The organism is Enterococcus sp. AZ191 (assembly GCF_051713845.1).
Lineage (GTDB): Bacteria > Bacillota > Bacilli > Lactobacillales > Enterococcaceae > Enterococcus_B > Enterococcus_B durans.
Window position 1 is genome coordinate 1 of the sequence record NZ_JBIOQS010000001.1, and the last position, 56,827, is coordinate 56,827.

At 37.5% G+C, this 56,827-nt stretch carries 61 protein-coding genes, 1 tRNA gene, 5 pseudogenes and 1 other annotated feature (1 of these 68 cut by a window edge); of the genes and pseudogenes, 22 read left to right on the forward strand and 45 right to left on the reverse strand.

The window, feature by feature from the left end; all coding sequences use genetic code 11:
* Positions 1-261: 261 nt before the first annotated feature.
* The 15 genes from IGI47_RS00005 to IGI47_RS00075 form a co-directional block, all read right to left on the reverse strand.
* Positions 262-1,020 carry a Panacea domain-containing protein gene (locus IGI47_RS00005; RefSeq protein ID WP_438782956.1) on the reverse strand — a complete coding sequence of 253 codons (759 nt, stop codon included), beginning with the start codon at positions 1,018-1,020 and terminating at the stop codon, positions 262-264.
* A complete protein-coding gene (locus IGI47_RS00010; protein ID WP_438761341.1) occupies positions 1,020-1,667 on the reverse strand; it encodes a hypothetical protein in 648 nt (215 codons plus the stop codon). The genes IGI47_RS00005 and IGI47_RS00010 overlap by 1 nt, the downstream gene beginning before the upstream one ends.
* Before the next feature lie 94 nt (positions 1,668-1,761).
* A tRNA-Met gene (locus IGI47_RS00015) sits at positions 1,762-1,835 on the reverse strand.
* Between the two features lie 443 nt (positions 1,836-2,278).
* Positions 2,279-2,710 (reverse strand): DUF4231 domain-containing protein, encoded by a 432-nt coding sequence (locus tag IGI47_RS00020; RefSeq protein WP_438761339.1) that lies wholly within the window; start codon positions 2,708-2,710, stop codon positions 2,279-2,281.
* A gap of 220 nt (positions 2,711-2,930) precedes the next feature.
* Complete coding sequence (locus IGI47_RS00025; RefSeq protein WP_438761337.1) at positions 2,931-3,935, reverse strand: N-acetylmuramoyl-L-alanine amidase; 1,005 nt, start codon at positions 3,933-3,935, stop codon at positions 2,931-2,933.
* Positions 3,928-4,440, reverse strand: coding sequence for a phage holin family protein (locus IGI47_RS00030; protein WP_438784434.1), 513 nt, complete (start codon positions 4,438-4,440; stop codon positions 3,928-3,930). Before IGI47_RS00030 ends, IGI47_RS00025 begins: the two co-directional genes overlap by 8 nt.
* Before the next feature lie 79 nt (positions 4,441-4,519).
* Positions 4,520-6,244, reverse strand: coding sequence for a BppU family phage baseplate upper protein (locus IGI47_RS00035; RefSeq protein ID WP_438782958.1), 1,725 nt, complete (start codon positions 6,242-6,244; stop codon positions 4,520-4,522).
* A gap of 143 nt (positions 6,245-6,387) precedes the next feature.
* Positions 6,388-6,705: a hypothetical protein gene (locus tag IGI47_RS00040; protein WP_438782959.1), complete on the reverse strand. Its 318-nt coding sequence runs from the start codon at positions 6,703-6,705 to the stop codon at positions 6,388-6,390.
* A 16-nt stretch (positions 6,706-6,721) separates the two neighbouring features.
* Positions 6,722-6,916, reverse strand: coding sequence for a hypothetical protein (locus IGI47_RS00045; protein WP_438782960.1), 195 nt, complete (start codon positions 6,914-6,916; stop codon positions 6,722-6,724).
* Entirely contained in the window at positions 6,917-7,237 is a 321-nt protein-coding gene (locus IGI47_RS00050; RefSeq protein WP_438782961.1) for a hypothetical protein, read from the reverse strand.
* A 15-nt stretch (positions 7,238-7,252) separates the two neighbouring features.
* Positions 7,253-8,086: a DnaD domain protein gene (locus IGI47_RS00055; protein ID WP_438782964.1), complete on the reverse strand. Its 834-nt coding sequence runs from the start codon at positions 8,084-8,086 to the stop codon at positions 7,253-7,255.
* Positions 8,079-8,807, reverse strand: coding sequence for a putative HNHc nuclease (locus IGI47_RS00060; protein ID WP_167592799.1), 729 nt, complete (start codon positions 8,805-8,807; stop codon positions 8,079-8,081). The genes IGI47_RS00055 and IGI47_RS00060 overlap by 8 nt, the downstream gene beginning before the upstream one ends.
* A gap of 9 nt (positions 8,808-8,816) precedes the next feature.
* Positions 8,817-9,587 (reverse strand): DUF1071 domain-containing protein, encoded by a 771-nt coding sequence (locus IGI47_RS00065; protein WP_438761283.1) that lies wholly within the window; start codon positions 9,585-9,587, stop codon positions 8,817-8,819.
* Positions 9,580-9,924, reverse strand: coding sequence for a hypothetical protein (locus IGI47_RS00070; protein ID WP_438761281.1), 345 nt, complete (start codon positions 9,922-9,924; stop codon positions 9,580-9,582). The genes IGI47_RS00065 and IGI47_RS00070 overlap by 8 nt, the downstream gene beginning before the upstream one ends.
* The gene (locus tag IGI47_RS00075; RefSeq protein WP_438761279.1) at positions 9,917-10,078 is read right to left on the reverse strand and encodes a hypothetical protein; all 162 of its coding nucleotides are present in this window, start codon (positions 10,076-10,078) and stop codon (positions 9,917-9,919) included. The genes IGI47_RS00070 and IGI47_RS00075 overlap by 8 nt, the downstream gene beginning before the upstream one ends.
* Positions 10,079-10,427: 349 nt before the next feature.
* On the opposite strand from IGI47_RS00075, the gene IGI47_RS00080 reads away from it, so the two are divergent.
* Positions 10,428-10,652, forward strand: coding sequence for a DUF2188 domain-containing protein (locus IGI47_RS00080; protein WP_002299325.1), 225 nt, complete (start codon positions 10,428-10,430; stop codon positions 10,650-10,652).
* Here IGI47_RS00080 and IGI47_RS00085 read toward each other — a convergent pair.
* From IGI47_RS00085 to IGI47_RS00095, 3 genes are all read right to left on the reverse strand, one after another.
* Positions 10,649-10,804: a hypothetical protein gene (locus IGI47_RS00085; RefSeq protein ID WP_438782966.1), complete on the reverse strand. Its 156-nt coding sequence runs from the start codon at positions 10,802-10,804 to the stop codon at positions 10,649-10,651. The genes IGI47_RS00080 and IGI47_RS00085 overlap by 4 nt on opposite strands.
* Before the next feature lie 187 nt (positions 10,805-10,991).
* Positions 10,992-11,270: a hypothetical protein gene (locus tag IGI47_RS00090; RefSeq protein ID WP_438761271.1), complete on the reverse strand. Its 279-nt coding sequence runs from the start codon at positions 11,268-11,270 to the stop codon at positions 10,992-10,994.
* Between the two features lie 40 nt (positions 11,271-11,310).
* The gene (locus tag IGI47_RS00095) at positions 11,311-11,454 is read right to left on the reverse strand and encodes a helix-turn-helix domain-containing protein (protein ID WP_438782967.1); all 144 of its coding nucleotides are present in this window, start codon (positions 11,452-11,454) and stop codon (positions 11,311-11,313) included.
* A 275-nt stretch (positions 11,455-11,729) separates the two neighbouring features.
* Between IGI47_RS00095 and IGI47_RS00100 the strand changes: the two genes are divergently transcribed.
* From IGI47_RS00100 to IGI47_RS00110, 3 genes are all read left to right on the forward strand, one after another.
* The gene (locus IGI47_RS00100) at positions 11,730-12,155 is read left to right on the forward strand and encodes a helix-turn-helix domain-containing protein (RefSeq protein WP_438761267.1); all 426 of its coding nucleotides are present in this window, start codon (positions 11,730-11,732) and stop codon (positions 12,153-12,155) included.
* A gap of 20 nt (positions 12,156-12,175) precedes the next feature.
* Complete coding sequence (locus tag IGI47_RS00105; protein WP_438761265.1) at positions 12,176-12,604, forward strand: ImmA/IrrE family metallo-endopeptidase; 429 nt, start codon at positions 12,176-12,178, stop codon at positions 12,602-12,604.
* A gap of 80 nt (positions 12,605-12,684) precedes the next feature.
* Complete coding sequence (locus tag IGI47_RS00110; RefSeq protein ID WP_438782968.1) at positions 12,685-13,866, forward strand: tyrosine-type recombinase/integrase; 1,182 nt, start codon at positions 12,685-12,687, stop codon at positions 13,864-13,866.
* A 161-nt stretch (positions 13,867-14,027) separates the two neighbouring features.
* Here the strand turns inward: IGI47_RS00110 and pepV are convergent, their stop codons facing one another.
* Positions 14,028-15,446, reverse strand: coding sequence for a dipeptidase PepV (gene pepV / locus IGI47_RS00115; RefSeq protein WP_438782969.1), 1,419 nt, complete (start codon positions 15,444-15,446; stop codon positions 14,028-14,030).
* A 146-nt stretch (positions 15,447-15,592) separates the two neighbouring features.
* Here pepV and IGI47_RS00120 point away from each other — a divergent pair, with 146 nt between their 5' ends.
* The 4 genes from IGI47_RS00120 to IGI47_RS00135 all read left to right on the forward strand — a co-directional run bounded on the left by IGI47_RS00120 (position 15,593) and on the right by IGI47_RS00135 (position 17,969).
* Positions 15,593-16,423: an NAD(P)H-hydrate dehydratase gene (locus IGI47_RS00120; protein ID WP_438782971.1), complete on the forward strand. Its 831-nt coding sequence runs from the start codon at positions 15,593-15,595 to the stop codon at positions 16,421-16,423.
* Between the two features lie 17 nt (positions 16,424-16,440).
* Complete coding sequence (locus IGI47_RS00125; RefSeq protein WP_311930444.1) at positions 16,441-16,875, forward strand: acyl-CoA thioesterase; 435 nt, start codon at positions 16,441-16,443, stop codon at positions 16,873-16,875.
* Between the two features lie 99 nt (positions 16,876-16,974).
* Positions 16,975-17,151, forward strand: coding sequence for a hypothetical protein (locus IGI47_RS00130; RefSeq protein ID WP_438784468.1), 177 nt, complete (start codon positions 16,975-16,977; stop codon positions 17,149-17,151).
* A gap of 149 nt (positions 17,152-17,300) precedes the next feature.
* Positions 17,301-17,969, forward strand: coding sequence for a GntR family transcriptional regulator (locus IGI47_RS00135; protein ID WP_311930445.1), 669 nt, complete (start codon positions 17,301-17,303; stop codon positions 17,967-17,969).
* 235 nt (positions 17,970-18,204) lie between these two features.
* On the opposite strand, the gene IGI47_RS00140 is transcribed toward IGI47_RS00135, so the two are convergent.
* From IGI47_RS00140 to IGI47_RS00150, 3 genes are read right to left on the reverse strand one after another with little or no spacing between them, the layout of a single operon-like run.
* Positions 18,205-18,885, reverse strand: a complete 681-nt coding sequence (locus tag IGI47_RS00140; RefSeq protein WP_311930446.1) for a hypothetical protein — start codon at positions 18,883-18,885, stop codon at positions 18,205-18,207.
* A complete protein-coding gene (locus tag IGI47_RS00145) occupies positions 18,857-20,986 on the reverse strand; it encodes a hydantoinase/oxoprolinase family protein (RefSeq protein WP_438782974.1) in 2,130 nt (709 codons plus the stop codon). Before IGI47_RS00145 ends, IGI47_RS00140 begins: the two co-directional genes overlap by 29 nt.
* A gap of 38 nt (positions 20,987-21,024) precedes the next feature.
* The gene (locus IGI47_RS00150; RefSeq protein ID WP_438782975.1) at positions 21,025-22,362 is read right to left on the reverse strand and encodes a citrate transporter; all 1,338 of its coding nucleotides are present in this window, start codon (positions 22,360-22,362) and stop codon (positions 21,025-21,027) included.
* Between the two features lie 562 nt (positions 22,363-22,924).
* On the opposite strand from IGI47_RS00150, the gene IGI47_RS00155 reads away from it, so the two are divergent.
* From IGI47_RS00155 to IGI47_RS00165, 3 genes and pseudogenes are all read left to right on the forward strand, one after another.
* On the forward strand, positions 22,925-23,089 hold the full coding sequence (locus IGI47_RS00155; RefSeq protein WP_311930449.1) for a hypothetical protein: 165 nt from the start codon (positions 22,925-22,927) through the stop codon (positions 23,087-23,089).
* A gap of 26 nt (positions 23,090-23,115) precedes the next feature.
* A pseudogene (locus tag IGI47_RS00160) lies at positions 23,116-23,328 on the forward strand (IS110 family transposase); the annotation flags it as partial.
* A 75-nt stretch (positions 23,329-23,403) separates the two neighbouring features.
* Positions 23,404-23,770: pseudogene (locus tag IGI47_RS00165) on the forward strand (transposase); the annotation flags it as partial.
* On the opposite strand, the gene rplT reads toward IGI47_RS00165, so the two are convergent.
* The 3 genes from rplT to infC form a co-directional block, all read right to left on the reverse strand.
* Entirely contained in the window at positions 23,759-24,118 is a 360-nt protein-coding gene (gene rplT / locus IGI47_RS00170; RefSeq protein WP_005875407.1) for a 50S ribosomal protein L20, read from the reverse strand. The pseudogene IGI47_RS00165 and the gene rplT sit on opposite strands and share 12 nt — an antisense overlap.
* A gap of 53 nt (positions 24,119-24,171) precedes the next feature.
* Complete coding sequence (rpmI, locus tag IGI47_RS00175) at positions 24,172-24,372, reverse strand: 50S ribosomal protein L35 (RefSeq protein WP_002289309.1); 201 nt, start codon at positions 24,370-24,372, stop codon at positions 24,172-24,174.
* 71 nt (positions 24,373-24,443) lie between these two features.
* A complete protein-coding gene (gene infC / locus IGI47_RS00180) occupies positions 24,444-24,968 on the reverse strand; it encodes a translation initiation factor IF-3 (RefSeq protein WP_016177253.1) in 525 nt (174 codons plus the stop codon).
* Positions 24,969-25,011: 43 nt separating this feature from the next.
* Positions 25,012-25,137: a sequence feature (ribosomal protein L20 leader region), on the reverse strand.
* 307 nt (positions 25,138-25,444) lie between these two features.
* Here infC and IGI47_RS00185 point away from each other — a divergent pair.
* Complete coding sequence (locus IGI47_RS00185; RefSeq protein WP_438782976.1) at positions 25,445-26,809, forward strand: lytic polysaccharide monooxygenase; 1,365 nt, start codon at positions 25,445-25,447, stop codon at positions 26,807-26,809.
* Positions 26,810-27,087: 278 nt separating this feature from the next.
* Here the strand turns inward: IGI47_RS00185 and IGI47_RS00190 are convergent, their stop codons facing one another.
* The 3 genes and pseudogenes from IGI47_RS00190 to IGI47_RS00200 all read right to left on the reverse strand — a co-directional run bounded on the left by IGI47_RS00190 (position 27,088) and on the right by IGI47_RS00200 (position 29,025).
* Positions 27,088-27,993 (reverse strand): magnesium transporter CorA family protein, encoded by a 906-nt coding sequence (locus IGI47_RS00190; RefSeq protein WP_311930452.1) that lies wholly within the window; start codon positions 27,991-27,993, stop codon positions 27,088-27,090.
* 170 nt (positions 27,994-28,163) lie between these two features.
* A pseudogene (locus IGI47_RS00195) lies at positions 28,164-28,343 on the reverse strand (hypothetical protein).
* A gap of 22 nt (positions 28,344-28,365) precedes the next feature.
* Complete coding sequence (locus IGI47_RS00200) at positions 28,366-29,025, reverse strand: deoxynucleoside kinase (protein ID WP_311930453.1); 660 nt, start codon at positions 29,023-29,025, stop codon at positions 28,366-28,368.
* 315 nt (positions 29,026-29,340) lie between these two features.
* Between IGI47_RS00200 and mvk the strand changes: the two genes are divergently transcribed.
* Genes mvk through fni form a run of 4 tightly spaced genes read left to right on the forward strand, consistent with a single transcriptional unit; the run spans position 29,341 to position 33,396 of the window.
* On the forward strand, positions 29,341-30,288 hold the full coding sequence (gene mvk / locus IGI47_RS00205; protein ID WP_311930454.1) for a mevalonate kinase: 948 nt from the start codon (positions 29,341-29,343) through the stop codon (positions 30,286-30,288).
* Complete coding sequence (mvaD, locus tag IGI47_RS00210; RefSeq protein WP_438782978.1) at positions 30,281-31,258, forward strand: diphosphomevalonate decarboxylase; 978 nt, start codon at positions 30,281-30,283, stop codon at positions 31,256-31,258. The genes mvk and mvaD overlap by 8 nt, the downstream gene beginning before the upstream one ends.
* Before the next feature lie 12 nt (positions 31,259-31,270).
* On the forward strand, positions 31,271-32,356 hold the full coding sequence (locus IGI47_RS00215) for a phosphomevalonate kinase (RefSeq protein WP_438782979.1): 1,086 nt from the start codon (positions 31,271-31,273) through the stop codon (positions 32,354-32,356).
* Positions 32,353-33,396: a type 2 isopentenyl-diphosphate Delta-isomerase gene (gene fni / locus IGI47_RS00220; protein WP_311930457.1), complete on the forward strand. Its 1,044-nt coding sequence runs from the start codon at positions 32,353-32,355 to the stop codon at positions 33,394-33,396. The genes IGI47_RS00215 and fni overlap by 4 nt, the downstream gene beginning before the upstream one ends.
* 257 nt (positions 33,397-33,653) lie before the next feature.
* Here fni and IGI47_RS00225 read toward each other — a convergent pair whose 3' ends face one another.
* From IGI47_RS00225 to tgt, 14 genes and pseudogenes are all read right to left on the reverse strand, one after another.
* The gene (locus tag IGI47_RS00225) at positions 33,654-34,457 is read right to left on the reverse strand and encodes a gluconate 5-dehydrogenase (RefSeq protein ID WP_311930458.1); all 804 of its coding nucleotides are present in this window, start codon (positions 34,455-34,457) and stop codon (positions 33,654-33,656) included.
* Between the two features lie 15 nt (positions 34,458-34,472).
* Positions 34,473-35,315 (reverse strand): 5-dehydro-4-deoxy-D-glucuronate isomerase, encoded by an 843-nt coding sequence (kduI, locus tag IGI47_RS00230; RefSeq protein WP_438782980.1) that lies wholly within the window; start codon positions 35,313-35,315, stop codon positions 34,473-34,475.
* Between the two features lie 16 nt (positions 35,316-35,331).
* Positions 35,332-36,339: a PfkB family carbohydrate kinase gene (locus IGI47_RS00235; RefSeq protein WP_438782981.1), complete on the reverse strand. Its 1,008-nt coding sequence runs from the start codon at positions 36,337-36,339 to the stop codon at positions 35,332-35,334.
* A gap of 5 nt (positions 36,340-36,344) precedes the next feature.
* Entirely contained in the window at positions 36,345-36,989 is a 645-nt protein-coding gene (locus IGI47_RS00240; RefSeq protein WP_438782982.1) for a bifunctional 4-hydroxy-2-oxoglutarate aldolase/2-dehydro-3-deoxy-phosphogluconate aldolase, read from the reverse strand.
* Positions 36,990-37,083: 94 nt separating this feature from the next.
* Positions 37,084-37,845, reverse strand: coding sequence for an IclR family transcriptional regulator (locus IGI47_RS00245; protein WP_311930462.1), 762 nt, complete (start codon positions 37,843-37,845; stop codon positions 37,084-37,086).
* Positions 37,846-38,140: 295 nt separating this feature from the next.
* Positions 38,141-38,470, reverse strand: coding sequence for a hypothetical protein (locus IGI47_RS00250; RefSeq protein ID WP_438782983.1), 330 nt, complete (start codon positions 38,468-38,470; stop codon positions 38,141-38,143).
* Between the two features lie 180 nt (positions 38,471-38,650).
* The gene (locus IGI47_RS00255; protein ID WP_438782984.1) at positions 38,651-39,310 is read right to left on the reverse strand and encodes a hypothetical protein; all 660 of its coding nucleotides are present in this window, start codon (positions 39,308-39,310) and stop codon (positions 38,651-38,653) included.
* A gap of 4 nt (positions 39,311-39,314) precedes the next feature.
* Positions 39,315-39,737 (reverse strand): hypothetical protein, encoded by a 423-nt coding sequence (locus IGI47_RS00260; protein WP_438782986.1) that lies wholly within the window; start codon positions 39,735-39,737, stop codon positions 39,315-39,317.
* Positions 39,738-39,994: 257 nt separating this feature from the next.
* A pseudogene (locus IGI47_RS00265) lies at positions 39,995-40,114 on the reverse strand (DUF3788 family protein); the annotation flags it as partial.
* A 334-nt stretch (positions 40,115-40,448) separates the two neighbouring features.
* Positions 40,449-41,609 (reverse strand): hypothetical protein, encoded by a 1,161-nt coding sequence (locus tag IGI47_RS00270; RefSeq protein WP_438782987.1) that lies wholly within the window; start codon positions 41,607-41,609, stop codon positions 40,449-40,451.
* Positions 41,610-41,746: 137 nt separating this feature from the next.
* Positions 41,747-42,010 carry a hypothetical protein gene (locus tag IGI47_RS00275; protein WP_438782988.1) on the reverse strand — a complete coding sequence of 88 codons (264 nt, stop codon included), beginning with the start codon at positions 42,008-42,010 and terminating at the stop codon, positions 41,747-41,749.
* Between the two features lie 255 nt (positions 42,011-42,265).
* Complete coding sequence (gene adhE, locus IGI47_RS00280; RefSeq protein WP_438782990.1) at positions 42,266-44,863, reverse strand: bifunctional acetaldehyde-CoA/alcohol dehydrogenase; 2,598 nt, start codon at positions 44,861-44,863, stop codon at positions 42,266-42,268.
* Positions 44,864-45,397: 534 nt separating this feature from the next.
* Positions 45,398-45,799, reverse strand: a complete 402-nt coding sequence (yajC, locus tag IGI47_RS00285; protein WP_438782992.1) for a preprotein translocase subunit YajC — start codon at positions 45,797-45,799, stop codon at positions 45,398-45,400.
* Between the two features lie 92 nt (positions 45,800-45,891).
* Positions 45,892-47,037, reverse strand: a complete 1,146-nt coding sequence (tgt, locus tag IGI47_RS00290; protein ID WP_311930467.1) for a tRNA guanosine(34) transglycosylase Tgt — start codon at positions 47,035-47,037, stop codon at positions 45,892-45,894.
* A 208-nt stretch (positions 47,038-47,245) separates the two neighbouring features.
* Here tgt and IGI47_RS00295 point away from each other — a divergent pair.
* Positions 47,246-47,947, forward strand: a pseudogene (locus tag IGI47_RS00295) (DUF975 family protein).
* A gap of 59 nt (positions 47,948-48,006) precedes the next feature.
* Here IGI47_RS00295 and IGI47_RS00300 read toward each other — a convergent pair.
* Positions 48,007-50,646, reverse strand: coding sequence for a cation-translocating P-type ATPase (locus tag IGI47_RS00300; RefSeq protein ID WP_438782994.1), 2,640 nt, complete (start codon positions 50,644-50,646; stop codon positions 48,007-48,009).
* A 647-nt stretch (positions 50,647-51,293) separates the two neighbouring features.
* Between IGI47_RS00300 and IGI47_RS00305 the strand changes: the two genes are divergently transcribed.
* Positions 51,294-51,701, forward strand: coding sequence for a hypothetical protein (locus tag IGI47_RS00305; RefSeq protein ID WP_311930470.1), 408 nt, complete (start codon positions 51,294-51,296; stop codon positions 51,699-51,701).
* Between the two features lie 96 nt (positions 51,702-51,797).
* Here the strand turns inward: IGI47_RS00305 and queA are convergent, their stop codons facing one another.
* A complete protein-coding gene (gene queA, locus IGI47_RS00310) occupies positions 51,798-52,829 on the reverse strand; it encodes a tRNA preQ1(34) S-adenosylmethionine ribosyltransferase-isomerase QueA (RefSeq protein ID WP_005875377.1) in 1,032 nt (343 codons plus the stop codon).
* A 166-nt stretch (positions 52,830-52,995) separates the two neighbouring features.
* Between queA and IGI47_RS00315 the strand changes: the two genes are divergently transcribed.
* The 4 genes from IGI47_RS00315 to IGI47_RS00330 are packed head-to-tail and all read left to right on the forward strand — an operon-like array spanning position 52,996 to position 56,407.
* Positions 52,996-54,171 carry a betaine/proline/choline family ABC transporter ATP-binding protein gene (locus IGI47_RS00315; protein ID WP_311930472.1) on the forward strand — a complete coding sequence of 392 codons (1,176 nt, stop codon included), beginning with the start codon at positions 52,996-52,998 and terminating at the stop codon, positions 54,169-54,171.
* A gap of 3 nt (positions 54,172-54,174) precedes the next feature.
* Positions 54,175-54,816, forward strand: coding sequence for an ABC transporter permease (locus IGI47_RS00320; protein WP_005875373.1), 642 nt, complete (start codon positions 54,175-54,177; stop codon positions 54,814-54,816).
* Positions 54,813-55,730, forward strand: a complete 918-nt coding sequence (locus tag IGI47_RS00325) for an osmoprotectant ABC transporter substrate-binding protein (protein ID WP_311930474.1) — start codon at positions 54,813-54,815, stop codon at positions 55,728-55,730. Before IGI47_RS00320 ends, IGI47_RS00325 begins: the two co-directional genes overlap by 4 nt.
* A gap of 5 nt (positions 55,731-55,735) precedes the next feature.
* Complete coding sequence (locus IGI47_RS00330; RefSeq protein WP_376716948.1) at positions 55,736-56,407, forward strand: ABC transporter permease; 672 nt, start codon at positions 55,736-55,738, stop codon at positions 56,405-56,407.
* 62 nt (positions 56,408-56,469) lie between these two features.
* Here the strand turns inward: IGI47_RS00330 and IGI47_RS00335 are convergent, their stop codons facing one another.
* A protein-coding gene (locus IGI47_RS00335) for an amino acid permease (protein ID WP_123862702.1) crosses the window boundary here: on the reverse strand, positions 56,470-56,827 show its 3' end. 1,466 nt of this gene lie beyond the right edge of the window; the window shows 358 of its 1,824 coding nt (coding positions 1,467-1,824); its start codon lies off the right edge, out of view; its stop codon occupies positions 56,470-56,472.

Here is a 56,827-nt window from a genome sequence, read left to right on the forward strand (position 1 = left end):
GTCGAGTAGCTTCAAGAGGCAAAGAGTCGAGGTAAATACCAGAAGATCTGGTAAGAGTGTGAAGAATTTTACCTCGACATTTGCTCTGTGCTACATATTGAAGGATATAATGCGAACACGACATATAATATTTTTTTAATTATATAGCACAATATAATTAAAATCTATGAAACTAAGCTTTTTTATTCAATTTTGTTATAGCTGATATAAAAAATAACCACCCGAAGGTGGCTGAATAATTGGTATTTATATCTTGAAAATTTAATTCAATTTTTCTAATTCTTTATAATGATATTCTTTTATAAACTCATCCTTAATCACTTTACTTCTTGAAAACTCATCATAAGTTAAATCCCATGGTCCACCATCAACATGTGAAATTTCAACCAGTCGAGAAGCACTTAAATTCCAATACTTTTGAACTGTTTCTGCTAAAGATGCTAATATTTCAACCGCATCTTCATTCAATGCGATTTTAGCAAATACCAAAGGAACTCTTATATCTTTAAGCATGAATTTTTTTTCAGTTTCTTGTTCAATTTTTTCTCTTCCATATCCCTTGTATAATTGGTAAACCTCTTCAACTACAGGACCATACTTATAAGCAACAATGTGCTCCTCAAATAATTTTTTACCCGTATTTTTTAAATAAGTTGCATATGCAAAATAAATTAGTTTTTGCAGTTTCAAATTAGTTATGGATCCTATTGACAAGAAAAACTTAGCAACATCCTCAACGTGCATCTTTTTATCCGCACTAAGCAAATCAAAAAAATCATCCATATCTTCGATTATTGATATATCTCTAAAAAAAGAATCTTTTTCTATAACACTTTTCCAAGTTTTATCTTCAGTAATTAGTTTGTGAATACCAAACTCACTTTTAGACAACCTATACTGGCTTTGTTCAAAAAAATCTTGAATAATAGCTTTATCTAGATTGTCATTAGAAGCATAGTGCCAACCTATCCTTTTACCTCCAGCGTAATAACTTGCTATAGCAATAAAATGATACGCCATTATTCTTCCTCCTTTAAACTAGCTGTCTTATATTGCTCTGGCCAAATAATATAGTTACGTTTAGCCTTATGTATCTCATGAGAAATTTCATTACTACGAGCATAGGCTGTATTCCATATTTGTAATTCCCAAGGAAAATAGAAATTACTTACATTTTTAAAATAAATATGCGTTCCTTTATAATCCTCTTTATTTCTAGTATACCACTTCATCAAATTTTGTTCATATTTTATATCTTCTAAAAAATTTTGAATGTCTAAAGAATTAAAGTTAAAATCATCAATAATTAACCTAAATCCTAATAAATCATTTAAACATTTTTGAATTGGGCTCTCTCCGTTGTTATGATTGCAGAGATAATGATGAAGTTTATTTATAACTGACTCTTTTTGCTTAATTCTAATCCGTGCGTCCCATTCTGAATAATCATATTCAAAATTAGATGAAATTAGAGCCGTATTTAATCCAATATAATATTCATCTATATAATCTAAAAACTCTTTAGAAATTTTGGAACTATTTTCCACTACATCTTTCACACAAATACTTTTTAAGTTAAAAGAATTATCAATAAGATATACTCTAGATATTTCTTTATGTAATTTATTAATATCACATATTGCATTTTTCAATCTAAAAAAATCCATGATATTCTCCTAACTAAAAAATACTACAAAACATTTTATGAAATATATAGAGTACTGTCAATAACATTTTTCTACAGTGATTATAGTAAATTTATGTACCCTGTAGGACTCGAACCTACGACCGGACGATTATGAGCCGTCTGCTCTGACCAACTGAGCTAATGGTACAGGTTGTTGCCACAAGTAATAATTAGGTGATTTACTTAAAGGAATGGATAACATTGTGACAACAATCCTGTTATCTCAAAGCTAAAAGTGGGATAATATTTTATTATTAAGCATGAGATAACACGCATATTGTATATAATAATATTTAAATTTGTCAATGAGGAGCTTTTTTTTATAAAGTCAACCGGTATGAGAGTTGCTATTGACAAATGACTCTCGAACAGTGTTCATAATTCACCTATAAAAAGTCGTTGACTTCTAACTAAATCAAGTAAAAAAATATAGATAATAAATTTTAAATCTATTGTTCATAATGTTATTATTAATTTATAGCATTAAGAAAAAAGATAAGACTCTACATTCCTAAAAAAATGTAAAATCTTATCTCTTTTCTTAATTGCACAATTAGTACTATCTGTACTACTTTCTAATTAAATAAACTTTTAGTTATTAACTTGATTAAAATCAGAGATAATATCATTTAATTCAGTTTGAAGGGTTGTAACGATTAAATGGAAATTTTCTTCATCCGTTTTATTATATGGAGATGTTTTCGTTATATATAACAACTTTTCTTTTTTGATTTTCATTAATAACTCTGTCGAAGTCTGTACTTTATCTTGATAATGAAATGCAGACATCCCACTTTGTATAATTGTAATTGTTGCTGAAGCAATTGAAACAATCAATAGTAAGGACCTGTGTTCAGAAGCCTGATCAATTAATATTGGAATACTAGCTGATAAAACTATTTTTATAATATTTCCGATACCAATCACTCTACTATTAAATCGAATTTCTTTTTTTAATCTATTGATTGTAGAATCAATAGATTCGATAAATGCTTTTTGATCCATCATTTTCTCTCCAATCATTTTATTAAAATCATTAACAAAAATATTATAAGAGGATTTAAGTAAGTTCTAATTAACCGCACACAAAAATAAAAAACAATTGTATTTTAACAAAATTTTAATATACTTGTCAATTTGTGTACTTCTGCAGAACATTTACTTTATTGTTAGATAAGTGGCTCATGTTTATAGAATCTAAATAATAGATTTTTATGTACTGCCCCTCAACGAGGAGCTATTTTTATCGTTTTGGAATCGTCAACGCTAAATCTTTGAAGTGGAAATCTTGATGGCCACCCTTTGTATTTCCTGCTGGATCATTCGTTCGTCTAAACATAATATAAACATTCTTTCCGACAAATTTTTTCATGTCAAACTCACCTTTCATCCCATATTTTAACCCCTTGGCAACGCCTAAGTGTTTGTTGACATCTTCTCGAACGATTCCAGGAGTCGCAACTCTAGCTAATTCTTTGCCTGTTTGTTTATCCATTAAGAAAATATAACCGTATCTGTGATTTCCTGCTCCTTGCCAGCCTTGAATCGTTAAAATCCCTTTCTCAACTTCTTTCATCAATTCTAGTTTGGCTTCTTGCCCATTTGCTTTCTGAATCGGGCTTTCTGTCACATATTCATCGTGTGTTTTTGGCTTAGATGAGCTATTGGCATTTGTATTGTTTGAAGAAGATACTCCCAAAGATTCACCAGTAATTGCTTCGATTAATTCTTTCGCTACTGCATCAATGTTATCAACTAATTTCTTTACATCATTTGCATTAGAGATGAATCCTAGTTCAACTAAGCGGTATGGAATTCCACGATTAGAAAATACATTGCAGTTTAGCAAATCTGAACGTCCAAATGTTCCTGTTGGCTTTGATGATCCCCACAATCCAACATATTTCTCAATCACTTTTGCAATCGCAAGATCATTACTGTCCGCTTTAAATCGAGCATTGATAATCACATGACCATTTTCAGCGCTAGGATTGCTTGATCCATCTAAATGAAACTCTGTCACCGAAGCATAACCATTTACGTCATACGCGCCACCTCCAGCTTTTGTTTGTTGATACATATCTAGAGACTCATTGTAAAAATCAATCTGATTATTTTTTAGTTTTGCAGCCCATGCTTTTAGTTTTGGTCCTAAAATATTACGGGTAAACGTTGCTTCCTGATAGCCATTTCCCAGTGCTCCGGGATCACCTTGGCCATGTCCAAACACTACTAAATGTTTACTCATTTTCATCGTCTCCTTGTAAATGATTTGTTGGGAAATATTTTTCTTTTTTTACTTCAATTTCATCTTCTAGCCACTTAATTAGCCACATTGGAAATTTATCTTCCCAACCTAAAACAGCGATATTGGCCATCAAACTATAGAAATTATGGTAAATAAAAGCGAAGATAAACAAACAAAAAATAATGGAACCAGTACCTAACAAATAATCAAAGCCATAGGCAATCATGCAAATCACCAAGATTACAAAATCTCGAATAGCTGAATCGATCAGAGTCGTACTATTTTTCTTTTTACTTGTCGATAATTTGGCTAAACTAGAACCCACAGCCCATTCCATAAGAAAAACTGCTAATAATATTCCAATAACAACTGCATGCTCAATGCCTAATTTCTTTGACGTAATCCAATCAGGAAACACAAAAGAAATTCCTCCACCAATTGCACCGAATACCCAACTACCGTCATAACTCATTTTTAAAAGTTGATTTTTCAACAGTTCTATCATTGTATTCACTTATTTTCTTCCTTTCATAAAAATAAAAAGCGCACTCATTTGAGCACGCTACTAAATGATTTTATTTTCTTCAATCTAACCAATATGAAAATGTATCTAAATAACAATATTTAACATCTTTGCCACTGTCATTTCCTACGTATAGATTTCCTGCGCTAGTGACAGCTATTCTGCATGAAGTACTCAATGAATTAGTTGCCCCTAAGCCCATTTTAGTATCAGAAGGGGTGAGTTCATCTGGCAATGTAGAAATAATATGTTGTTGTGTTTGACTAGGCAATGTATTACTTGTTGTGGTTACCGCACCTCTAAATGATAGTTTTTTATGACCATCTATTGTGTCAACTCGATACTTAGGACTAGTTCCGTCTCCTCCTTGATAACCTTCTGTTAGTGATAAATCTTGCCATTCCCCTAGAACATAAGTATTATTTTTCATCCAAACAACATTCGCCGTCACTACTCTTAAGTCATCAATTAGCATTGCAATATTATTAGTATTTGTTTCCACCTCTGTTTCCTTAGCAAAATTTGCTTCTATATATTCAGAAGTCAAATCCCAGACAAAGTCATTTGGATTGTCACTATCCTTAATTCCTGTACCAAAATATTTGTACATTCTTTCTCCCGTTACTTGTTTTGATAGATAAAAAGGGGCAACTAATAGATTGGGCTGGTATGGTGTAGCTGATTCACCTTCTTCAATTTTAAGTTCATTTTTAATTTTGATAGTTCCTGTAAAGCCATTTAATAGTAATTGTAACCAGGCACTCGTTATCTCAGAAGGATCGAACGATACTTCATGTTGATTTGCCATTGTTTCTACTTCTATCCACTCATTTAATGGTAAATCACTTAACTTTATATGCAAATAAGAAAGAGAATCACTTTGTTTATTTAAGCGGTAAAGCAAATAGTTATTTGATGAAGCTGGATTATCTAAAAACACTTTGGTACTCATCGTGTATTTTTTATTCGGCGACAAAATTGGTACTTCTGTTTGTACATAAGCATTAGGATTTGTAGTGCTATCGGAAAGCGTGAATGTCGTCGCATTTTCTTCACTACCTTTTGTTACTCCCGTCCCAACAATCCAGTTACTTGAGTCCATATTTCTAAATAAATTGGGATTTCCACTATAATCATAGTCTCCAAAATTAATACTATCACTATACACGACGGATAAATTCTCTAAGTTTTCAACTATATGTTTCAGTTCAGCTACCTTATCTTGTAAACCTTGCAAATCTATTTTTGTATTATTAATTAATTCATTGATTTCAGTCATTCTTTCCGTAACCTGTTGATGGAATTGCTCATACTCTTCAGTAACTCTCTCAGCAGTTTGAGTATAAAGTTCATGAAGTTGATCAATTAACTTATTGTATTCTGTGATAATCGATTCCGCCTCTTCAACATCAATATCTGTATTTCCTAAAACAATGACTTTGAAATCACCGGTTGTATTTCTTTTACCTTCTTTTTGAAAAGAAAAATACGCTCGTTTATATATTCCTTCCATAGAAAATGCTGCGCTAGGAAATGTGTACTCAAATGTCCCTTCAAGCAACTTTTCAGGATCTGCTGTGATTCCTTCGGAATCTATAATTTTTGTTTGACCGTCTGAAATCAATCCCTCGAATGCAAGAACTCCGTCTCTTAAATCGATTGGTTCATTAAAATTACTCAAATGTACAGTAATTGTCTGTAACCCATTATCTCCAACTCTTCCATAAATAATAACTGGTGCTACTGGAGATTTAGAAAAATCCAAATTTATGCTTCTATTGCTCATCTTCTACAATCCTTTCAATGATTTTTTCTAATTTTTTTATACGTTTCTCTTGTACTTCAATCTTTTGAATTAATTAGCATGCGACAATCTAGTTTTCCCATTATTCTCTTCATCCATGTAATACATGGCTTTTACGACGTATGTCATAGCTCTCTCTCCTTCACTTTATTTACTTCACGCCATTTTGACCAGGTTGTGTTTCCAATTCCTCCGAGCGCTTCACGGATAGCTTTGACAGAGTAACCAACTTCTCTTAGGCTTCGATAGTCCTCGTAAGTAAAGCAATCAAAATCCATTTTTGGTAATGGTTTAGATTCGTCCATTGTGTCTGCACCAATCGTTTCAGCAATTTCTTGTACTAAATTCAATTCTTGATCAGATAATTCTTCAACAGAACGACTGCCAATGATTTCTAGCATCCGTTTTCTTCGCTCTCGTTTTTCTTGCCTTGTAAGAACCATATCACTACTCCATTTGCTAATTTCTAAACGCCCTACGCACTGTGTACGCTTCGTTAATGACTTTCTTCAACGTATCCGATGGATAGATTCGATGGTTTGCCTTTTTAACATCTTCCTCATACATCCAAGCGAGTTGTTCGATCGTTTCATCATCCAGAGAAAATCTCGGTCTTTTCTTAGGTGTCCCACCTGTTTGTTTTGGCTGTCCCACCTACACGACCACTCCTTTTTGTTGATTTTCCAAATATGTCTGTAACCCTCGGTAACACTCAGCGAATGACAAAGTGGAATACTTCCTCTTTTGTGTATGAAGCCCATCTTCTCGCTTCTCAAGGACACGTTCTAGCTTTGTAGGATCTACGTACAGCGCATAGTAAACACGCAATTTGCTCCAGCTCGAAGGATCATTTTTTATTTGGTCTTCGGTTAACTCTTTTAGCTGTCTATAAACTTCTTGCAAACATTGACGTTCATCGCCTTGTTTACATTCCCCCAGTTTTTTTAACAGCTTGAGATAGTTATATTCTTTCAAAGTATCACCTCACATTTAGAAAGGAACATCGTCATATCGATGCGCTTCTCTTTCTTTTCTGAGCCTTTCTTGTTCTTCATGGTCTGCTAACCATTTGGGGATAGGCTCTTTTCTAACAGGATTCCTTTTGAACGATTTAGGCGAATTTTCAGCCTTCCACGCTTCGTCTGCTAACTTCGCATCGTCTACCGTTTTGACACCACGTCTTTGCCAATCATTCAGCTTTTTAACCACATACCCAGCCGTATGTCCGCCATCTCTTGCTGAAATCTCAATGGCGTATAGAATGACCTCAAGGGCGACACCGTCTTCTAGAAAGCTCTGCACTCGATCGATGTTTTGAGGACTATCCATTGGTTTAATTTTTTGTTGGTAAAGTTGTGAGATCTGAGCCATCGCTGCTAGCATGCTTGTAGTCTCTGTGGTAGTCTCTGGGAAGTCTATGGTATTGGTGAGGTCATTTTGACCTGATCCATTGGTGCAATTTGACCCATCCGTCGGGTCATTTTGACCCAATCGTTGGGTCACCTCTTTGAGCTTGTCATAATCAATGGAATACCAAATCGTTTTATCAAATCCTGCTTTGTTATAATTTTCTTTAATTATTAGATTCTGCTTACTTAAAGAAGTCAAAGTGCGTTTAACTGTTGCTATGCTCCAAAATGGAAATTGTCCTTGCCATTCTTCATAAGTATTATGAATCCATCTCCTATTTTTAATCATTTTTGCACTTTTGCTATTCAACCAATAATGGAGCTGTTGCAAAATAATTGCTTCGTTCAGCCCAATGACTGTCGCTAATTTAGGCAATACTTGAATAGGATAATCATCAATTAGTAACTTACTCATGAGTACCTCTTTCTTGCTTATATCTATCATCAAAGCTTCTTATTTGATTCATATTCATCACACCAATTCGTATCAAATCTGCGCTATTCAAATAAATAGGATGAATTTGATACTTATTCATAAATTGAGTAACACCCATATTGTGCGCCTCGTTATGATGTTTCCGACATAATGCTGTCAACGGAAACTTGCGATGATCAACTTGTGATCTCTTTCTATTGCCTACCGCTTCTAAATGGTGAATATCTGCTCCAGATTGTCCGCATATGACACATTTGCGGTGTTTACAGCATTGATAGTGATAAAACTGTTCATGCTTTGGTAAAATTTCATAAGATCGTGGAAAAGGAACATTCCATTCAAACATGAAATCAAGTACCATTTCAATTAAGTTATTCACCTCTGCCACACTTGCATCTGAATTATCTGCGACACTTATTTCTGTAAAATACTGGATCACATACTCTTCTTTGAAATAATCATTTAACTGACTTGTTGAAGTACCAGACCATCTATGGATATCTCCTAGCAAAGCCCAATATAAAAGCCTTTGGGCTTCGCTAAACCTTCGAGGATCTGGTAGCTTCAGAACACCTAAAACTGCACGTAAATCATTCGAATACATCGTTTTTAATCGCTCAATATTTAAGTCTTCTTTTAACTGTACAGTTAACAATCGTTTTTCTTTGTTGTAGTTTGTTATAACGAATGATTGTTGCATCTAATCACTTCACATTGGTGGATTTGTAGGATCAAATAAAGAATCCTGTTGATCGTTTATTATTTCATCATGTTCAGTTGATGCTGATGACTCTTCTTTCTGTTGCTCTTCCTTTACTTTTGCTTTCATTTTTACTAGCGCATCGGAAGCTGTTTGTATCAATACCTCACAAGTTTCTACATCAATATCTTCAAATTTCCCAGCATATTGTATATTCGTTAAGAATCTCGTCATCGCTTTTTGTTGTGTCATCTTAGCAAGCCTTGCATTTTCAGCAACTAGTTTCTTAGCCTCATCTCGTTGCTCCTTCGTTGCCTTTGGCAACATTGGTAAATCTTCACCAGCATAGATATAAAGACCTAATCCAAACATTGCTAGATTTTTTACTAAACAACGCATAATCGTCTTATTGACATCAAACATTGAAGCTTTTTCAACTGTTATCCCCTTTTTGTTTCTTGTGTCGTACGTATAAGACTCTGATTTCATTGCTTTGTTTGAGTTATCCATGACTGGCAACCACATTTCATGTGTGATCCCATCTATTGTGACCTCGGTAAAAACCATATATCCTGTGTTCTCATCAAACACATAGGGCAAGTTATTCTCAAATTTCAAAATTCGATAGGTAGCGTCTGGATAACGTTCTTTAACAGCTTTCCATGCCCACGCCCATGAAAGATAGGACAATTCAGTACTTCCTGTTTTCTTTTTTTCAACGTATGGATTTACGTTAACAGCATTTAGATTTAGAAATATATTCTCTTTTTCTTCACTCACCAAATATCAACTCCATTTCTCGAATAAAGTCTTTTCCTTTACCTGCAGGTAAAATTTCTATCCAGTAACCATCGTATTCATCTAATACATCTAACAAACCATCACGAGTAACTATTACCCATTCTGGACGATTCGTTTGTTTGGTTAGATGTATCAAATGCATTTGGTCATATTTGTATACGAAGTTTCCGAAGTCATCTTGGTCATTATCTAGATGTTCACTAGTTAGCACATTTTTTCTAGGTTCTAATTTCAAACCATAATTATCTTCTTTGGTAGGATTCCCAAAATTCGGATTGGTAATATAATTGTCTAGTGACTGTACAAAATTATTCATGCTCAGTCACTTCCTTGAGTGTAGAATTAGCAAAATAAGTCAAAACTAAAGTAATGAAGTAAATCCAACCATATCGAATGTTAATAGTGGCGAAGCACATACCCACACCAACGAGGACATATGCTCCCTTCACATTAATTCGTGTTTTTTTCATTGAAATTCCCCCTTAACTGATAAAAGAACTGGAACGTCTTGTTTGTTGCATTCTTCGATTAATTCATCAATAAGGTTTTCAATTTTTTTATTCATGTGATATAATTCTCCCGATATAATTTTTGGTTTGTGACTCATTGCTTTTGACGGCTGAGTCACTTTTTTATTTCTTCTGGCGTTCACGCCATTGTTCCCCTAACAATCTAGGTTTCATTTCTTCGTGGTATTCCTGATTTAGTTTTCGCATCAAGTGTTGATGCTCTTGTAAGGTCATTTAATCCCTCCTTCGTTTATTGAATTTCTCCATTTCTATTTGATAAAATATTTTTATAGAAATGGAGGTGAATATTATGGGGAAAAACCAACATGTCGTACCTAATTCCAATGGCGGTTGGAATGTCAAAGGTGCTGGAAATTCCAAAGCGACTGCCCATACTAATACAAAATCTGAAGCAGTAAAAATCGCTAGAGAGATTTCTAAAAATCAAGGTTCCGAGCTATTTATTCATGGCCGAGATGGAAAAATTCAAAGCCGTGATAGTCACGGAAACGATCCGCATCCACCAAAAGGTTAATCATATTTAGGAGTTAACCGAATACGATAACCATCAGCAGGAGTTGTATCGGTCAATGTAACTTCTGCTACTTTTTTACCTTCTTCTGTTTCAACGATTAATCTTGTGTAATTTTCTTCATTTAAAATTCCCATTTTCTCTTCTTTCTTCATGTCAACCCTCCTTCGTATCTCGCCGTCACCACCTCCAAGAAGAGGAGTTGCTCATGCAAGTAGGTATATGTGCGAATTTAGTTTTGTTTTTTGTAGTTTTTGAAGGAAATCGCAACTCCTCTTTTCGGAAGTGATGAGTGTAGAACAATATACATGTTTAATACTTACAACACTCTGTCCGGGAGTCTCATCTAATTAATTTATGCTTGTGTAAATATTCGAATACTTCTTTTTTATTCCAACATTCAGTGTTTCCTTTTATGTGATAAGGAAATCCTTCAAGGTAACGAAACGATTTGTCAAAAGTATCTGGGTCACAGCCGATAGCAGCTGAAATTTCTTTTCTATTGAGAAGGAATTTTTCCTCGTCGTTTATTTCATCTAAAATTTCACGAATAGCTTTCCTTAATACAGACTTCAACATTTCTTTGAATGACTCGACAAAATCAGTTGCAAATAGGTTCATCATTGTCCACTCCTAAATTAATATCTAAAAGTTCTTCGATTTATTTCAAACGTTCCTTTGGTTTTCTTTTTTCAGTGAAGATATCTCGTAAATAAGTAACTGATATACCCATTTGGCGAGCTAATTCTCGTTGACTCCAACCTTTCTTGACTAATGCAATTAATACTTGTTGTTTTAAAGTCATTAAATATCATCTCCTTTTTGAAACGAAAATTTTACATTGTTTTTTTACTTTGAGATTGACACTAGATGTAATATATTGCATAATGTAAGCATAGGAAATACAGCGCACAAAATGTGAGCTTTACTTATGTCTGGGGAGACTATTAAGTGATTACTTATTTGCTTTTTGTGCGTCTTAAATATCTTGCTTACAAATAAAGTATAATGCAATATTTTACATATGTCAACTTAAAAATGTAAAATTTTACTTTTTTGTAGTCTAGGAGGAATAAAACAATGCTTTTAGATAGAGTTGACAATCTTATTAAAGAAAAAAAAATGACCAGAGCAGAATTAGAAAGAAAGCTAGATTTTAGCGCTGGAAGTTTAAGAAATTGGAATAAAAGTACTCCATCTGGAGATAAAATACAAAAAGTAGCAGATTTTTTTGATGTTAGTACTGATTACTTATTGGGAAGAACTGATAAACGTCGCTACTACGACCTCACTGAAAAAGATGAAAGAGATATTCAAAGAGAATTAGAACTGATTATCGAAGATATGAAAAATTCCGATGCAATTGCTTTTTCTAAAGATACGGAAGAACTTTCCCCTGAAGCACGTGCCGCAATTCTTTCTTCGATTGAAGAATCATTACGTATCGGAAAAGCTCTCGCAAAGAAGAAATATACTCCTAAAAAATATCGTGGTAATCAACAGTAACAAACTGGGGGAATTGTCATATGCTTTTATCAGACGTGCCGTATAAAATAAAGAAATTGAAAAAGCATTATGGGACCAATGATCCATTCAAAATAGCTGAAAAGAAAGGTATCACTGTTCTATATGGCTATTTTGGTGAGGAAGTATATGGATTTTATACAAAAAATCGACGATGTAAATTTATCCATTTAAACGCAGAATTGCCTTATCAAAAAATGCTTTTTGTTTGCGGTCATGAATTGACTCACGCTATTTTTCATCCAGATGATAACACAGCACAAATGACCGCAAGCAGTCTTTCTTCTACATCTAAAATAGAAGCTCAAGCCAATTGCGGTGCAACCCATTTATTGATAGATGGTTCACATATAGACGAACTCTACTGTCCAACGAAACAAGACATCCTTAGATTTTATGGAATTCCTCTAGAAATGGAGTGTTTTTTATAATTAAGCATCTTGGCCATGCCGTTTAGGAGGTGGTGCCAAATTCTCTAAAGCATTCTGTCCGGGAGCAAAAGGAGAATACTATGGCAAAATATAGAAAAACAAAATATCCAAATATACTTATTTATGAAATAAAAGCAGGTACTCGTTATCGTATACGTAAAAAAGTGCGTATAGCCGGTAAAGAAAACATTATTGATGAATCTGGTTTTAAAACTATTGCACATGCAAAAGCCCGACTAAGAGAAATTGAAGAAAGCATCGATAAATCCGAAATAGATTACATTCGGTCTCACAAATTAACTGTAACAGAATATTATAAAGAATATGCAAATCGTAAAACTATGTCTCACGTTTGGTCTATTGAATCCAGGTGTAGTAATGATTCTCTTTTCAAAAAACATATTGAACCTATATTTGGTAATATGCCATTAAGTAAAATAAAACGAGATACTTACGAGATTTTCATTAACCAAAAACTTGAAAAATTGAGACGACGATCTGTTCAATCTATCCATATCATGTTTATGGCTTTGTTGAATGATGCTGTTTACAACGGTATTCTTGAACGTAATCGATTGCAACGAGTAATTATTGGGAGTGGTACTCTTCCTGAAAAGAATAAACGTATATCTCTTCAAGAATATCAACAATGGATGAAGATGGCAGAAAAAATATTGACAAAATACGAATTTTCTATGATTTATCTTTGTGTTTTTGGTTTACGTCGAGGTGAAGTATGCGGATTACGTTTATCTTCAATTCGTTACAGTGACCATCCAGAATTAGCAACACTACACATTGCGGATAGTCGCACACAGCGAACTCAAAAATATGGTAAAGGCGGGCTCAAAACCTCAAGTAGTAATAGATACATCGTTTTAGACAAAAAAGGTACAGAAGCAATCGAGTGTATTATTCATGAAGCGAAAGAAATAAAAAAAGACTATGGACAAATTTTACACCAAGAAGATTTTCTCTTGCTAAATCCCACAACATGTAATCCATTTTTTCCTAGTCAATTAAATCGGCTCTTTGATAAGGTTTCAAAGAGTTGTAATATAAAAATCTCTCCGCACATGTTAAGGCACTTTTTTGCAACTCAAGCAGCAATTGCTGGTGTCCCTAAAGAACATGCCGCAGCTTATTTGGGCCATAAAAATAAAACTATGACAGAATACTATACACATATTCAAAACGAGACTGCTACGGATGTTATTAATATCGTATCAGACAGGTTAAACGGTAGAAATTCTGGGAAATAAAAAAGCGGTGTGATTTTTGGCGATATTTCAAAAAATATCACACCAAAATCACACCACCATTTCTATTTTCAACTTTTTCAAGCATCTTTTAAAAATTTACTTTATTGATTTTAGGCTTATTTCAACGATCGAAAAAAATAAAAAACGACTAAATTATTTATCTAACGTGCCAAACGGTAGATGGCATCTGCATAAATAGCCGTTGCTCTGAATAGATCGTCTAAACTCATAAATTCATTTGCTTGGTGCATTGTATCAGTGTAGCCTGGGAACATCGCACCGTAAGCAACACCACGTTTCAATAGACGTCCATAAGTTCCGCCACCAATGATTTGTTCATAACCTTCTTCACCTGTGTGATCTTTATAGACTTGTAACAATGTTGCAACCAATGGATCATCCATTGGTACATAGTGAGGTTCCATTACACGTGCACCAAGAGTAACTGAAGCTCCTTCTTCTTTGACTGTTGCTAAGATATCACTTTCTAAACCGTCAACAGTCACACCTTGTGGGAAACGGAAGTTCATGTTGATGAAGTTATCGTCTTCTGTTCCATTTTCTTTAAAGGCAAATAAGCCAGCGTTCATTGTTAATTTACCCATTTTTTCATCTTCATATGCCACACCCAGTTTTTCACCATAGAAATCTTCATGGACATACGCTGCTGCAACATGGATAAATTGTTTTGCCGAACCAATAAATTCATAGTTATCTAGGAAAAGAGCTAAGAATGTCCCTGCATTGATTCCTGCTTGAGGACTTGCTCCATGAGCGCCTTTTCCGATTAAGTCGATTTTTACATACGTATTATCTGCTTCGATCGAACCGCTAACTGGATTTGCTTCAGTAAATTTATAGAATGCTTCTTCCATTGCAATCGCTGCATCCGCATCTGGTACTTGAAGAGCTGCAGTAGCTGTACCAGGGACCATATTTTCACGCAAGCCTGAAACAAAGGATTTCAATACGTAGTCACCTTCGTTATCGCCTTGGAATCTCAAAGCAAGTGATACATTTCCTTTTTCACCATTGATGATTGGAAACTCAGCATCAGGAGAAAAACCAAAGTCAGGTTCTTCTTCATGTTGGAAATAATAAGCCATGTCGCCCCAGCCGCTTTCTTCATCACTACCGATAACGAAACGAACTTTTTTAGACAATTTCAAATCTAGTTCTTTAATGATTTTCATTGCATAATAAGCTGCCATACTTGGGCCTTTGTCATCACTTGAACCACGCGCAAAGATTTTGCCATCTTTGATTACTGGTTCATAAGGATCAGTATCCCAACCATCACCAGCAGGTACAACATCCATATGGCCAAAAATCCCTAATGTTTCATCACCTTCACCAAGATCGATATGTCCTGCATAATTATCCACGTTTTTGACAACAAAGCCATCACGTTCGCCATATGCTAACATGTGTTTCAACGCATCACGAGGACCTGGTCCAAAAGGTGCATCCGGTGTTACTTTTGAATCATCACGTTCACTGCTGACACGTAAAAGATTTTTTAAGTCTTCAAGCAAGTCTTCTTTACGTGCTTCTACTTCTTTTTGCCAATTGATTGTCATAAAGTTAATCCTCCACTCATTAAGTCTACCTGTTCATCATACCATAAATCGAAGAAAAAAATAGTTCAAAAAATCTGACAATTCCTAGTCTAAAGAGTGTTCCAACAAAAATATCTACGCTATAATACAAGAAAGGAGGCATCTCGATGTTAATAGATGAACGTTTGGTACAAGAAGTCATTACTCCACGTCCAGCTGAATCACATAAAGGGACATACGGCCGGACAGTTTTGATTGGCGGCAATGAACAATATGGCGGCGCAATCATCATGAGCGCTTTAGCTACAGTCAATAGCGGAGCTGGTTTGACAACTGTCATCACCGCTACTAAAAATCACGCCCCCCTTCATGCCCATTTGCCAGAAGCAATGTGTGTCGATTGGCATGATAAAAAAATGATTCTTTCCGTACTTGAAACAGCTGACATTTTATTGATAGGTCCCGGACTCGGCACTACTCCTGAAAGTTTCAATATACTTGAGTTGGTTTTAGCCCATCAAACTAAAAAACAATGGCTGATCATGGATGGTTCCGCTCTAACTTTATTTGCAAAGGAACAGCTAGAACTTCCTTATCCTAAACAAACAGTTTTCACACCACATCAAATGGAATGGCAAAGACTTACCTCATTAGCGATTGCTGATCAAACGAAAGAAAAAAATAGCATGAAACAGCAAGAACTAGGAACGACTGTCGTACTAAAAAGTCACCAGACGACTATTTATGGTCAAAAAATGATTTATCAAAATACCATAGGTTCTGCTGCAATGGCAACTGGTGGAATGGGGGATACTTTGGCAGGTACGATTGCTGGTTTTCTCGCCCAATTCCCCAAGAATGACCAGACAATCGCAGCGGCTGTCTATCTTCATAGCTATATCGGAGATCAATTAGCCAAATCACAATACGTTGTGCTCCCTACGCAAATCAGTCAGTACTTGCCACAATGGATGCATCATTTCAGTCAAAAAAATTAAGATCAAGGAGTTATTTTATGGAACTGTTTACTGGATATATTCGAGAACCTTTTTATTATGAAACTGATCAGATGGGAATCATCCATCACAGCAATTACATTCGTTGGTTAGAAGAATCGCGTGTGGCATTACTCGATTATTTAGGGTTCAGTTATAAAAAAATCGAAGAATTAGGACTGATCATTCCCGTACTTGAGGTCACTTGCCAATACAAAGAAATGGTCCGCTATGGCGAAATCGTCTGTATCTTACCGAAAATCGCGAAGTATACGGGCACTCGTTTAGATTTCACCTATGAAATCTATGGTTTAGCAGATAATCAGTTACGAACTACTGGCTCGAGCAAACATTGCTTTTTAACTGCCGATACGCAACGATTAGTCAAACTCAATCGTTTTGATACACAGTTGGATCAACTATTCAAAGACTACGCGCAGTTGGCGAACGAATGATTTCTCTCTACGCAAAAAACTTTCCTTTTATTTAAGAAAATCAGAGACTTTTTTCTTGTGTTATATAGGACAATTTGTATAATAAAGAGAAAAAAGCAGGTGATCCTCATGTATGTTGTCAAAGTATTGCATGGTTACATTGATAAAACTGGCTGCCGCACACGAGAAAAGAACCCTGATAACTTGTTGATTTTCAAAGAGAAAAAAGACTCTGAAGCATTTGCTAAACAGATCGGTGGCCGTGTCAAACAACTGCATGAGATACGACCTGATTGATCATTTTGTTAAAAAATTGAGTCTCTTGTTCCAAACATCAGTCCATCTTTGATGTTTGGAATTTTTTTGTTTGGATCTATTTCGCTCCTCTCTCCTGTAAACGTTTTATGTTATAATACTTGTAAAACATTGTGTAGAAAGGAGCATTTATGGCTGGCACAAACTTACAACAACAGGCTTACGAAACAATACGTAAGCAGATTATTTATTCTGAGTTAGCACCTGGAAGCAGAATCTCAGACAAAGTCTTAGAAGAACAACTTGCCATCGGTCGCACACCGATACGAGAAGCGTTGATCCAGTTACGCAACCAAGAATTGATCAAAACGATCCCACAATCTGGAACCTTCGTGTCAAAGATCGACATTCGTTCTGCATCCTTAGCTCTCTATACTCGAGAAAAGCTAGAAAATCCTATTCTTCAAGAATGCAGCGCCAAAATGACCCCACAGGATCAACTGATATTAGAAGATATTTTGGAACAAACCGATCATGCAATCACGACTCAAGATAAAAAATTATTTTTCTATTTAGATAAAGCGTTCCACCGTACCTGTTATAAAGTTGCTGAAAAATCAGAAATCTGGGATTGGATCGAAAGCTACAGTACACATCTTGACAGATTCAGATGGTTACGGTTGAGTATTACAGAACTGGGTTGGGGTCGTGTTTTAGATGAGCACCAAACACTACTTCAATCCATGATCGATCATAACCTTGATGAAGTGAGTTTTCTTTGCAGCATGCATATGCATATGATCATCGAAGAACAGGAATATGTACGACAGGCTTACCCAGATTATTTTGAGAAAGAGTAGATCGAGAGATGCGAGAAGAAGAATCGGTCAATCCTATTGAACAATTGAATTTTCTTTTAGATGGTTCATCAAACCTTAAAAACTCACATCCACCTCTTTAGCCCGCAAATACTATCAGACAAAAAAATCACTAAAAAAGACAGATGATCCCAAAATAGCAGCGCTAATTTTGAGAGTAACTGTCTTTTTAATAGCCAAAAATCGAACTATCCTGTTTAGCTAACTTTTTATTATTTCAAGATTTGATTTTTCTTTGTTCGATCTCTTGTACTTCTGCCAATAATTTTTCACTTCGCTCTGGATCGTACGGCCAAACCATCGCTACCTCCAATATATATGGATGAAAACCAAACTGATTGATTTCCTGTGAAAAACTCATTGCGGCGATTTCACTCAGGGAGCGAATCGTTGAATAATATTTGTAAGAAAAGATATGCCATAGTTCGATTTTCGTTTGTTGTGTATAGATCAATGGATAACTCATCTCGATATGATGGAATAATTCATGGGCCAAAATCGAATCAGTGATTTTGGTCGTTGTTAGATCTGGATCTTCACTTTCTTGTACAAACCGTTGGATAGGTTCCAACATCAATCGGATACCCTCTTCTTTGTCATAGGTGGCAAAAGTTACACGTTCAGCTGTTGCTTCTGATTTACAGTGCACTATATTAGTGCCTAATATTCCACAAAGCTCCATGATGTTCTTATGGGGATGTCTTTTCCGCAAGGCCCGTGCTGTTTGTTTCCCACACATGATGGCTTGCTGAATAAATTCTTTTTGATGCTCCAAAGAGACTCTTTTTCTTAAAATGTCTCTTTGGAATTGATAATACCCCCAACTTTCCTCTGAGATAGGGAACAACTCATTGAGCAATCGATTTAGTTTATGTTTGCTTGATGTTTCCAGCAACAACAATCACTTCTTCCCCTGGTTCCAAAGTAGAGATTTCCAAATCTATCAATAATTGTAGCTGTTCAAGATCCGTTGCAGTAAAGTCAGAGATCCTTGCCCCCAGACAGAGATAAAATTCTGGACGAGCAATCAGTTCTGTTTGATAAACTGCCATCTCTTCCCATAGTTTTTCTACCGCAGATAAATAATTGCCAGCAGTTATTTTTAAGCAAGCAGCATTCCCTCGCTGTACTTTGATAAAGCCCTTTTGATCTACGATACGGATCGCTCCGGCATTTTTCGGACGTTTTTTTTCACCCACCACATAAAAGAACGGTGTGCTTTCCATTACCTCGACTTCCGCTGTAGAAACTCGCATATCTTCAGCAGCTAACTCCAACGCTTCTGGCAGCGTGATCTCTTTTGTTAAATCAGTCGCTTTCACTTCTGTCGAACCCGTAGCAATAGCTGTGACTTTTGATGTTTGAGGATCAATTTCAACATGGATCTCAATTGATTCCGGTGTTGCGCCTGATTCGATTGCTTTATTCATTGCCTCATTCTTCAATGCACGAATATCTTCTTTACTTGGAGATGGGATGATCCGTTCTACAACATCTCGTACCATCGCTAATGCAACACCGATTGATGAAATCACTTCCGCATTTTCAGGGATCGAATATTTTACGCCCATTTTATTACTAAAATAAGTAATCAGTGAAGCAGCTCCGCCGCCTACACCTACCAATGAGATCTGATCTTTTTCTAAATGGTATTTTTCAGCTAACTCCAAGATAACTGGTTCAATTTTAGCATACGATTTTGCCATGATCTGTTCCGCAATATCTTCTACTGTAGTTTGACAATAATCTGCTAAAGCTTGTAGCGCTTTACGGGCAGAAGGGACATTTCCATAAGAAAAATGCTCTTCTTGCACTAATCCCAATACATTCGCCGCACAAGTATTCGTGATCGTTACTTCTTGACCATCCTCCATCACGACTTTGACGTAGTCTGCCGGATCGCCTTCTTTTGGTGAAAAGAATACTACTTTCGGTCCTTTGATTTCTTCTGTCGGTGTAAATACAGCATAGTCCAAACCTGTGATATGTGCAGAACGTGGGCCTACATCAATGATCCCATCTTGATTGGCGCGAACCATCGAACCACCTGCTACTCCTAACACTCGAACATCTAATGAAGAAATATAGGTTGGATGTCCACCAACGATCGAATAATCGATTGCCGGACGGCCGTTTTTGATGACACCGATATTAGTTGTCGTGCCCCCCACTTCAAAATAGACTCCGTTGGATGCCCGCAAATACATCAATGACCCCATCACAGAAGCTGCTGGTCCAGAAAGCATTGTCAATACTGGGCGTTTTTTCATCTCGTTGATTTCCATAACGCCCCCATCGCCACGCATGATCATCAAAGAAACGTGGACCCCTGCTTCACGCACTGAATTTTCTGTAGAAGTAGCAGTATCTAGCATTTTAGGCAGAATAGAGGCATTGATTGCTGCCGTTCTCGTTCTTCTAGTCAATCCATATAATTTAGTGATATCAGATGCCATCGTTGTTGGAATGGCTTTACAAGAAGCAGCTTCATAAACAACACGTTCTGGCTCACCATTATCTACCCCAAAGGCCATCGAAGATACTAGTACCTCCGCTTTTTCTTTTTCTAAATTAGAGATCGTTTCAGCCACTCGATCCACATTCAAATGTTTTACTGGTAAAAAAGCATTGACGATTTCGATTTTTTTCTTGTTTCCTAGATCAATATCGTTCAATCGTGTTTGTCTTTTGGCTAAGAATCCTTCAAGACCGCCTTTCGACATGCCGATTACTCCAACTTTGGCTACATCTCCTTCGATCAATGCATTCGTTGCTTGCGTTGTCGAGTGAGCCACGAAAACAACATCATCTGGACTGATTTGATTTTCTTGCAAACAATTTTGAAAAGACTGCACCACTCCTGCTGCCACCCCATTCAAATGATCATGTGTCGTCTTCACTGAAGACTTTCCAATAATTTCATGTGTGGCATTATCGATTGCTACTGCTTTTGTATGTGTCCCGCCAACGTCGATTCCCATTCGTACAAACCGTTTCATCTGTCATTCCTCCATTTCATTTCTATTATCACAATCCGTTAGAAGTTACCATACAATAAGAACGTGATCATACAGACAATTGCCCCGATTATCCAACCAGTTGGAATTGATTTTTTCATATACTCTCTTGAAGATACTTTTGTATAGCCTAAGCCCCAAGCTACCCATGATTGTGTAATATCTAAATGCTGCGGCGCAATCGTTGTTGTTGCAAATAGCGGGAATAAGAAGGCAACAGGCATTGTTGGATTCACTGCTAAAACAACTGCTAGAATGGCTGAACCAGAACCCACTAAACTTAAAGGACCACGGAAAAACCCAAGTGGTGTCAATATTGCAAATGCTATAGCCAAAACTAAAGGTGTTTTTGGAATAAAGTCCCCCAAAATTGCTGAGAAGTAAGAAGAAGCATACGCAGCAGAATTATTGAACATCGCCAAAGTCATTAAAAAGCCAACCATCGGCGCAACATCTGTCGCTCCATCTGTAAATAATTTAGCGAATTGCCGGCAAATTTCTTTATATCCTCCACGTAATTTTCCAGTAAATAATAATGCCCAGATTCCAGCAATCATAAATCCTAAAATGATCGGAATATCTAATAACACGACACCTAAAACTGGGATAAGTACTGCTAACCAAGAAATCATCGGTGCATCACCGCCATCACTTTGCACTTCAGCAGCCATTACGTAACGTTTCTTTTTGTTCATTGATATATTAGATGCAACTAAAACCACAACCAAACTTACAACCATACCAATCATTCCGATTTGGAAATAATCGTTATACGTGTAGCTTTCTGCTGCCGAATTGAATCCAGCGTAGATCGTTTGATATTGCTTGAAGTTCACAATGTTCGCAAAAATCCCTGCCATGATCGAACCCATGAATGAAAACAATGCAATCGGAGCCGAAATCCCTAATGACATCAAAATAGGTAAAACAATTACTGCGATCGAGATAACTGGTCCGATCCCTGTCATAGACATAAAGATAATAGCAGTTACGATGCAAAGTAAACTCATCGTGATCCGTGGTTTATCCCCACCAAGTTCCACTACTTTTCGGATCAATGTAGCTGCTATACCACTATCCACCAATACTCGACCAAAGAAAGCACCAAAAAATACATTTACTAAAATCGATTTCGCATATTCTGCAGGACCCGTTGCATAGATATGTGTCAATACTTCGATCAATCCTTGACCTTCCATTGTTGGGTTAGGAGAAAAGTAATTACCTACTAACGCCAAACTCATCCAAACCGTTGCCATGATCGCTAAACCAACCATCAAATTGTAACCCTTCACGCAATACCAAACCATAAAGAAAAACGAAATAACTAATAAAATACCTATAATAATATCACTCATACTGCCCCTCCATTTTCTTTTTAACTAAATCAACAGATCACTCTGATATATCAGTTATCTCATTCTAACGGATCAAGTAATCGCTTACATTAAAATGCACGTATAATCATTGTTAATAAGATTAAAAAACACTAATTATTGTGTCTCTAAAAATATTTTGCTGTTGGGAATCATCTATGTTCTCTTACGAAAAATAGGAGCCAATATAGAAATAGAAGAGCGTATGAGCAAATCTAAAAACCAGGTTTACTAAAGACTCTCGAATAAACGGCGTCCAAAAGTCAGGTTTTTTCGGAAATTTCAAAAAAACATACTAAGATTAGAGGGTAAATTCATCGACGGATGAAATTACCCTCTAATGCTCTTTTAAGCGTATAGTTGATTGTGCAAGAAAGACCGACCACACTTTCTTGGACTATGAGTCCCAAACAAAAAATGGTCTCCTTCACTGTCATTTTAAAACCTGGTTTAAGTATGTTGGGGCTTCGAGCCCGTGTAAAGGAAATTAGGAACGAAATGAAGCAGTGAAGAACCTTTCAACACTTCTTAGGAGATGAAAATTATGTATGTACTTGCTTTAGATGTCTCAATGGGGAAAAGTTATGTCGTTATTTATCATGAAAATACTTGTCTTTTTGAACAAGAAATTCTTCACGATAACACACATTTCAATGCACTTCTTCAAGAAATTTATGCTCTTTCCAGAACAACCACAAATCGTTTTTGAAGCAACGGGGGTTTATTCAAGAGTCATTGACACTTTTTGTTAAAAGAATCGCCTATTGTTTATTAAACCCTTTAGAAGCGAAAAGACAACTGAATATTGACTTACGTTCAGTCAAAACGGATAAACGAGATGCCCATCGGCTGGCACAAATACACGGTCAATTTTTGCGGAAACAAACACAATCTCAAACAGAAGTCTATAAACAAACACGCGATTTTGCACGCTTTTATCAACAAATTGAAAGGGACATGAAACGCACGAGAATGAACCTGCATACCGCTTTACAATTGACTTTCCCAGAATTGGAAACACTTTTAAATAATAATTGGCGCTATTTTAAAGCGGACTGTAAGAAAAAGCTTTTAGAAGAAAAAACCGGTTCGATTTATCGGAAACGAAAAATCGAAGTCGAACCAGTGTATGGCCATCTAAAGGCTCAATTAGCGTTCCATCGTTTTCATTTGCGTGGAAAAGAAGGAGCAAAAATTGATATTCAGTTGGCACTCATGGCACTAAATTTGAGAAAATTAGCAACATATATGAAGGGAAAAGTGTCTAAAATAGAAAAATATACGCCCGATTTTGATCTTATACATCAAAATCAGGCGTATATTCTTTTTAAGAAGGACTATTGTCCCAGAATCCACTTTGCTATATTACTTTATAAGCTTATTTGCTTAAAGCGTCTTTTGCTTGGTCAGCTAATGCAGTAAATGCTGCTGCATCGTTGACAGCCAAGTCAGCTAACATTTTACGGTTGATGTCGATTTCAGCTAATTTCAAACCGTGCATCAATTTTGAGTAGCTTAAGCCATTCATACGAGCCGCTGCGTTGATACGAGCGATCCACAATTTACGGAAGTCGCGTTTCTTTTGACGACGATCGCGATATGCGTAGTTGTATGAATTCATTACTTGTTCTTTTGCTGTTTTAAATAAAGTGTGTTTTGAACCGTAGTAACCTTTTGCTAATTTTAGCATTCTTTTACGACGTTTACGAGTTACTGTTCCACCTTTAACACGTGCCATGTATAATTCCTCCTAATAAAAATAAATCTTCAAATTTCGTTTGTTTGTGTTTTTTATTTCATTTTTGCTAGTTGTTGACGAATACGTTTGAAATCGCCACTAGAAACCATGCTTGCTTTACGCAATTGACGGCGTTGTTTTTTAGTTTTACCGTGGAAACGGTGACTTGTAAACGCACGGAAACGTTTTAATCCGCCTTTACCAGTACGTTTGAAACGTTTTGCTGATCCGCGGTGTGTTTTTTGTTTTGGCATGACTATATTTCCTCCTCAAAATCTTTCGTTATCCGACTATCGACTGTCCAACAGTCAGTTAGTCATTCAAATTACTTACTGTCGTTTTTCGGTGCCAGCGTCAAGAACATGCTGCGTCCGTCCATTTTCGCTTTTTGTTCCACTGTTGCAATATCAGCAGTTTCTTCAGCTAAGCGATCTAAGACTTTTTGACCAATTTCTTTATGGGTAATGGCACGGCCTTTGAAGCGGATAGAAGCTTTTACTTTATCGCCCTTCTCTAAGAACTTACGTGCATTACGAAGTTTTGTATTGAAGTCATTCAAATCGATTGTTGGGCTTAAACGAACTTCTTTTACATTGATCACTTTTTGTTTTTTACGCGCCTCGCGGTCTTTCTTTTGTTGCTCGAAACGGTATTTTCCGTAGTCCATGATTCGCGCAACTGGTGGTTTTGCACCTGGTGCAACTAACACAAGATCTAAATTTGCTTGTTCTGCAATCTTCAATGCTTCTGCTTTTGTTTTAACTCCTAATTGCTCACCATCTGAACCGATCAATCGTAACTCACGCGCACGAATGCCGTCGTTAACCATCATATCCTTTGCTATGGTCATTCACCTCCAAATATTATGAGAGAAAGAAAAGCTTGCCGGATAAACGGCAATAAAAAAACGAGTTCTCTTACAGAACCCGCACGTCATTCACCTAATCAAGTAGATGAAAACTATCTAGCCCAGTGACTGTGTCAACTAAGGCGAGAAGCGGGTGCTTCTGCTTTTATTTCTCAACTCAAATAGTATAGCAAATCCTTGTTACTTTGTCAATGAAATTCTTATAAGTGATTGGTTTTCATTTTGATAGCCGTCTGTTGCATCCTTAGCGCAAGCTTTACATAAACGTTATTTCAAAAATAAAATTGATTCTAAATTCTAACCTTCATATAAGAAACTAAAATTACCTATAGCTAGGTAATTGTTGATTAGGCCAACGTTTCTATTTTTGATATTCTATATTCAAATAACAATTATTTTAATTTGAAACTAATTATAAATTAAGGTGATCGTTATCAAAAAAATTTTGGAGGAATATGATGAAAAAACAACTTTTAGCCACTCTATTCTGCTCTACAGCTCTTTTCGGTAGCCTAATGATCAACCAAATTTCTGCTTCTGCTCATGGATATGTGGAATCACCACCTAGCCGAGGCTATCAAGGTGCCATTGAACGGAATACGCTTGGATATTCAGCTGCTTGGGAAAAATACGGAGCGGTTATTACAAACCCTCAATCACTTGAAGCAAAAAAAGGATTTCCACAAGCTGGACCTGCGGATGGACGAATTGCCTCTATGGAAGGTGGCTTGGGCCAAATCGGTGATTTTGTCTTGGACAATCAAACAGCGAGTCGTTGGACAAAACAAGAAGTGAAACAAGGCGCTATGAACATCACATGGCGTTATACGGCTTCACATGCAACATCTAAATGGCATTATTACATGACAAAAGCTGATTGGAATCCAAATGATTCTTTAGACCGCGGTGACTTTGAGTTGATTGGTACGATCAACCACGATGGCTCGGCAGCAACAAATAATCCAAAACATAACATTACTATTCCAAGCAATCGCTTGGGTTACCATGTGATCTTAGCGGTCTGGGATGTTGCAGATACACCAAATGCCTTTTATAACGTAATCGATGTCAATGTAAAAGGCGAAGCTGGTATTCCAGTAGCACCATCTGCGCCACAAAATGTCCGCACAGCTAATGTGACAGCAAGTTCTGTCGCACTAACTTGGAACGGTCAAGCAAATACGGCTTCTTATAATGTTTATCGAAATGGCACATTTATCGGTAATACAGCCAATGCTGAGTTTGCAGATAGTAAGCTTAAAGAAAAAACCACTTATCGTTATGAGATCGAAGCGGTTGGACAAAATGGCTTAACTTCACCTAAAACAGCTATTTCAGTGACGACGTTGTCCCAAACAAGTCAAGAAAAACCAACTGCACCTAAAAGCCTGCATTCGATGGGAACCACTAGTTCAAGTGTTTCACTTATGTGGGGACGTTCTTCTCATACGCAAGGAATCAAGCAATATGATGTTTACCGCAACGGTTCTCTAATTGGTTCAACTACAAAAACAACGTTTGATGATACGAACTTAAAAGCGAATACAACTTATACTTATATGGTCAAGGCAATCAGTAATTCTAATGAAGTCTCTGATGCCAGCAATGTTTTGACTGTGACCACAGATAAAAAGGAAGAAGGTGGTACAGAAGTAGAAGGCAGACAATGGATCTTAGGAACATTCTCTTCTCCACAGCTTTATACGAAACATGAAAAAGTGGTTTATCAAGGAAAACTGTACGTAACATTACAAACACATGTTAATTATGGCGATACGACTTGGGCCCCTGATCAGGCAGATACATTATTCCGTTTAAACTAAAAAAGCAACTAGGCAAGACATTCCAACCTAAAAAAATTCTGGGACAAATCTAAAAATCAGGTTTGTTACAGACTCTGATTCCGAATAAACGGCGTCCAAAAGTCAGGCTTTTCGGAAATTTCAAAAAACGAGCGTGGGATAAAAGTAATAAACACTTTTGTCTCGACCTCTTTTTGTAGGGATAATTTTTAAACATCCATTCACGATTTTTCCAGTAATTGTTTTCTGTTGTTTCACTTTCGAATAACTTCCGACAGCATTCTTTCACTATTTCAAGTTCAGCGGATTCTTCGCCATAATGCCACTAACATCCAGATCGATAAAAGTAAGCTGATGATCAAGGCGATGCCCCATCCAAAGACGGAATGTGTAAAGGGTAATTGTAAATTCATCCCAAAAAATCCGGTAACGATGGTCGGCACCGTTAAAATCAATGACCAGACAGTTAGAAATTTCATCGTATCATTCAAATTATTATTCAATAGATTATTATAAGTTCCTGATAACTGGTCTAAAATTTGAGAAGCTAAATTAGTCATCTCAACTGCCTGTTTGGCTTCAATGAGTGCGTCATCCAACTGTTCTTTTTCTTTCTCTGTTAATTTCCGAAAAATAGCGAGAGCTTTGATTTGCTCAAGTAAAACGACATTTTGTTTTGTCCCAGTGACTAGATAGACCAAACCGACTTCTAAGTCAGATAAAGCCAACAGATTTTTATTTGTTGTTTTTTCTCGCAGTCGCATATTCAATCGTTGACGTTCACTGTTAACCTCTTCAATAAGTGGGAAGAAAGAACCCGAAATCAGAAATAACGTTCTAAATAGCAAGCTATAAACAGAAACTTCTGAGTCTCTTTCTAGCAGAGCATTGATCAATCGGATAACATACTCTGTATTTTTAGTCGTAAAGGTAAACAGCCCTCCATCTTTTAAAATAAATGCTACTGGACTAGTCTCATAATGATTTTCGATTTTTTGTTGATGCGGAACATTCGTTACTAATAATAATGCATCATCTAAGCTATCATATTCTACACGTGCCCGTTCATTTTTATCGAGTGAGTAAGTCAGCATTTCATCACTTATCCCATACTCTTCTTTTAGATTTTTAACCGCGATGGCATCATCACTTGGAACATTCATCCAAAAATTTTGATCGTGGTTAAAAAAAATTTTTTTTCTCACTTTAGCTCCCCCTTTACTTGTACACAAAAAAATGAATGTGGGTCAAAACTAAAAATCAGTTTTGCTACAGACTTTAATTCTGAATAAACGACGTCCAAAAGCCAGGTTTTTCGGAAATTTCAAAAAAAACGAGCATGGGACAAAAGTAAGAAACACTTTTGTCCCATTCTTTAAAAACGAATAAACGGTGGGAGCAGAAGCAACTCCTTCTTAAATAAGCCGAAATTCACAAAAATTTGAAAAGCAATTTTCGTTCATTTCTTCTTATTTCTCGGAATTGAACACTTCTGTCTCAGCCTCGTTTTTCTCTCCAATTTCTCAAACCTAAACGACTTTTGTCTCGACCTCATTCTATCATTTCTATGAAAAAAATTAAGAAACAATGACTTCTTTTCGAATTTCTGCTAGTTTCTCTTCGATTATTTTCAATACCGCCTCTTTAGCTTCAGGATCTTCCACGAAATTAAACTGATCCCCATCGATCTGGATTTTAGGGCTTTCTTTATACTCCTCATACCACTGATCATAACGACGGTTCAATTCTTTGTAATAGTCATATAATGTAGGGTCAAAAGAAAGTTGCTCATATGAACGTCCTCTTTTTTCGATCCGTTCAAGCATCGTCTCAAATGACACTCGAATGTGAACGAGTAGATCAGGATGCTTTTTGTGTGCAGCGTATGGAAGTTCTTCCATCATATTTTCAAGCAATTCATCATAGACGCGAACTTCAGTCTCCGTTGCTCTACCTAGATCAGCATTTAGGTGGAACAGCAATGAATCTTCATAAATAGAACGATCCAAAACATTGTTATCTTCTTCCATTGCTTGCTTGATACTTGCAAAACGTTTATTCAAAAAATATATTTGTAGCAAAAATGCGTACTGCTCAGGATTGGCATAAAATAAGGGTAGTACTTCATTATCATCGATTGATTCATAAAAAGCTTGACTGCCCAAGTGTTCAGCCATCATTTCTGTTAAACTTGATTTACCGGCACCAATCGTACCTGCTAAAACGATCACGCTCATTTACCTCCAACTCACTTCATCACTAAATATAGTGTCTTTTTCCAATTCTTTCTAAATATACCCCCAATATCTGGTAGTGTCAAATAGAAATCTCCCCTTTTCACTAAATTAAAAACCCAAAAATTTCTTAAGAAAAAAATGTTTTTTTGCGGAAAAACGTATTCTTTATTTTACTTCTGCGTTGGATTTAGTAAAATAAAGATGGATTGTTTTTTTTTGAACTTACATGTAAAAAATCATTCGATAGCGCAAATGATACACGGCGCTTTATTTTTTGCTCAAAAAGTTAGCGTAACATATAGAAGGAGTTAGATTATGGCAAACTATGGCCAAGGAGAATCAAATGGGAAAATCATTCTGATGGGAGAGCATGCCGTCGTCTACGGCGAACCAGCCATTGCTTTTCCTTTTTACGCGACTAAAACGACTGCTTCTTTTGAAGAACTACCTTTTTCGTCAGCCGATCAATTGATTTCTTCTTATTATACAGGAAAATTGACTAGCGCTCCTCATACGTTGAAAAATATCAAACAATTGGTAGCTAGTTTAAAAAAAGAACAGCACATCAGTACAAATTTTCAATTAACGATCGATAGTACGATTCCCGCCGAGCGTGGGATGGGGTCTAGTGCAGCCGTAGCAACTGCTGTCACACGTGCCTTTTATGACTATCTTGCGCAACCTCTTTCTCGCGAACAGCTACTAAAAAATGTGCAAATATCAGAAAAAATCGCTCATGGGAATCCTAGTGGGATCGATGCTGCTGCAACAAGTAGTTTAGAACCCATCTATTTTGTCAAAGGTCATCCCTTTGATTATTTTTCTTTGAATATCGATGCTTTTTTAATCGTAGCTGACACAGGCATCAAGGGACAAACACGTGAAGCAGTGAAAGATGTCGCTCATTTATTTGAAAAAGATCAACAGAAAACTGGACAAAAAATCCAACAACTAGGATACTTAACAAGGCAATCAAAAAAAGCAATCATCGAAAATGATCCGCTGCACCTCGCTCAAGCAATGAACGAAGCACAAGAACTCTTAAAAAGCTTGACCATTAGTAATGACTTTTTGGATTTGTTGATTGAGACAGCGAAAGACGCTGGTGCGCTAGGTGCCAAATTAACAGGTGGTGGCAGAGGCGGTTGTATGATTGCTCTTACTCAAACAAAAACAAAAGCCCAAGAAATCAGCGATGCACTTCTTCAAGCAGGTGCTGCTGCAACTTGGATTCAAGGATTAGGAGTACATACCTATGTTTAAAGGAAAAGCACGTGCGTATACGAATATTGCGCTAATCAAGTATTGGGGCAAAAAAAATGAAATGCTGATTCTCCCAATGAATAATAGTTTGTCATTGACACTTGATGCGTTTTATACAGAAACTGAAGTCCTCTTCTCTGAGGAATTTACAGAAGATCGTTTTTACTTAGACGATCAGTTACAAGATGAAAAAGCCACAAAAAAAATAAGTGCATTTTTAGATCTAGCTAGAAAAAAAGCAGGGATAGCCTATAAAGCAACCATTACGAGTCAAAATTTTGTCCCTACTGCTGCTGGATTGGCTTCTTCTGCTAGTGGACTAGCTGCATTAGCTGGTGCGTGTAATGAAGCATTGCACTTAGGCTTAGATGACAAAGAATTATCCAGACTGGCTAGACGTGGTTCTGGCTCTGCTTGTCGCAGCATCTTCGGCGGATTTGTCGAATGGGAAAAGGGGCATGATGATGAAAGTTCCTATGCTCAACCCGTACCCTCAAATAATTTTGAAGAAGAGTTAGCTATGGTCTTTGTGCTTCTCAACGATCAAAAAAAAGATGTCTCTAGCAGAGATGGCATGCGACGTACTGTAGCAACTTCCAGTTTTTATCAAGGTTGGCTAGATACTGTCGAAGCTGACCTTTATCAATTAAAACAAGCAATTCACACAAAAGATTTTCAAGCACTGGGCAAAACGATGGAAAGAAACGCATTGAAGATGCATGGCACGACATTAGCTGCTCTCCCTCCATTTACTTATTGGTCAGCTGATAGCCTAAAGGCGATGCAAGCCGTCCGTACTTTACGAAATGAAGGGATTCCTTGCTACTTTACAATGGATGCTGGTCCAAATGTGAAAGTGTTAGTGGAAAAGAAACAAGAAGAGATTGTGCGCCAAGCATTTAGCGATTTATTTAGCCCGCAGCAAGTCATTACGGCTCATGCTGGTCCAGGAATCAAGATTATTGAATAAAGGGAGATTTTTATGATTGAAGTATCTGCTCCAGGAAAACTTTATATTGCTGGAGAATATGCAGTTGTTGAAACCGGTCATCCAGCAATCATCGTTGCTGTAGATCAATTTGTGACAGTCACCGTAGAAGCCGCACGAAAAGTCGGCAGTATCCAATCAGCTCAATATAGCGGAATGCCGGTTCGTTGGACACGGCGCCATGGCGAGTTAGTCCTAGATATTCGTGAAAATCCATTTCATTATATTCTCGCAGCCATCCGCTTGACTGAGAAATATGCGCAAGAAAACAATATCTTACTTTCCTTCTATGACTTGAAAGTAACAAGTGAACTCGATAGTTCCAATGGTCGCAAATATGGGTTGGGTTCTAGTGGTGCAGTTACTGTTGTGACAGTTAAGGCACTAAATATTTTTTACGCCTTGAATCTAACACAATTGGAGATATTCAAAATTGCTGCTTTAGCAAATTTGGCCGTTCAAGATAACGGCTCATGCGGAGATGTCGCCGCAAGTTGTTATGGTGGTTGGATCGCCTTTTCCACTTTTGATCATCGTTGGCTCCAACAACAAGAAAAAAATTATTCCATCAGTGAACTATTAGCGATGGATTGGCCAGGACTTTCAATCGAGTCGCTTTGTACCCCCAAAGATTTACGTTTATTGATCGGTTGGACTGGCAGTCCAGCGTCCACTTCTGATCTAGTAGACCAAGTCCATCGGTCACGAACAGATAAAATGACCGCTTATCAACAGTTTTTGCAAGCTAGTACAGAATGTGTCAATGAAATGATAAAAGGATTCAAAGAGAACAATGTATCACTGATCCAACAAATGATCCGAAAAAACCGTGAGCTATTACATGATCTTTCCGCGATTACTGGTGTATTGATCGAAACACCTGCTTTGAATAAATTATGCAGTTTAGCAGAAGAATATGAGGGAGCAGCGAAATCATCAGGCGCTGGTGGCGGCGACTGTGGGATCGTGATCGTTGATCAAAAATCAGGTATTCTCCCTTTGATGAGTGCGTGGGAAGCTGCAGAGATCACTCCACTTCCTCTTCATGTCTATAGCTATCAAAGAAAGGAAAAAGCATGAATCGTAAAGATGAACATGTCTCATTAGCGAAAGCCTTCCATAACAAACAAAAAAATGAGTTTGATACTGTACGTATCGTTCATAATGCTTTACCGCAGCTTGCAGTTTCAGAAGTCAGTCTTCATACTTCCGTAGCTGGTTTAGATTTGCATTATCCTTTTTATATCAATGCAATGACTGGCGGAAGCGAAAAAACAAAAAAAATCAACCGCGAATTAGCAACAATCGCTAAAGAAACAGACTTAATGATTGCGACAGGTTCAGTGAGTGCTGCTTTAAAAGATCCGACATTAGCTGAGACATACCAAGTGATGCGTGACGTTTATCCTAATGGAAAGATCTTAGCAAATGTCGGCGCAGGTACTTCGGTCGTCAAGGCGAAACAAGCGATTGAACTTTTTGAGGCTGATGCCTTACAAATCCATCTAAATGCACCCCAAGAGTTGGTCATGCCTGAAGGTGATCGTGATTTTTCAAATTGGAAAGAGTTGATCCAAGCAATCAGAGAAGAAATCTCAGTACCTTTGATTGTCAAAGAAGTGGGGTTTGGGATGACCAGAGAAACGATTGACGAATTGGCTGCATTAGGCGTCAAAACAATCGATATTAGTGGTCGCAGTGGCACAAGTTTCACTCAGATCGAAAATGCACGTCGCCCTAAAAGAGAATTGAACTATCTAGCTGATTGGGGGCAATCAACGGTTACTTCACTATTAGAAGCAAATGAAGCGAAATATCCTGTTGAAGTATTGGCATCTGGCGGCATCCGAAATGCCTTTGACATCTTTAAAGCTCTCTGTCTTGGCGCTCAAGCCGTAGGAATATCAGGAACCGTACTGAATTCCTTGATGAGTAATGGCGTAGAAGATACTATCCGATTACTTGAAGATTGGCAGGATGAACTTCGTTTGTTATTTACGATGGTTGGTGCAGAAACAATCGATCAGCTGCATCATCACCCAGTTATCTTGACGGGAGCTACCAAAGGCTGGTGCGAAGCAAGAGGAATCTCTCTGACGAAATATGGAAATCGTAAATAAATGAATGTGGAACAAATCTAAAAATCAAGTTTGCTGCAGACTCTCGAATAATTGGCAGAAGTAGTCTCTCTGAAAAACATAATGAAATCCACAAAAATTGTAAATTCAATTTTTGTGGATTTTTTCTTATTTCTTGAGATTTCTCACTTCGGTCTAGAAATCACAAAAAAAGTAGACCAAAAGTACGAAATACTTTTGATCCACTTTTTAAACACTTTTGTCCGACCTCTTGTTGTTACTTCTAGCTCACACGTTTTTTAAGGTTGTTTCCCGATATATGCAAGAATACCGCCGTCTACATAAAGGATATGCCCATTGACGAAATCAGAAGCGCTAGACGCTAAGAATACAGATGGACCAGCTAAATCGACTGGTTCACCCCAACGTGCTGCTGGTGTACGTCCAACGATGAATTGATCAAATGGATGACGTTCTCCATTTTCTTGCTTTTCTCTCAAAGGTGCTGTTTGTGGTGTGGCGATGTAGCCAGGACCGATGCCATTACATTGGATGTTGTACTGACCATATTCAGAAGCAATATTCTTTGTCAACATCTTCAAGCCGCCTTTAGCAGCTGCATAAGCACTAACTGTTTCACGACCTAATTCACTCATCATTGAACAAATATTGATGATTTTACCGCCACCTTTTTCGATCATATCCGGAATAACTGCTTTTGATACGATAAAAGGTGCATTTAGATCTACATCGATCACTTGACGGAAATCTGCCGCATCCATCTCGATCATCGGTGTGCGCTTGATGATCCCTGCGTTATTGACCAAAATATCAACAGAGCCAACTTCTTCTTTGATTTGTTTGACCATCGCTTGAACTGCAGGTTCATCTGTTACGTCACAAACATACCCTTTTGCTTCGATCCCGGCTTCTTTGTAGTGCACTACCCCCTCATCTACTGATTCTTGTGACAAATTATTGAACACGATCGTTGCCCCCGCTGCTGCCAGTGAACGAGCGATCTCAAAACCAATCCCGTATACAGCACCAGTTACTAGTGCTACTTTTCCATCTAAGCGAAACATATCCATTGTAAATTCCATTTTTTATCCCCCTTCTTATTTCAATTGATCCATTGGTACCATATCCATATCGGTATACGTGATATTTTCCCCACACATTGACCAAATAAATGAATAATTGCTCGTTCCGACACCAGAGTGAATCGACCAGCTTGGAGAAATAACTGCTTGCTCGTTGTCCACGACTAAGTGTTTTGTTTCATCAGGTTTACCCATCATATGGAAGACACGTGTATCTTCTTTGGCAAAATCAAAGTAAACATAAGCTTCCATCCGGCGTTCATGTGTATGACATGGCATTGTATTCCAAGAACTACCTGGCTCTAAAATAGTGTAACCCATCTGTAACTGGCAGCTTTCGCAAACATTCGGATGGATATATTGATAGATTTTGCGTTCATTCAATGACAAACCTTCGCCTGTTTCCATTGGTTTCACTTGATCTATGCTGATTTTGACATTTGGATATTTATGGTGTGCTGGTACTGAACTAATGTAAAATTTTGCTGGATTTTCTGGATCTTTTGAAGAAAATACGACATGCTTTGTTTCTTTGCCGATGTAATAGCCATCTTGCTTTTTCATGTCTTCTTTCTTTCCTTCGATTTCGATTAATCCAGGTCCACCAATATTGATTACCCCTAATTCACGACGTTCCAAGAAATATTCAACACCTAATTCTTTATCCAGCGTGATTTCTAATTCTTTTTCTGTTGGTGTTACTCCGCCAAAAATCATGCGGTCATTGTGGGTATAAGTCAAACTGATTTTTCCAGGTTCAAATACTTTCTCCACTAAAAATTCTTTTCTTAATTGTTCTGTTGAATAATGACGAATATCTTCCGGACTATGTGTATAACGTGTTTCCATTTCTTGCATGTTTATCTTCTCCTTTTTATCTTACGATTTTTCCTGAGCCGTACGCTAAAAAGCGAGCGACTTCTGATTGATCAAATTGGTTACAATCCCCATGGACGGTGTGTTTCAAAGCAGATGCAGCAGTAGCGAAATCAATGATCTCTTGTGGCGTATTTTTTTCTAAAATGCCATGTAACACCCCACCAGCAAAAGCATCTCCACCTCCCACACGGTCCACGATAGGTGTAATTTCATGTACTTGTGATTCGAAATATCCATGGTCCATCCATAAAGTGCCTTGTAACTCATTGTCACTAGCGGAATGAACTTTTCGTTTCGTCGAATAAAAAACATTGATGTTTGGATATTTTTCTTGCATTTTCTGGTAATAATAAATCAACGGTTGTTCCACTTCTTCTGGAGCATCTTTGATACCCAATAGATAACGAGCATCTAGTTCGCCAGCGGAACAAATATCGACATACGGCAATAATTGTTGGATTGTTTCACTTGCTTCTTTTGGTGTCCAAAGCTTTCCTCGATAATTGATATCAAAACTGACTAAGCAGCCCATTTTCTTCGCTTCTTGCATGAGTTTCTTTGTGAGGACTCGCCAAGGTTGTGACAACGCCGGTGTAATTCCCGAAATATGGAAGATCTCTGCTCCTTGGAACAGCTGTTTGCCGTTCCATTCATCTTCTTCCATCAGTGCAAAGCTCGAACCCGCTCGGTCATAAATAACGGAAGCCGCTCGTTCCCCGACCCCAGTTTCCATATAATAAGAACCTAACCGCGGACCACCGAATAAAAGATGTGCTGTATCCACACCATAACTTTGCAGATGTTTTTTAACGGCCTTCCCTATTGCATGGTCAGGAACCTTGGGAGCAAAACCAACCTCATGTCCATAATTAGCTAATGAGATGGCCACATTTGCTTCACCACCGCCGTAATGCGCGTGGAAAGTTTCACTGGTTTCAAGTCTTTTCCCCTGATCGGTTGATAAACGCAACATGATTTCACCTAATGTGATTGCTTTCCCCATCGCACCTACCCCTTTATTTCTTGTAATTTCGCGACGTATTGCTGAGCCACTTCGGTTACTTTAGCAAAATCGCCTGTTGCGGCAGGAGCCAATAAATTGCCTCCTACACCTACAGTGATCACGCCGGCATCGAACCAATCCTTCATATTATCTAAACTTACTCCCCCAGTTGGCATGATATTGAGTTGTGGCATTGGCGCTTTAAATGCAGTAACGATACTAGGACCATAGGCGCTACCTGGAAATAATTTGACGATATCCACACCACATTTAAGTGCTGTTTTCATTTCATCGATCGTCATGCATCCTGGTAAGTAAGGTATCTGATACAAATTACATAGCTCGGCCGTTTCTTTGTCAAAACAAGGACTGACAATATATTCAGCTCCTGCCAAAATAGCTAATCGTGCTGTTACAACATCTAAGACCGTTCCCGCACCGATCACCACATCTTTTTGATCTTTGTAGATCGACAATAATTCTTTAATCACTTGATCTGCTTGTGGGACAGTAAATGTCAGTTCAAGCCCTTTTAGCCCGCCTTTGACTATTGCTTGGCAAGCACTGAGAGCTTCTTCTTTCGTCTCTCCACGGACAACAGCGATTACTCCAGCTTTTTTTAAACGTGTCAAAATATCTAGTTTTTTCATTTTCCCACCCATTTCCTATAAAGAAATTTATTTTTATAAATCGGAAATCTATATCCGTATTATACGACAGTGGCGAAAAAATGCAAACGCTTTTTCATTTTTTTTTGAGTGTTTTTTCAATTTCTTCTTTCGTTTGCTTGATTGATTGGATGATTTTATCTTTTACTTCAGGTGTCAAACGATATTTAGGCATGCTAATGCTAAAAGCCCCGATGATTTCCTCTCCTTTAACAATCGAAGCCCCGATACAAAAAATATCCTTTTCAACTTCTTCATCATCAAAAGCAACCTGGGTCATTTTTACTTCATCAAGTTCTTTTCTCAGTTTCAAACTATTCGTTATTGTATATTCTGTATATGGTATCAATTTATGTGACTCCACATACTTTTCATACTGCGGTTCAGCGAACTCAGCTAATACGGCTTTTCCCATAGCCGAGCTATATAAAGGCCTTGTGATCCCTATTTTAGAAGACATTCTGATTGTCTGATTTTTGGGATCCAGTTTATTGACGTATAATATTTCCTCGTTGTCCAACACACCTAAGTGAATCGTTTCGTCAATCGTTTCCTGTAATTTTTCTAAATATGGTCGTGTGATTTCGACTAAATCGATCTGATCGATATTTTTATTGGCATAGCGCACAAGTTTCCCGCCTAAGCGATAATTTTTCTCTGTACTCTTATTGACATAACCAATCAGCAGTAATGTATCTAAAATTTTCAATACTGTCGATGGTGTCATATCTGTACCTTTCGCAATTTCTTGCAAAGAAGTGTCTGGCTGCTCAGCCAGAAAATCTAAAATAATCGATGCTTTAATCAGCACCGTACCATAAGGTTTCTTTTTTTCCATATCGCTTCCTCCTATTTCTATATAGGAAATTATAATCAAATTATATGAAAATTGAAAGGGATTTCTATTAAAAAAAGAATTCAGCCTAAAAATAAATGATAAATTGCTTCAATAAAATTGAAAAAAAGAGTGTGACAAAATTCTCGACACACTCTTTTTTTGAATAAATGGCATTCTAAACGCAAATTTTCCGGAAAATACATCAAGATTATTATAGTTGATTACTTCTGACTAATTACTTTGGACTCTCTGATTTCAAAAAAAAAAAAAAAAAACGGATATACATTCCTACTTGTTACCTCTCTCTACTTTTTTTATTTTCATTTGTAGGTTGAAGACTTCTCACTCGAGCCATTTTCATTACAGCTGATTTTTGACAATTATCTAATTTCGTTTTGAAACTTCCCTTTAATTCTTCATGTAGTTCAATATCAGCCTGTAACTGCTTTTTTTCACCCAACAAATCCTTGCTTCCTTGTCCCTTTTTCTGTATTTCTTCGTTTACTTCTTTTAATGAATGAGAAAGTTTTCTTATCTTGTCCGTTATCTCTGAAAGCTTTTGTTTGGTTAGTTCAAAGACTTCGTTACGATCAGCTTCAAGAATAACAGCCTGATTAACTCGCATGCCATGATTAGAACCTTCCGTATGATCATCTATATGTTGTTGTGACTTCTCTATTCCTGAAAGGGCGATACTCTTCTCATTCTTTTCAAATCCAGATCCTTTTGTACTCCTGCCCTTTTCAGAATCGGAACCACCGGCTATCTGACTGTCAGCTGAACGAATTTCGCTAGTCGTCGATCCTTAATTTTCGAAAACTCTTACACTTTCATATGATCCCTCAGAAATAATCGATAACCTTGTAGGTAAGTCATTTATACCTAATTTATTGTGGTCATAATCCTCTACTCTTTGTTTAAAATTATCAGTGAGAGCAGGATTGGATGTCTCTATGATGGGTAAATAGAATGGATAATCTACAAGATCTCTTTTACGTTCGTCAGCACTTTTAAGATTATGTATGACTTTCTTCACGGTCGCTGTCTGTCTATTCTTTTCAGAGATACTCAGTTTTTTAGTCTCCATTTGTTTATACTCTTCAGTAAGCGAAACTAAAAAAGAATAATATTTTGCATGATTATTTTGGGCGATCCAACACTCTTTCTTATACCTGTTAATCACATTGATAGCGTCTTCTCGTGTTTTTACTACAGACTTTTCAGACTGTTTTACTCGCAGTTTTGAATTGGATAAGGGCACAATCCCTTCAATTTCCAGGCCGTCCAGCTTGTAGTTAAGCGCTATCATTTTATCTAGTGTTTGCGGGCTTTCTTTTCTTAAATTCCCAATTGTTTGTGAGAGCTCTCTATTAGACAATTCGCCTATGGACAAATCTAATACTGCTTGATACTTAGAACTCAGTTCCTTCTTCAACCGGCTCATATCTTTTACCTCAACTGCCATGATCTCAAGATTGTGTTTCTTTTAGAGAATCGATATAACTAAAAAATTTTTTTAATTCAATTTGCTCCTTATTTACCTCTTCCAGTCTCTTTTTTCCATACTCCCTTGTCAATGGATCATCTGTATTTGCGGTTATTTGGAATGCTTCTATTTCAGACTGTTTTTCTTTTTCTAATATAGAGTAAAAAGTCTCGTGTCTCATTACCACATCCTTACTCTGCAATTTTTTTAGCATCTCTTCTAACTGCCTGATTTCAATAGTCAATTTTTGGTGCTTCTCATATTCACCAGCCCCTACTAATTGATTCGTTCGTGCTAAGGTATCCAATTCTACCTGTAGTTCTTCTTTTTCTTTCTTTAGATCCTTTATTTCAGATACCATTTCTTTCATTCTTTTTTTTATTTTTTTCTCTGCCAAATCATACATGCTCATTCCTCCTTATAATTTACTAACGGTATTTATCTTACTATGGAATCTTTGTATTGCTTGAACGATATTTCCCGACAACAAAAAATACAGTTTCTGCAGATGATTTTGAGGTTTTCCATCATGATTTTCTCGTACCCCCCAAGTATTCTTCCATCTCACTTATCAAATCGAGAGAAGCAACTAGTACAAATACTCATTCTATGGAAAGAAGAACGAGTGTGGGACAAATCTAAAATCAGTTTTGCTACAGACTCTCGAATAAACGGCGGGAGCAGAAGCAACTCCTTCTTAAATAAGCCGAAATTCACAAAAATTTGAAAAGCAATTTTCGTTCATTTCTTCTTATTTCTCGGAGTTAAACACTTCTGTCCCAGCCTCTCTCAAATAAATGGCGTCCAAAAGTCAGGTTTTTCAGAAATTTCAAAAAAAACGAACAATACAAAAAACGTATTGTTCGTTTTTCTCTCCAATTTCTCAAACCTAAACGACTTTTGTCTTGACCACATTCTAAATATGAACAAAGGAAGATAGGAGAAGCGCAACTCTTTTGAAAAATAAATAAAATTTACAAAAATCAGAAAAGCAATTTCTGTGAATTTCTTCTTATTCTCGGAGTAAGACACCTCCCGGCCTTTCTAAAGTTTTGTTCTATCCCATTATATGTATAGCTACGGTACTTGCCTTTTAGATTAGCTAGAGATCCGCTAGTTATGCCAATTCTGTTACTACTTCTTTCTTGGTTCGAGCTTTTGCTTGTGGTTTGTGGCTGCTTTTATCTTTGCTTACTTCTTTCGATCGATCCGTTACTTGCTCAAATGATTGCTGTGGTTTCTCCTTTGATCTATCTGTTGGATTCTGAAGTCGTGCCAATTCGTTTTGCTTGCTTTCGATTTTTTCTTTGCAAGAACTAATTGTATTATCTAGCCGTTTGATCGTCCCTTTGCTAAAGAAATTACGTATCCTTCCTATAAGGGTTTTCCCACGATCTGTGAATACTTGTCGCTGGGATGTAGCTTTCCCAAGATTTGTCTTAATGTCAGAGATATCACTATTCAATAAAAATATTTCTTTGTAATTTTTAGATTGGCCTGTTTCATCCTTGATGACCTGACCGTTCACTTTTGCGTATAATGTATCACGTCGTTTCGAAGGAGCCTCTTGTTCCTTCACTTCTTTCGGTATTCCCTGGCTCTCTGGTACTTTTACGGCTACGACTTCTTTTGCGTCCGTAGAAGTTTCTTTAGCATCAAATTCATTAGATACTAAACTAACTCGTCCACTAACACTTGGATTTGACGCTTGTGTATAACTTTCCTGTTCTTTTGTGGTTTCTTGACCACTAGGAATTGACACTTCCTGATAAAATTTTTGGTCTTTTTTCTGATTATTTTTATCTGGCATTTCTACTTTGCTTATTTGTTGTCTTGCTTCAACAGCTTTTTGAAGTCTTGACACAAATTTTATTACATTAACGGAAGCAGACTTTGCCATTTTATTTCCCTTCAATTTCTCTCCATAATCTTTTAGTGCATCCTTTACTACAAAATTATGTTGATAAAAGTTATTAACCATTACAACACAATTTTTCTTATATTTTTCTGCATTATTGAGTATGTTTTGGGCTGTTTTATTTTTCTCAAAAGAGTTCTCAGGAATACTTATTTTAGTGAAATTGTTATGGGTAAGTTGCTCTACATCTTCAAATAATTTCTTCTGTCCTTCAGTTACGATATTATCTAATTGGTTATATAATTTCTTCGGTACATTCCCTTGATATTTAACTATTTTTGTGAGTAGTTCATCCGTTTTTTGATTCTCTTTACTATAATAAGCTATTTTCTGATTGCCTCTTTCTAGTAGTTGGTCCATCCCTTTTGAAATTTCATCTTTTGATTTCTGTTGTCTAAGATATGCATATTGTTTATCGAAATTTTTTATTTTTTGATTTACGCCTCTTAGTTCCGCTTCCCATTTGCTTATAGCACTATCTTCAATACGTCTGCCACCTAGTTTTTTTCTAAACTAGATCGTTGCGCTTTTAAACTAGAGACTTCCATCTCATAAAGTGCCTTATGTGCTACATTTCGATTAGGATTTCCAAGCGCCTTTATCTCCTGTTTCAAGTGTTGGATTCGATCCATTTTACTATCATCGAATCTTGACAATTCTTGTTCTGAACTTTTTAGCCTTTTTAACTCTTGTTCTCTTTTTCTAAGTTCTGTTTTTCGTTTGTCCTCATTTATTTTTTCATAGTTCGATTCTGTAGCCATATCATTTCTCCTTTTCATTTCCTATCGTAATTATTAGTTTATCATGCTATTCTTAGTGAAATAAAACTATTATTTCTTATAAACAACTTTATTGAAAATAGCAAAACGATCATTGTTAGAACAGTGCTAAACACAAAAAAGCCTCTCAATCGAGAAACGTTTTTCCATAATAGAAATCAGGTGAGAAACTTGATTTCTATTCGGATTCGTCCTTTGATTCGAGAGACTTTTTTATTTGACTAGGTTGCTTATTGATTACCCGTTATACGCATCAACAATGATTTGTTTCAATTCGCTGATCAACGGTTCTTTTGGATTTGCTGTCGTACATTGATCTTCGTATGCAAGTTCTGCCATACGATCAACTGTTGAATCTAATATTTCTTGTGTCACACCTTGTGCTTTCAAATTCATATCGATTCCTACAGCTTGTCCTAATTCATAAACAGCTGTTGCTAAAGCTTCCACTAGTTCTTCCGTTGTATTTCCTTTTAGACCCAAGAATTTTGCAATATCTGCATAATCTGTATCTGCACGGAAATAATCATATTTAGGGAACATTGCATGTTTTTGTGGATCTTTTGCATTGTAGCGGATGATATGTGGTAACAAGATCGCATTCGTACGACCATGTGGGATACCATATTCTCCACCGATTTTATGTGCGACTGAGTGACAAATACCTAGGAACGCATTCGCAAACGCCATACCAGCCATTGTAGAAGCATTATGCATTTTTTCACGTGATTCCATATCTGGTGTTTTCACTGATTTTTCTAAATAGTCAAAGACTATTTTGATTGCTTGTAAACTTAATCCTCTTGTATAATCTGAGGCCATTACTGAAACATACGATTCGATTGCATGTGTCAACACGTCCATACCTGTATCTGCAGTAACTGATGCTGGAACTGACATTACAAACTGCGGGTCAACGATTGCCACATCTGGTGTTAATGCATAATCAGCCAATGGATATTTCACATGTGTTTCACTGTCTGTGATAACGGCAAATGGTGTCACTTCTGAACCCGTTCCTGAAGTTGTCGGGATACATACAAATTGAGTTTTTTCTGGTTTATCGATTTTATACGTACGTTTACGGATATCTAAGAATTTTTGTTTTGCACCAAAGAAAGAAGTATCTGGGTGTTCATAGAACATCCACATGCCTTTAGCCGCATCCATTGCAGATCCTCCACCTAAAGCGATCACTGTATCTGGTTTGAAATCAGCCATTAGTTTTGTTCCCGCATAAACAGTATTTGTTGAAGGGTTTGGTTCAACATCTGAGAAGACTTCGATTTTCACATCATTCTTACGACGTGCCAATACTTCTCGAACCGTATCGCAATAACCAAACTGAACCATACCTGGATCGCAAACGATCATCACGCGTTCCACGTTTTCCATTTTTTCTAAATAAAGCAAAGAGTTCTTTTCAAAGAAGATTTTTGGTGGTAATTTGAACCATTGCATATTATTTCTCCGTTTCGCTACAGTTTTGACATTGATTAGGTTCACCGCTGAGACGTTTCTAGATACAGAGTTCTTCCCATATGAACCACAGCCTAATGTTAGAGATGGAATCATTTCATTGTAAATATTTCCGATTCCGCCTTCTGCTGATGGTGTATTCACTAAGATACGGCAAGCTTTCATACGTAAACCGAATTTCACATGTAGATCTTCATCTTCTGAGTGAATAACTGCTGTATGTCCTAATCCGCCCAAATTAAGCATTCCTTCACATAATTCAAAAGCGTGTTCCGTACTATTTGCTTTGACCATTGCTAAGACTGGTGAAAGCTTTTCGCGAGATAACGGATAATCTGCACCAACACCTGCTAGTTCCGCTACTAACATTTTTGTTCCTTCAGGTACTTTGATACCTGCTAATTTTGCGATTTCTACAGCAGAATGACCAACGATTGCTGGATTGACTGCGTATTTTCCTTCATTCATCACTGCATCTTCTAATTGTGAAAGTTCTGTAGGTTTCACGAAGTACACTTGATGTGCTTGGAATTCTGCTTTTACAGCTGCATAAATTTCTTTGTCAACGATCACCGCTTGTTCAGAAGCACAGATCATACCGTTGTCAAATATTTTTGAAACGATCAAATCGTTTACTGCACGTTTGATTTTTGCTGTTTTTTCAATGTAGGCAGGTACATTACCAGGTCCCACACCTAATGCTGGTTTCCCTGTTGAGTAAGCTGATTTGACCATGCCTGCTCCACCAGTTGCTAATACAATTGCAATACCCGGATGATTCATTAGCGCAGATGTCGCATCGATTGATGGATGTTCGATCCATTGGATGCAATTTTCTGGCGCGCCAGCTGCAATCGCTGCATCACGTACTATACGTGCTGCTTCAGCAGAAGACTTTTGAGCACTTGGATGGAATGCGAATACGATCGGATTTCTTGTTTTCAAAGCGATCATTGATTTGAAGATTGTCGTTGAAGTAGGATTCGTTGTCGGTGTTACCCCACAAACGACACCAACTGGTTCAGCAATCTCAATCAATCCTTTTTGGGTATCTTCGTTGATGACACCCACTGTTTTGTCATGTTTGATATTGTTCCAAATGTATTCAGAAGCATACATATTTTTGATAGCTTTATCTTCATAGATTCCACGGCCTGTTTCTTCAACTGCCATTTTGGCAAGGGGCATATGTTGGTCTAAGGCTGCCATTGCCATTTCATGTACGATATGGTCCACTTTTTCTTGATCAAAATTTTCCATTTCTTTTAACGCGACATTTGCTTTGGTTGCTAACTCATCGATCATTGCTTGGACATCAATCGTTTTTGGTTGTTCTTTTTCCATTACTTTAGCCATTATAGTCCTCCTACTAGGTCCTGGTTATTTGTTAATTATTTCACATACACATCATACAATAAAACTTTTCTTATGTAAACACTTTTTGTGATTTTTTTCACAGTTTTAAAAATACGTATAACCCCCTATTAATTCAATAAAAAAGAGAGATGTATTAGGTTTTTTCAACTTCCTATGTATACATTCCCACAAAACAATCTTATTCAACTATTAACAAACTTATTTTTTCTAACAAAAAATGTAGGACACAAGTAAAAAATCTCTTGCGTCCTACACTCTCGAATAAGCTGTATTAAGAAGCCTCGCCTCAGCGATAAGATAAATGTGGGACAAATCTAAACATCAGATTTGCTACAGAATCTCGAATAAACGGCGTCCAAAAGTCAGGTTTTTCGGAAATTTCAAGAAAACGAGCAATACAAAAAAAGCATATTGTTCGTTTTTCTCTCCAATTTCTCAAACCTAAACGACTTTTGTCTCGACCTCTTTCTACTCAAGGCGAAGTGCTTCTTTCACAACTTTTTGTGAAACTGCTTATTTAACTTCTTTGTGATTCTCTGGTTCTTCTACAGTGGTAGTGATTTCTTCTTTCACTTCTACTGTTTCAGCTGTTTCGGCATCTTTAGGTTCAACTGGTTCTTCTACTGGTGTAACGACAGTATCGTTTGCCATGGTAGTCCCAGGTTTCACCGTCTTGATTGCTGCTCGATCGTACTCTAAGAAAATCCCTTCACAGTCTAAAACAACTGTGCGTTTTTCATTATCGACTTCTGAAACAACACCATGCAATCCGCCAATAGTCACTACTTCATCGCCTTGTTTCATGCTATCTAGCAAACTTTGACGTTCTTGTTGTTGTTTCTTTTGTGAGCGTGACATAAAAAACCACATTCCTAAAATAACCACGAACATCACTAACATTGGTAATGAGCCCATTTTTTTCACCTCGCTAACATGTATCTACAAACTCAACTTTAGCAGAAAAACCTGCTAGACACTAGTTTTTTACATAAATTTAGATAAAAATATTAGAAACTTTTGGCATTTTCTTTATTAAAGCCATATTCTTCGAAAAAGGCTGCACGAAATTCCAATAAGTTATCATCCATAATCGCTTGACGAACTTGTTTCATCAAATTCAACAAGAAGTATAGATTGTGGTAAGAAGTCAAACGGATGCCGAATGTTTCATCACATTTGATCAGATGACGTATATACGCACGCGTATAGTTCTTACATGTATAGCAATCACATTTTTCATCGATCGGACGAAAATCACGTGCATATTGCGCGTTTTTAACAACTAATCGACCTTGTGAAGTCATACATGTTCCATTTCTAGCAATACGTGTAGGTAACACGCAATCGAACATATCCACACCACGGATCACTCCATCGATCAATGAGTCAGCTGCGCCAACCCCCATTAGATAGCGCGGTTTATTTTCTGGAATCAATGGTGTCGTAAACTCTAACACTCGATTCATTTCTGCTTTAGGTTCACCAACAGATAATCCGCCGATTGAATAGCCAGGGAAATCCATATCGACTAGGTCTTTTGCACTTTGGCGACGTAGGTCTTCAAATCCCGCTCCTTGGATGATTCCAAATAATCCTTGTCGATCTGGATTGGCATGTGCCTTCAAACCTCTTTCTGCCCAACGAGATGTCCGTTCCACTGATTTTTTGACATAGTCATAACTTTCATCAAACGGTGGACATTCATCAAAACTCATCATGATGTCTGAACCAAGTTTATTTTGGATATTGATTGCTTTTTCTGGAGATAGGAACATTTTTGAACCATTCAAATGGTTTTTGAAATGTACGCCTTCTTCCTCGATGTTTCGCATATCACTTAATGAGAAGACTTGGAAGCCTCCTGAATCAGTTAAAATCGGCTGATCCCAATTCATAAATTTATGCAAGCCACCAGCTTCTTCTACTAGGTCTTCGCCAGGACGTAGCCACAAATGGTAGGTATTACTTAAAATGACCCCCGCACCCATTGCTTTTAACTCTTCCGGTGACATTGTTTTTACTGTTGCTAATGTACCTACAGGCATGAACATTGGTGTGGGAAATGTCCCATGAGGGGTAATCAATTCACCAAGACGGGCACCCGTGTGTTTTTCTTTTTTGATTAAACGATAACGAATGGCAGGTTGTGACATTCAATTCCCTACTTTCTTTAAAAATAATCGCAATGACAACTCCCACCATCATAATCGTTTCACCTACTTTTTGCAAGACCTCTTCCTTTATTCTATTTTTATTTAATACCCCTTTTTTGAATTTTTTTAATAACTCCTAACTTTTTTTAAAGCCAAAATGATTCTTCTTTGTTATACTGTTCACATCAATTAAAAAGGAGTGAAAAATATGTTATCTTCAAAAGAACTGAAACAACAGGCAAAAGACAGTTTAAGAGGTCGTTAGGGGCAAGCAGTCTTATTGAATCTGATTCCAACATTGATTGCCATTGCTATTATCCTTATCATTGCTGTCCCTACTGCTTTGCTATTTGTCAATTTCTATAGTGATCCTACAGCGGTCCAAGATATGGCGGCAAACAATACCGGTGGTGGGGCAAGTAGTGGTGGCGGGATCATCTCTTCTATCATCAGTGCATTGTTCATGAGCGGGATCTCTTGGACATACTTAGATCTCTTACGTGGAACTAAGACACAGATCGAACCGTTTAAAGATGCTTTTCGCGGATTTTCTGGTTTGTTCATCGGCGGGATCATTTTATTAGCACTTTTAACATCAATCTTTACTACCTTGTGGGCGTTACTTTTGGTTATTCCTGGGATCATCAAAAGTTATTCTTATTCTCAAAGTTACTTTATCTATTATGATATCGTCACAGATACTGGAGAAAAACCTGGCGTCTTAGATACGATCACAGCAAGTCGTAAATTGATGGATGGCTATAAAGGAAAATTATTCTGGTTGGATCTTACCTTTATCGGCTGGCACATTTTAGCGATGTTAACACTTGGAATCGGCTATCTATGGTTGAATCCTTACATCTCTGCAACAAAAGCAGCATTTTATAATGAACTACCAAAAGAAGTTTAAACGTTCTAGATAAAGCAAAAAAGGTTACTGCCCCAAGCAGTAACCTTATTTATTTATCATTATTCCTCTTCTTCTACTTCTGGTAATTGATGGAATTTGATCAACTCGACGACCGCAATCGGTACGATCGATAATAATCCCACTAACAGCCAGTGATTTAAACTAATGTGGACTAAATTGAATAGTGTCTGCGTAAATGGTAACAAAGCAACCGCCGTAGTGATGACGATCGATAGAACAGCCATTTCTAGTAACGATTTATTCGTTGCTAGATTCACTTTGAAGATTGACTGGCTACTGCGCACATTGAAGACATGTAAGATTGACGAATACGCCAATACCAAGAAAGCAACTGTTTGCCCTACTTCTTGACTTGCCTCTACCCATGGACTGATCGTATTTACAAATGTTCCTAAATAGTAACCAAATAAAGTAACGACTGTAAAAACACTCGCATTGATGGCGATCTTCTGCATCAGACCACGAGCAAATATCCCCTCATTTTTAGGAATCGGTGCTTCATCCATGATCCCTTTCTCAGCAGGCTCTCTTCCTAAAGCGAATCCTGGCAATCCATCTGCTACGACATTGACAAATAACAACTGAACAGCCGTGGATGGCGCTCCCCAACCTAATAACATCGCAATCAACACAATGAAAATCTCAGAAATATTACAACTCAATAGAAAATTGATTGCCTTACGGATATTTTGATAAACCGAGCGCCCTTGGCTTACCGCATCAACGATCGTAGCAAAATTATCATCTGTCAAAATCATATCCGAAACACTTTGCGCAACATCTGTCCCTGCAATGCCCATCGCACAGCCAACATCACTTGCCTTTAAAGCTGGAGCATCATTGACCCCATCTCCAGTCATTGCTACTACAGCACCTGTTCGTTGCCATGATTTTACGATACGAATCTTATCTTCTGGAGTCACACGAGCATAAACCGAAAGCTCCTGTACCCGTTCATCTAGTTCTTCATCTGACAATGCTTGTAATTCAGATCCGGAAAGCGCCTCCGATGGATGAGATAAGATTCCTAACTCTTTTGCAATGGCGCTGGCAGTCACAACATGATCCCCTGTGATCATCACCGTTTTGATGCCCGCTTTTTTCGCGCGTTTGATTGCCCCTTTACTTTCTGGTCGTGGTGGATCGATCATCCCGATCAAACCAATCAAGCGAAGATCGTTTTCCAACGCTTCGGAGGTGATTTCTTGCGGCTCTTCGTCATATGTTCGATAGCCAACCGCAATCACACGTAACGCATTTTTACCAAAACGATCATTGACAGCAGTGGCTTGCTCCACATCACCTGAGGTAAAGCGCTCAGATAAAACATCAAAGGCTCCCTTAGTAATTGAGATGTATTTCTCCCCCATTCGATGAACCGTCGTCATCATCTTACGATCAGAATCAAATGGAAGTTCATCAATTCGTGGGTATTTTTCTTCTAATTCCTCTTTTGTATGATAATTTTCTTCTACAGCACGTACAATTGCTGCTTCAGTCGGATTTCCTTTCACGATAAGATCATCGTTTTCTTTTTCTACTGTAACGTCGGTACAAAGCGCCGCCATTTTCAAGATTTCCATCGCGCTGTTTGTCATGGAGTCCTCGATATCCGTTACTTCATCTTCTTTGCTCCAAACCCGACGAACGCGCATTTTATTTTGGGTCAATGTACCAGTTTTATCGGAACAGATGACATTGGCTGTCCCTAAGGTCTCGACTGCTGGTAATTGACGGATAATCGCGTGTTTTTTAGCCATTTTCTGCACACCATATGCCAATGTCAGCGTAACGATAACGGTCAATGTTTCCGGTACAGCGGCTACTGCTAAAGAAACTGACGTCATAAACATTTCTAGCAATGGTTCACCTTGAAGTTCACCGATAATGAAAACCAATACAGCAGCAGCTAGTGCAATCATGCTGATCCGTTTCCCTAGTTGATTCAACCGTATTTGTAAAGGTGTTTTTTGAGCTGTATGGTCATTCAACAGACCAGCGATCTTACCCATTTCTGTGTCCATCCCAATAGCCGTAACGATTGCTTTTCCTCGACCAGCTGCTACAGTACATCCTTTAAAGACCATATTCAACTGGTCACCAAGTGCTTCATCTTCTTTAGTAATGAAATCTGCCTCTTTTTCGACCGCTTCACTTTCACCTGTAAGAGCAGATTCCTCTACCCGCAACTGTGACGTTTCAACTAAACGAGCATCAGCAGCAATAGCAGAACCCGATTCTAAAACTAAGACATCACCTACTACCAGATTTTCTGCATCAACTTTTTCTACTTTTCCTTCGCGAATAACAGTTGCCGTCTGCTTATTCATATCTTGCAATGACTCTAACGCCTTTTCTGCATTTCCTTCTTGCACGATTGCTAGCACTGAATTAATGATGACGATAGCAATGATCAAAAGACCTTCAAATAAGTCGCCATGTTCTGTTGCAAACGCAGTATAAAAAGAAATGACTGCTGCTATAAGTAAAATGATCGTTGTAAAATCAGATAAACTGCGTAGAAATTTTTTTGCAATCGATTCTTTTGGTGCTTCATCAAATTGATTTTTTCCTTGCTGCTGACTTCGTTTTTCTGCTTCCCCCGTCGTCAGTCCTTGCTCAATATCTGTCTTTGTTTCCTGCTCTACTTCTTTCACCGTCTGCTTATATTTGTCCATCCTATTCCTCCTTTAATATTGTACGCACAAAAAAGGTACTAATTTTACTATAACATCTTTTTTTTAATCCATTCAAGTATAGCGCCTAAGAGCATCTGAATTAAAATAGGTAGAAAAAAAGCTTTTTTTGCAAACGCTACCAAACCATGCTATTATATAGGTGTAAGGAAGGAGGATAACCTCAAATAAACAGAAGAATTTCTCGATAGATTAGAATAGGCAAACAAAGTTGTTAGAAGTACAGGTTTCACCACTGATTACATGTAAAGTATAACTTTATAAATAGTGAATGCGTATGAATGTTTGGATGATCGAGTATCCAAAACAAGAAGTAACAAGATACGTAACAAATGGATAACATGAACGTCTGAAAATTGAATAGGAACAAGAGATGTTTCAACATTTCAACTGTTGAAGATGTAACGAAAACAAGATTTTTTGTTTATCAAGAAGAAATTCAACACCGTACTTTGCATGAATCATGGAAAGTTACACTTATTTCTGTTTATTCGATTCCTTCCGAATACGAGAGAGCTAAGCTAATCGAGAGCTTGGCTCTTTTTTTTGTTCAAAAATTTTCAAATTAAATAAAATATCGATATTTCTACACACTAATTTGTGCTATCTTTTCTTCAGGGGGAAGCAAGATGTATTTATTAGACTGTAAAATTTATATTCAATATGATAAAAAAACCGATTCATTGGGGAATCACTATCTGTTCAATCAATTTATTTTTACGGATGATTGTGTGACAGAAAACGATTTAAAACGAAAGATTCATTTTGATCAACAACAGACACAACTTGATTTCTTCGACTGGGGACATGTCGCCCCACCTTTTCAAAGAGAGTTGTTGCGAAAAAAAATTATTTTTGCTGATGCGGATGTTCATCAAATCTATTTCGAATCTGCGGGGAGGAAAAAAATCGTTCGAAATGTTGTTCATCCGAAAAATCAATCGATTTTGACCGCTATCCAAGCAACTTATCCTAATGCCCAAAAAGTGTTAAATATTATTCCTTTAAAAAGATATGTTGATCAGCCAGAAAACTGAGTAACATCAAAAAACAGTGATTCAAGCAGGGAAATCCTGCTGTGACCACTGTTTTTTGATTATTACAAGTTTTTTGCTTCATGCTCTTTATTAAAATCATTTCACGAACATTGCATCGCCAAAGCTAAAGAAACGATAGCGTTCATCAATTGCATGTTGATACGCCGCTAACGTCAGCTCTCTCCCAGCAAATGCACTAACTAACATGACCAATGTTGATTTTGGTAAATGAAAGTTAGTTGAGAACGCCTCAACGATTTTAAATTGGTAGCCTGGCGTAATAAAAATATCAGTCCAACCGCTATCCGCTTTGATTTCTCCATCAAATTTCGTACCGATCGTTTCTAGTGTTCGAATAGATGTTGTTCCCACGGCTACGATTTTCCCGCCATTTTGACGCACTTGATTTAGTCGTTCAGCTGCTTCTTCCGTTAGACGATAAAATTCACTGTGCATGTGATGCTCTTCGATTTTGTCCACACTTACAGGTCTGAACGTTCCTAAACCAACATGTAACGTAAGATAGACTAATTCTACCCCTTTTGCTTCGATTTCATCCAATAATTCTTTCGTGAAATGCAAGCCTGCTGTTGGTGCTGCTGCCGAGCCGTTCTCCTTAGCATAAACGGTTTGGTAACGATCTGGGTCTTCTAAGCGTTCCTTGATATAAGGTGGCAAAGGCATTTCACCTAATGATTCAAGGATTTCTAAGAAAATCCCTTCGTACTCAAATGTGATGATGCGGCCACCATGTTCTAATTCTTCTTTGACCACCGCTTGCAATCGTCCATCCCCAAAAGAAATCCGTGTGCCTACTTTCGCACGTTTCGCTGGTTTGATCAGCGTTTCCCATGTATCACCTTCTGTATTTGTCAAAAGAAGAACTTCCAAGTGTGCGCCTGTTTCTGGCTTTTCTCCATATAGACGTGCTGGCAACACTCGCGTATTATTCATTACTAGTGCATCACCAGGATTTAATTCTTCAATGATATCATGAAAATGTTTATCCTTCATTTCGCCTGTTGTTCGATCTAAAACAAGTAAACGAGATTGGTCACGGTCTTTTAACGGTGTCTGAGCAATCAATTCTTCTGGTAAGTCAAAATCAAAATCTTCTGTTGTTAACATATCGTCACTCACTTTCTATCTTGTGCCCCATCATTCTACCATTTTTACCAGCGGATTGGCAAAAACCTAAGAACAAATGACAGCTGCAACATTTGTATTCCTACGTTATTTTAGGCATACTATTATTAGTAACAGTCTTTATAGAAAGTGAAGAAGAGGTGGCATCATGATTGAATTCCAAAATGTATCAAAAATCTACAAAGGTGGAAAAATAGCCGTCGATAATGTCAATCTTTCGTTCGAAAAAGGTGAATTTATTTGCTTTATAGGTACCAGCGGAAGCGGTAAAACAACGACGATGCGGATGATCAACCGAATGACCGATCCGACGAAAGGAAAAATATTGATCGATGGTCAATCGATCCAAGATATCAATCCTGTAGAGCTACGCAGACAAATCGGTTACGTGATCCAAAGTATCGGGTTGATGCCTCATATGACGATTCGTGAGAATATCACCCTCGTGCAAAAACTCCTGAAAGTCAGCCAAGAAGAACGCAATAAAACTGCGGAAAAAATGATCGACCTGGTTGAACTACCACGTGAAATGCTTGACCGTTATCCTCATGAGTTGTCTGGTGGTCAACAACAGCGGATCGGTGTAGTAAGAGCGCTTGCAGCTAACCAAGATATCATCTTGATGGACGAGCCATTTGGCGCACTTGATCCCATTACTCGTGATTCTTTACAAGATTTAGTCAAGGATCTGCAAGAACGTTTAGGGAAAACGATTGTTTTTGTTACCCATGATATGGATGAAGCCATCAAATTAGCGAGCCGGATCGCTATCATGAGTGAAGGAAAAGTGATCCAATACGACACCCCTCAAAACATTCTACGTAATCCTGCAAATGAATTTGTCGAAGAATTGATCGGTGAAGATCGACTACTCCAAGCGAAACCCGACACCACACGAGTAGGCGAAGTAATGTTGAATAAAGCCATTACGATCACGCCTGAAAAATCATTACAAGAAGCAATCAAACTCATGCGGGAAAAACGTGTCGATACATTATTAGTTACAGACAATTCAAATGTTCTAAAAGGATTTATTGATGTTGAAACGCTTGATAAAAAACGTGGCAAAGTATCAAGTGTCGGTGATATTTTGAACAAACATGTTTTTTATGTAAAAGAATCCGCCTATCTACGTGATACCTTACAACGGATCTTGAAACGCGGATTGAAATACGTCCCTGTTGTGGATGAAAACAACAAAGTCGTAGGTATTTTGACAAGAGCTTCTCTGGTGGATATCGTCTATGATGTCATCTGGGGAGAAGAACACTCGATCACCGATGCGATTGGTTCATCCACCTCCGTTGACACAAAGGAGGAGTAACTGATGACTGAATTTTTTCAACAATATGGCGCTGAAATTTTAAACAAGAGTATCGAACACATCTACATCTCCGCTGTGGCTTTGATTCTCGGGGTCGCAGTCGCTGTGCCACTTGGCGTAGCCTTAACTCGTCTGCCTAAAATCGCCAATATCGTAATCGGTATCACTAGTGCGCTACAAACGGTCCCTTCTCTTGCTTTGTTAGCTTTGATGATCCCACTCTTTGGTGTCGGAAAAACACCGGCCATTATTGCACTATTTATTTATTCTCTACTACCGATTTTGCGAAATACGTTTATTGGCATGAAAAACGTTGACTGGAACTATCGTGACGTTGCAAAAGGGATGGGCATGACAAATATCCAGTCTATTATTTCTGTAGAATTGCCGATTGCTATGCCAACGATCATGGCAGGAATTCGTTTAGCTGCCGTTTATGTCATCGCTTGGGCAACGCTTGCCTCTTATATCGGTGCTGGCGGTTTAGGTGATCTGATTTTTAGTGGCTTGAATAACTATCAGCCAGATTTGATCTTCGCTGGAACAATTCCTGTAACGATCCTAGCACTACTGGCAGATTTCTTACTAGGTCTATTAGAAAATCGTCTTACCCCTATTGCCTTAAGAGAGGAGAATGACGAATGAAGCGATTACTAAATAGTCTCTTACTTGTGGTCACGGCTCTTCTTTTGGCAAGCTGTTCTTTTCCTGGTTTAGCCAGCAACACCGATGAAGAGACGATCTCTATCACCGGCGGAATTACTTCTGAAGCGCAAATTTTGGCTAGTTTAGTTGCTGGGATGGTGGAACACTATACAGATAAAAATACTGCTATCATCAACAACTTGGCGACAACCACGATCAATCATCAAGCGATGATGAATGGCGATGCCTCTATCTCTGCAGCACGTTATACTGGAACAGATTTAACAACTACCTTGAACTTACCACCAGAAAAAGATCCTAAGAAAGCTTTTGCTATCGTGAAACAAGAATTTGAAAAACGATACGATCAAATATGGTTCCCTTCTTACGGTTTTGAAAACACCTACGTTTTTCTTGTGCGAAAAGATACGGCTGAAAAATACAATCTAAAAAAAGTCAGTGATTTAAAAGATGTTGCTGACCAACTTGTCGCTGGTGTAGATACCTCTTGGATCACTCGTAAAGGAGATGGATACGATGGGTTTCAAACAACCTATGGCTTCTCTTTTGATTCGATCCTGCCTATGCAGATCGGTCTAGTTTACGACGCTGTAGAAGCCGGAAAAATGGATATCGTTTTAGGATATTCCACCGATGGACGGATTGCAAGCTATGACTTAGTCATGTTAGAAGATGATCGCAACTTCTTCCCTCCTTATGATGCTGCTCCTGTTGTTGACAATCAGGTATTGAAGAATACCCCTGGATTAGAAGAAGCATTGAATAAATTAGGCAACACCATCAGTACAGCAAAAATGCAGCAGTTGAACTATGAAGCAGACAACAACCTTGTTGAGCCTTCTGTTGTAGCTGAACGATTTTTAAAAGAAAATCACTATTTTGAAGGGAAGTGAGCGTAATGGAAAATATGAACTGGTTTCAACAATTCATCGTTTATTTTCAAGAAAACGGCGCCTATGTCTTTTCACAATTCATCCGCCACTTTCTGATTTCGATTTACGGTGTATTATTTGCAGCAGTCATCGGGATTCCAATTGGGGTCATGGTTTCTCGCAAACGAAAATTAGCTAACTGGGTGATTCGCTTGGCAAATATCATCCAAACGGTGCCTTCATTGGCAATGATCTCTATTTTGATGATTGGCCTTGGATTAGGTGTCAATGTAGTGATCGTGACCGTCTTTCTTTATTCTCTATTACCGATCATCAAAAATACTTACACTGGGATGATCCAAGTAGATAAAGGAATCCTTGATGTCGGAAAAGGAATGGGGATGACAGCTACACAACGGCTATTTATGGTCGAACTTCCCCTTTCTGTGTCTGTTATCATGGCTGGGATCAGAAATGCCTTAGTTGTAGCCATCGGGATCACTGCTATTGGTGCCTTCGTTGGTGCAGGTGGCTTAGGGGATATCATCATTCGTGGGACCAATGCAACAGATGGAACATCAATCATACTAGCCGGTGCGTTGCCAACTGCTTTGATGGCTATCATTACCGATTGGGTCTTAGGAATCCTAGAACGCCGACTTGATCCAGCTGCGAAGACATCGAATAATCAAGGATAAAGTATTTCTAAACAAAAAGTGTGGGCTGAAAGTATTTTTTACTTTCCCCACACTTTTTTCAATTATTTTTTCAAATGATAACTATACGTACTGATCACGATATTTTCTCGCCATGACAAACGCAGACGTAAACGTAAGCTTGTTTGGTTATGCAAGATATTTTGCCATCTACGGTTCGGTACAAACTGTGGAATCAAGACAGTCGTTGTATAGTTTTGTTTTGCAGCATTCTTACTTACAAGATCCACATAACGGATGATCGGATTTTCGATCGAACGATAAGACGAATGGACTACGGAGAAACGAACATCTGGAAAATGCTTCTTAAATTCCGTTTCGATCTCTTTTTCCTTTTCCACATCTTCATCCAAGGAAACGTGCATTGCTACAACATAATCACCGATTGAACGCGCATAATTC

Excerpts from the sequence above, each read along its gene's own strand:
- IGI47_RS00005 (WP_438782956.1), bottom strand. The coding sequence starts at position 1,020 with ATGGCGTATCATTTTATTGCTATAGCAAGTTATTACGCTGGAGGTAAA.
- IGI47_RS00010 (WP_438761341.1), bottom strand. The coding sequence starts at position 1,667 with ATGGATTTTTTTAGATTGAAAAATGCAATATGTGATATTAATAAATTA.
- IGI47_RS00020 (WP_438761339.1), bottom strand. The coding sequence starts at position 2,710 with ATGATTGGAGAGAAAATGATGGATCAAAAAGCATTTATCGAATCTATT.
- IGI47_RS00025 (WP_438761337.1), bottom strand. The coding sequence starts at position 3,935 with ATGAGTAAACATTTAGTAGTGTTTGGACATGGCCAAGGTGATCCCGGA.
- IGI47_RS00030 (WP_438784434.1), bottom strand. The coding sequence starts at position 4,440 with ATGATAGAACTGTTGAAAAATCAACTTTTAAAAATGAGTTATGACGGT.
- IGI47_RS00035 (WP_438782958.1), bottom strand. The coding sequence starts at position 6,244 with ATGAGCAATAGAAGCATAAATTTGGATTTTTCTAAATCTCCAGTAGCA.
- IGI47_RS00040 (WP_438782959.1), bottom strand. The coding sequence starts at position 6,705 with ATGGTTCTTACAAGGCAAGAAAAACGAGAGCGAAGAAAACGGATGCTA.
- IGI47_RS00055 (WP_438782964.1), bottom strand. The coding sequence starts at position 8,086 with ATGAGTAAGTTACTAATTGATGATTATCCTATTCAAGTATTGCCTAAA.
- IGI47_RS00060 (WP_167592799.1), bottom strand. The coding sequence starts at position 8,807 with ATGCAACAATCATTCGTTATAACAAACTACAACAAAGAAAAACGATTG.
- IGI47_RS00070 (WP_438761281.1), bottom strand. The coding sequence starts at position 9,924 with ATGAATAATTTTGTACAGTCACTAGACAATTATATTACCAATCCGAAT.
- IGI47_RS00075 (WP_438761279.1), bottom strand. The coding sequence starts at position 10,078 with ATGAAAAAAACACGAATTAATGTGAAGGGAGCATATGTCCTCGTTGGT.
- IGI47_RS00080 (WP_002299325.1), top strand. The coding sequence starts at position 10,428 with ATGGGGAAAAACCAACATGTCGTACCTAATTCCAATGGCGGTTGGAAT.
- IGI47_RS00085 (WP_438782966.1), bottom strand. The coding sequence starts at position 10,804 with ATGAAGAAAGAAGAGAAAATGGGAATTTTAAATGAAGAAAATTACACA.
- IGI47_RS00090 (WP_438761271.1), bottom strand. The coding sequence starts at position 11,270 with ATGAACCTATTTGCAACTGATTTTGTCGAGTCATTCAAAGAAATGTTG.
- IGI47_RS00095 (WP_438782967.1), bottom strand. The coding sequence starts at position 11,454 with ATGACTTTAAAACAACAAGTATTAATTGCATTAGTCAAGAAAGGTTGG.
- IGI47_RS00100 (WP_438761267.1), top strand. The coding sequence starts at position 11,730 with ATGCTTTTAGATAGAGTTGACAATCTTATTAAAGAAAAAAAAATGACC.
- IGI47_RS00105 (WP_438761265.1), top strand. The coding sequence starts at position 12,176 with ATGCTTTTATCAGACGTGCCGTATAAAATAAAGAAATTGAAAAAGCAT.
- IGI47_RS00110 (WP_438782968.1), top strand. The coding sequence starts at position 12,685 with ATGGCAAAATATAGAAAAACAAAATATCCAAATATACTTATTTATGAA.
- pepV (WP_438782969.1), bottom strand. The coding sequence starts at position 15,446 with ATGACAATCAATTGGCAAAAAGAAGTAGAAGCACGTAAAGAAGACTTG.
- IGI47_RS00120 (WP_438782971.1), top strand. The coding sequence starts at position 15,593 with ATGTTAATAGATGAACGTTTGGTACAAGAAGTCATTACTCCACGTCCA.
- IGI47_RS00125 (WP_311930444.1), top strand. The coding sequence starts at position 16,441 with ATGGAACTGTTTACTGGATATATTCGAGAACCTTTTTATTATGAAACT.
- IGI47_RS00135 (WP_311930445.1), top strand. The coding sequence starts at position 17,301 with ATGGCTGGCACAAACTTACAACAACAGGCTTACGAAACAATACGTAAG.
- IGI47_RS00145 (WP_438782974.1), bottom strand. The coding sequence starts at position 20,986 with ATGAAACGGTTTGTACGAATGGGAATCGACGTTGGCGGGACACATACA.
- IGI47_RS00150 (WP_438782975.1), bottom strand. The coding sequence starts at position 22,362 with ATGAGTGATATTATTATAGGTATTTTATTAGTTATTTCGTTTTTCTTT.
- IGI47_RS00155 (WP_311930449.1), top strand. The coding sequence starts at position 22,925 with ATGTATGTACTTGCTTTAGATGTCTCAATGGGGAAAAGTTATGTCGTT.
- rplT (WP_005875407.1), bottom strand. The coding sequence starts at position 24,118 with ATGGCACGTGTTAAAGGTGGAACAGTAACTCGTAAACGTCGTAAAAGA.
- rpmI (WP_002289309.1), bottom strand. The coding sequence starts at position 24,372 with ATGCCAAAACAAAAAACACACCGCGGATCAGCAAAACGTTTCAAACGT.
- infC (WP_016177253.1), bottom strand. The coding sequence starts at position 24,968 with ATGACCATAGCAAAGGATATGATGGTTAACGACGGCATTCGTGCGCGT.
- IGI47_RS00185 (WP_438782976.1), top strand. The coding sequence starts at position 25,445 with ATGAAAAAACAACTTTTAGCCACTCTATTCTGCTCTACAGCTCTTTTC.
- IGI47_RS00200 (WP_311930453.1), bottom strand. The coding sequence starts at position 29,025 with ATGAGCGTGATCGTTTTAGCAGGTACGATTGGTGCCGGTAAATCAAGT.
- mvk (WP_311930454.1), top strand. The coding sequence starts at position 29,341 with ATGGCAAACTATGGCCAAGGAGAATCAAATGGGAAAATCATTCTGATG.
- mvaD (WP_438782978.1), top strand. The coding sequence starts at position 30,281 with ATGTTTAAAGGAAAAGCACGTGCGTATACGAATATTGCGCTAATCAAG.
- IGI47_RS00215 (WP_438782979.1), top strand. The coding sequence starts at position 31,271 with ATGATTGAAGTATCTGCTCCAGGAAAACTTTATATTGCTGGAGAATAT.
- fni (WP_311930457.1), top strand. The coding sequence starts at position 32,353 with ATGAATCGTAAAGATGAACATGTCTCATTAGCGAAAGCCTTCCATAAC.
- IGI47_RS00225 (WP_311930458.1), bottom strand. The coding sequence starts at position 34,457 with ATGGAATTTACAATGGATATGTTTCGCTTAGATGGAAAAGTAGCACTA.
- kduI (WP_438782980.1), bottom strand. The coding sequence starts at position 35,315 with ATGCAAGAAATGGAAACACGTTATACACATAGTCCGGAAGATATTCGT.
- IGI47_RS00235 (WP_438782981.1), bottom strand. The coding sequence starts at position 36,339 with ATGGGGAAAGCAATCACATTAGGTGAAATCATGTTGCGTTTATCAACC.
- IGI47_RS00240 (WP_438782982.1), bottom strand. The coding sequence starts at position 36,989 with ATGAAAAAACTAGATATTTTGACACGTTTAAAAAAAGCTGGAGTAATC.
- IGI47_RS00245 (WP_311930462.1), bottom strand. The coding sequence starts at position 37,845 with ATGGAAAAAAAGAAACCTTATGGTACGGTGCTGATTAAAGCATCGATT.
- IGI47_RS00250 (WP_438782983.1), bottom strand. The coding sequence starts at position 38,470 with ATGCGAGTTAATCAGGCTGTTATTCTTGAAGCTGATCGTAACGAAGTC.
- IGI47_RS00255 (WP_438782984.1), bottom strand. The coding sequence starts at position 39,310 with ATGGCAGTTGAGGTAAAAGATATGAGCCGGTTGAAGAAGGAACTGAGT.
- IGI47_RS00260 (WP_438782986.1), bottom strand. The coding sequence starts at position 39,737 with ATGTATGATTTGGCAGAGAAAAAAATAAAAAAAAGAATGAAAGAAATG.
- IGI47_RS00270 (WP_438782987.1), bottom strand. The coding sequence starts at position 41,609 with ATGGACCAACTACTAGAAAGAGGCAATCAGAAAATAGCTTATTATAGT.
- IGI47_RS00275 (WP_438782988.1), bottom strand. The coding sequence starts at position 42,010 with ATGGCTACAGAATCGAACTATGAAAAAATAAATGAGGACAAACGAAAA.
- adhE (WP_438782990.1), bottom strand. The coding sequence starts at position 44,863 with ATGGCTAAAGTAATGGAAAAAGAACAACCAAAAACGATTGATGTCCAA.
- yajC (WP_438782992.1), bottom strand. The coding sequence starts at position 45,799 with ATGGGCTCATTACCAATGTTAGTGATGTTCGTGGTTATTTTAGGAATG.
- tgt (WP_311930467.1), bottom strand. The coding sequence starts at position 47,037 with ATGTCACAACCTGCCATTCGTTATCGTTTAATCAAAAAAGAAAAACAC.
- IGI47_RS00300 (WP_438782994.1), bottom strand. The coding sequence starts at position 50,646 with ATGGACAAATATAAGCAGACGGTGAAAGAAGTAGAGCAGGAAACAAAG.
- IGI47_RS00305 (WP_311930470.1), top strand. The coding sequence starts at position 51,294 with ATGTATTTATTAGACTGTAAAATTTATATTCAATATGATAAAAAAACC.
- queA (WP_005875377.1), bottom strand. The coding sequence starts at position 52,829 with ATGTTAACAACAGAAGATTTTGATTTTGACTTACCAGAAGAATTGATT.
- IGI47_RS00315 (WP_311930472.1), top strand. The coding sequence starts at position 52,996 with ATGATTGAATTCCAAAATGTATCAAAAATCTACAAAGGTGGAAAAATA.
- IGI47_RS00320 (WP_005875373.1), top strand. The coding sequence starts at position 54,175 with ATGACTGAATTTTTTCAACAATATGGCGCTGAAATTTTAAACAAGAGT.
- IGI47_RS00325 (WP_311930474.1), top strand. The coding sequence starts at position 54,813 with ATGAAGCGATTACTAAATAGTCTCTTACTTGTGGTCACGGCTCTTCTT.
- IGI47_RS00330 (WP_376716948.1), top strand. The coding sequence starts at position 55,736 with ATGGAAAATATGAACTGGTTTCAACAATTCATCGTTTATTTTCAAGAA.